The organism is Pseudomonas sp. SLFW, from assembly GCF_009905615.1.
GTDB classification, from domain to species: Bacteria; Pseudomonadota; Gammaproteobacteria; order Pseudomonadales; family Pseudomonadaceae; genus Aquipseudomonas; species Aquipseudomonas bambusae.
The window spans coordinates 1-57,671 of record NZ_JAAAKW010000018.1; the positions used below are offsets into that span (position 1 = coordinate 1).

General features: G+C 61.8%; 47 protein-coding genes and 1 pseudogene (1 of these 48 running past the window's edge). 31 read left to right on the forward strand and 17 right to left on the reverse strand.

Going from position 1 to position 57,671, the window contains the following annotated elements:
* Positions 1-498: NAD(P)H-binding protein (locus GVN17_RS23980; protein ID WP_166597757.1), on the reverse strand; the 498-nt coding region annotated here is incomplete at its 3' end.
* Positions 499-583: 85 nt separating this feature from the next.
* Here GVN17_RS23980 and GVN17_RS23985 point away from each other — a divergent pair.
* Complete coding sequence (locus GVN17_RS23985) at positions 584-1,006, forward strand: helix-turn-helix domain-containing protein (RefSeq protein WP_166597758.1); 423 nt, start codon at positions 584-586, stop codon at positions 1,004-1,006.
* On the opposite strand, the gene GVN17_RS23990 is transcribed toward GVN17_RS23985, so the two are convergent.
* From GVN17_RS23990 to GVN17_RS24005, 4 genes are all read right to left on the reverse strand, one after another.
* Complete coding sequence (locus GVN17_RS23990; RefSeq protein ID WP_166597759.1) at positions 1,001-1,609, reverse strand: FMN-dependent NADH-azoreductase; 609 nt, start codon at positions 1,607-1,609, stop codon at positions 1,001-1,003. The genes GVN17_RS23985 and GVN17_RS23990 overlap by 6 nt on opposite strands.
* A 188-nt stretch (positions 1,610-1,797) precedes the next feature.
* Positions 1,798-3,024: a cytochrome c gene (locus GVN17_RS23995; protein WP_166597760.1), complete on the reverse strand. Its 1,227-nt coding sequence runs from the start codon at positions 3,022-3,024 to the stop codon at positions 1,798-1,800.
* A complete protein-coding gene (locus tag GVN17_RS24000; RefSeq protein ID WP_166597761.1) occupies positions 3,021-4,784 on the reverse strand; it encodes a GMC family oxidoreductase in 1,764 nt (587 codons plus the stop codon). The genes GVN17_RS23995 and GVN17_RS24000 overlap by 4 nt, the downstream gene beginning before the upstream one ends.
* A 6-nt stretch (positions 4,785-4,790) precedes the next feature.
* On the reverse strand, positions 4,791-5,537 hold the full coding sequence (locus GVN17_RS24005; protein ID WP_166597762.1) for a gluconate 2-dehydrogenase subunit 3 family protein: 747 nt from the start codon (positions 5,535-5,537) through the stop codon (positions 4,791-4,793).
* A gap of 691 nt (positions 5,538-6,228) precedes the next feature.
* Here GVN17_RS24005 and mrdA point away from each other — a divergent pair.
* Complete coding sequence (gene mrdA / locus GVN17_RS24010) at positions 6,229-8,163, forward strand: penicillin-binding protein 2 (protein ID WP_166597763.1); 1,935 nt, start codon at positions 6,229-6,231, stop codon at positions 8,161-8,163.
* A 150-nt stretch (positions 8,164-8,313) separates the two neighbouring features.
* Entirely contained in the window at positions 8,314-10,035 is a 1,722-nt protein-coding gene (gene poxB, locus GVN17_RS24015) for a ubiquinone-dependent pyruvate dehydrogenase (protein WP_166597764.1), read from the forward strand.
* A gap of 50 nt (positions 10,036-10,085) precedes the next feature.
* Here the strand turns inward: poxB and GVN17_RS24020 are convergent, their stop codons facing one another.
* On the reverse strand, positions 10,086-10,946 hold the full coding sequence (locus GVN17_RS24020; RefSeq protein WP_166597765.1) for a LysR family transcriptional regulator: 861 nt from the start codon (positions 10,944-10,946) through the stop codon (positions 10,086-10,088).
* Between the two features lie 108 nt (positions 10,947-11,054).
* Here GVN17_RS24020 and GVN17_RS24025 point away from each other — a divergent pair, with 108 nt between their 5' ends.
* The 3 genes and pseudogenes from GVN17_RS24025 (at position 11,055) to GVN17_RS30075 (ending at position 13,785) form a co-directional block, all read left to right on the forward strand.
* A complete protein-coding gene (locus GVN17_RS24025; protein ID WP_341964375.1) occupies positions 11,055-11,495 on the forward strand; it encodes a VOC family protein in 441 nt (146 codons plus the stop codon).
* 397 nt (positions 11,496-11,892) lie between these two features.
* Positions 11,893-12,927, forward strand: a pseudogene (locus GVN17_RS30070) (cache domain-containing protein); the annotation flags it as partial.
* 93 nt (positions 12,928-13,020) lie between these two features.
* Positions 13,021-13,785: a methyl-accepting chemotaxis protein gene (locus GVN17_RS30075; RefSeq protein ID WP_371928611.1), complete on the forward strand. Its 765-nt coding sequence runs from the start codon at positions 13,021-13,023 to the stop codon at positions 13,783-13,785.
* A 167-nt stretch (positions 13,786-13,952) separates the two neighbouring features.
* On the opposite strand, the gene GVN17_RS24035 is transcribed toward GVN17_RS30075, so the two are convergent.
* Complete coding sequence (locus GVN17_RS24035; protein WP_166597768.1) at positions 13,953-14,825, reverse strand: alpha/beta hydrolase; 873 nt, start codon at positions 14,823-14,825, stop codon at positions 13,953-13,955.
* A gap of 289 nt (positions 14,826-15,114) precedes the next feature.
* Here GVN17_RS24035 and phnC point away from each other — a divergent pair, with 289 nt between their 5' ends.
* The 14 genes from phnC to GVN17_RS24105 all read left to right on the forward strand — a co-directional run bounded on the left by phnC (position 15,115) and on the right by GVN17_RS24105 (position 26,798).
* A complete protein-coding gene (gene phnC / locus GVN17_RS24040; protein WP_166597769.1) occupies positions 15,115-15,948 on the forward strand; it encodes a phosphonate ABC transporter ATP-binding protein in 834 nt (277 codons plus the stop codon).
* A gap of 60 nt (positions 15,949-16,008) precedes the next feature.
* Positions 16,009-17,013, forward strand: a complete 1,005-nt coding sequence (gene phnD, locus GVN17_RS24045; RefSeq protein ID WP_166597770.1) for a phosphonate ABC transporter substrate-binding protein — start codon at positions 16,009-16,011, stop codon at positions 17,011-17,013.
* A 94-nt stretch (positions 17,014-17,107) separates the two neighbouring features.
* Positions 17,108-17,896, forward strand: a complete 789-nt coding sequence (gene phnE / locus GVN17_RS24050; RefSeq protein ID WP_166597771.1) for a phosphonate ABC transporter, permease protein PhnE — start codon at positions 17,108-17,110, stop codon at positions 17,894-17,896.
* Between the two features lie 39 nt (positions 17,897-17,935).
* Complete coding sequence (gene phnF, locus GVN17_RS24055; RefSeq protein WP_166597772.1) at positions 17,936-18,640, forward strand: phosphonate metabolism transcriptional regulator PhnF; 705 nt, start codon at positions 17,936-17,938, stop codon at positions 18,638-18,640.
* A 14-nt stretch (positions 18,641-18,654) separates the two neighbouring features.
* Positions 18,655-19,122, forward strand: a complete 468-nt coding sequence (phnG, locus tag GVN17_RS24060) for a phosphonate C-P lyase system protein PhnG (protein WP_166597773.1) — start codon at positions 18,655-18,657, stop codon at positions 19,120-19,122.
* Complete coding sequence (gene phnH, locus GVN17_RS24065) at positions 19,122-19,739, forward strand: phosphonate C-P lyase system protein PhnH (protein WP_166597774.1); 618 nt, start codon at positions 19,122-19,124, stop codon at positions 19,737-19,739. Before phnG ends, phnH begins: the two co-directional genes overlap by 1 nt.
* Positions 19,739-20,812 carry a carbon-phosphorus lyase complex subunit PhnI gene (locus tag GVN17_RS24070; RefSeq protein ID WP_166597775.1) on the forward strand — a complete coding sequence of 358 codons (1,074 nt, stop codon included), beginning with the start codon at positions 19,739-19,741 and terminating at the stop codon, positions 20,810-20,812. The genes phnH and GVN17_RS24070 overlap by 1 nt, the downstream gene beginning before the upstream one ends.
* Complete coding sequence (locus tag GVN17_RS24075; RefSeq protein ID WP_166597776.1) at positions 20,809-21,696, forward strand: alpha-D-ribose 1-methylphosphonate 5-phosphate C-P-lyase PhnJ; 888 nt, start codon at positions 20,809-20,811, stop codon at positions 21,694-21,696. The genes GVN17_RS24070 and GVN17_RS24075 overlap by 4 nt, the downstream gene beginning before the upstream one ends.
* On the forward strand, positions 21,693-22,508 hold the full coding sequence (gene phnK, locus GVN17_RS24080; protein WP_166597777.1) for a phosphonate C-P lyase system protein PhnK: 816 nt from the start codon (positions 21,693-21,695) through the stop codon (positions 22,506-22,508). The genes GVN17_RS24075 and phnK overlap by 4 nt, the downstream gene beginning before the upstream one ends.
* A 34-nt stretch (positions 22,509-22,542) precedes the next feature.
* The gene (phnL, locus tag GVN17_RS24085; protein WP_166597778.1) at positions 22,543-23,274 is read left to right on the forward strand and encodes a phosphonate C-P lyase system protein PhnL; all 732 of its coding nucleotides are present in this window, start codon (positions 22,543-22,545) and stop codon (positions 23,272-23,274) included.
* Positions 23,268-24,431 (forward strand): alpha-D-ribose 1-methylphosphonate 5-triphosphate diphosphatase, encoded by a 1,164-nt coding sequence (locus GVN17_RS24090; protein ID WP_166597779.1) that lies wholly within the window; start codon positions 23,268-23,270, stop codon positions 24,429-24,431. Before phnL ends, GVN17_RS24090 begins: the two co-directional genes overlap by 7 nt.
* On the forward strand, positions 24,431-25,012 hold the full coding sequence (gene phnN / locus GVN17_RS24095; RefSeq protein WP_166597780.1) for a phosphonate metabolism protein/1,5-bisphosphokinase (PRPP-forming) PhnN: 582 nt from the start codon (positions 24,431-24,433) through the stop codon (positions 25,010-25,012). Before GVN17_RS24090 ends, phnN begins: the two co-directional genes overlap by 1 nt.
* A complete protein-coding gene (gene phnP / locus GVN17_RS24100) occupies positions 25,003-25,752 on the forward strand; it encodes a phosphonate metabolism protein PhnP (protein ID WP_166597781.1) in 750 nt (249 codons plus the stop codon). Before phnN ends, phnP begins: the two co-directional genes overlap by 10 nt.
* Before the next feature lie 224 nt (positions 25,753-25,976).
* Positions 25,977-26,798 carry an alpha/beta fold hydrolase gene (locus GVN17_RS24105; protein ID WP_166597782.1) on the forward strand — a complete coding sequence of 274 codons (822 nt, stop codon included), beginning with the start codon at positions 25,977-25,979 and terminating at the stop codon, positions 26,796-26,798.
* A 277-nt stretch (positions 26,799-27,075) separates the two neighbouring features.
* On the opposite strand, the gene GVN17_RS24110 is transcribed toward GVN17_RS24105, so the two are convergent.
* The 4 genes from GVN17_RS24110 to GVN17_RS24125 are packed head-to-tail and all read right to left on the reverse strand — an operon-like array spanning position 27,076 to position 31,914.
* A complete protein-coding gene (locus tag GVN17_RS24110; protein WP_256665368.1) occupies positions 27,076-28,599 on the reverse strand; it encodes an efflux transporter outer membrane subunit in 1,524 nt (507 codons plus the stop codon).
* A 7-nt stretch (positions 28,600-28,606) separates the two neighbouring features.
* Entirely contained in the window at positions 28,607-30,214 is a 1,608-nt protein-coding gene (locus GVN17_RS24115; RefSeq protein WP_166597783.1) for a DHA2 family efflux MFS transporter permease subunit, read from the reverse strand.
* Positions 30,211-31,359: an HlyD family secretion protein gene (locus tag GVN17_RS24120; protein ID WP_166597784.1), complete on the reverse strand. Its 1,149-nt coding sequence runs from the start codon at positions 31,357-31,359 to the stop codon at positions 30,211-30,213. The genes GVN17_RS24115 and GVN17_RS24120 overlap by 4 nt, the downstream gene beginning before the upstream one ends.
* 6 nt (positions 31,360-31,365) lie before the next feature.
* On the reverse strand, positions 31,366-31,914 hold the full coding sequence (locus GVN17_RS24125) for a helix-turn-helix domain-containing protein (protein ID WP_166597785.1): 549 nt from the start codon (positions 31,912-31,914) through the stop codon (positions 31,366-31,368).
* Positions 31,915-32,084: 170 nt separating this feature from the next.
* On the opposite strand from GVN17_RS24125, the gene GVN17_RS24130 reads away from it, so the two are divergent.
* Positions 32,085-32,414, forward strand: coding sequence for a thioredoxin family protein (locus GVN17_RS24130; RefSeq protein WP_166597786.1), 330 nt, complete (start codon positions 32,085-32,087; stop codon positions 32,412-32,414).
* Between the two features lie 141 nt (positions 32,415-32,555).
* Here GVN17_RS24130 and GVN17_RS24135 read toward each other — a convergent pair whose 3' ends face one another.
* On the reverse strand, positions 32,556-33,221 hold the full coding sequence (locus tag GVN17_RS24135) for a response regulator transcription factor (RefSeq protein ID WP_166597787.1): 666 nt from the start codon (positions 33,219-33,221) through the stop codon (positions 32,556-32,558).
* Between the two features lie 305 nt (positions 33,222-33,526).
* On the opposite strand from GVN17_RS24135, the gene ercA reads away from it, so the two are divergent.
* Both ercA and GVN17_RS24145 read left to right on the forward strand, forming a co-directional pair.
* Positions 33,527-34,690 carry an alcohol dehydrogenase-like regulatory protein ErcA gene (gene ercA / locus GVN17_RS24140; protein ID WP_166597788.1) on the forward strand — a complete coding sequence of 388 codons (1,164 nt, stop codon included), beginning with the start codon at positions 33,527-33,529 and terminating at the stop codon, positions 34,688-34,690.
* A complete protein-coding gene (locus GVN17_RS24145; protein WP_166597789.1) occupies positions 34,674-36,341 on the forward strand; it encodes a NahK/ErcS family hybrid sensor histidine kinase/response regulator in 1,668 nt (555 codons plus the stop codon). Before ercA ends, GVN17_RS24145 begins: the two co-directional genes overlap by 17 nt.
* 139 nt (positions 36,342-36,480) lie before the next feature.
* Here the strand turns inward: GVN17_RS24145 and GVN17_RS24150 are convergent, their stop codons facing one another.
* From GVN17_RS24150 to mexE, 3 genes are read right to left on the reverse strand one after another with little or no spacing between them, the layout of a single operon-like run.
* The gene (locus GVN17_RS24150) at positions 36,481-37,878 is read right to left on the reverse strand and encodes an efflux transporter outer membrane subunit (protein WP_166597790.1); all 1,398 of its coding nucleotides are present in this window, start codon (positions 37,876-37,878) and stop codon (positions 36,481-36,483) included.
* Positions 37,878-41,069, reverse strand: coding sequence for an efflux RND transporter permease subunit (locus GVN17_RS24155; protein ID WP_166597791.1), 3,192 nt, complete (start codon positions 41,067-41,069; stop codon positions 37,878-37,880). The genes GVN17_RS24150 and GVN17_RS24155 overlap by 1 nt, the downstream gene beginning before the upstream one ends.
* Before the next feature lie 12 nt (positions 41,070-41,081).
* Positions 41,082-42,323 carry a multidrug efflux RND transporter periplasmic adaptor subunit MexE gene (gene mexE, locus GVN17_RS24160; RefSeq protein ID WP_166597792.1) on the reverse strand — a complete coding sequence of 414 codons (1,242 nt, stop codon included), beginning with the start codon at positions 42,321-42,323 and terminating at the stop codon, positions 41,082-41,084.
* Positions 42,324-42,641: 318 nt separating this feature from the next.
* Between mexE and GVN17_RS24165 the strand changes: the two genes are divergently transcribed.
* Both GVN17_RS24165 and GVN17_RS24170 read left to right on the forward strand, forming a co-directional pair.
* Positions 42,642-42,965, forward strand: a complete 324-nt coding sequence (locus tag GVN17_RS24165; protein ID WP_218576387.1) for a helix-turn-helix domain-containing protein — start codon at positions 42,642-42,644, stop codon at positions 42,963-42,965.
* Entirely contained in the window at positions 42,958-44,217 is a 1,260-nt protein-coding gene (locus tag GVN17_RS24170; protein ID WP_166597794.1) for a type II toxin-antitoxin system HipA family toxin, read from the forward strand. Before GVN17_RS24165 ends, GVN17_RS24170 begins: the two co-directional genes overlap by 8 nt.
* 22 nt (positions 44,218-44,239) lie before the next feature.
* On the opposite strand, the gene GVN17_RS24175 is transcribed toward GVN17_RS24170, so the two are convergent.
* Positions 44,240-45,154 carry a LysR family transcriptional regulator gene (locus GVN17_RS24175; protein WP_166597795.1) on the reverse strand — a complete coding sequence of 305 codons (915 nt, stop codon included), beginning with the start codon at positions 45,152-45,154 and terminating at the stop codon, positions 44,240-44,242.
* A 466-nt stretch (positions 45,155-45,620) separates the two neighbouring features.
* Between GVN17_RS24175 and GVN17_RS24180 the strand changes: the two genes are divergently transcribed.
* From GVN17_RS24180 to pgm, 5 genes are all read left to right on the forward strand, one after another.
* Entirely contained in the window at positions 45,621-46,643 is a 1,023-nt protein-coding gene (locus GVN17_RS24180) for a zinc-dependent alcohol dehydrogenase family protein (RefSeq protein WP_166597796.1), read from the forward strand.
* Between the two features lie 615 nt (positions 46,644-47,258).
* The gene (locus tag GVN17_RS24185) at positions 47,259-48,764 is read left to right on the forward strand and encodes a hypothetical protein (RefSeq protein ID WP_166597797.1); all 1,506 of its coding nucleotides are present in this window, start codon (positions 47,259-47,261) and stop codon (positions 48,762-48,764) included.
* An 89-nt stretch (positions 48,765-48,853) separates the two neighbouring features.
* On the forward strand, positions 48,854-50,251 hold the full coding sequence (locus GVN17_RS24190) for a PLP-dependent aminotransferase family protein (RefSeq protein WP_166597798.1): 1,398 nt from the start codon (positions 48,854-48,856) through the stop codon (positions 50,249-50,251).
* A 204-nt stretch (positions 50,252-50,455) separates the two neighbouring features.
* The gene (locus GVN17_RS24195; protein ID WP_371928612.1) at positions 50,456-52,732 is read left to right on the forward strand and encodes an ATP-dependent DNA helicase; all 2,277 of its coding nucleotides are present in this window, start codon (positions 50,456-50,458) and stop codon (positions 52,730-52,732) included.
* Positions 52,733-52,882: 150 nt separating this feature from the next.
* On the forward strand, positions 52,883-54,529 hold the full coding sequence (pgm, locus tag GVN17_RS24200) for a phosphoglucomutase (alpha-D-glucose-1,6-bisphosphate-dependent) (RefSeq protein WP_166597800.1): 1,647 nt from the start codon (positions 52,883-52,885) through the stop codon (positions 54,527-54,529).
* Between the two features lie 140 nt (positions 54,530-54,669).
* On the opposite strand, the gene GVN17_RS24205 is transcribed toward pgm, so the two are convergent.
* On the reverse strand, positions 54,670-55,365 hold the full coding sequence (locus GVN17_RS24205; RefSeq protein ID WP_166597801.1) for a pirin family protein: 696 nt from the start codon (positions 55,363-55,365) through the stop codon (positions 54,670-54,672).
* Positions 55,366-55,635: 270 nt separating this feature from the next.
* Between GVN17_RS24205 and GVN17_RS24210 the strand changes: the two genes are divergently transcribed.
* Positions 55,636-57,671, forward strand: the 5' portion of a protein-coding gene (locus GVN17_RS24210; RefSeq protein ID WP_166597802.1) for a UvrD-helicase domain-containing protein. The gene runs 472 nt beyond the window's last position; 2,036 of the gene's 2,508 nt are visible here — the first part of the coding sequence; its start codon is at positions 55,636-55,638; its stop codon lies beyond the right edge, outside the window.

Sequence of the window (57,671 nt, forward strand, 5' to 3'; positions counted from 1 at the left end):
GATGCGGCCTTCACCGGCGCTGCCGAACAATTGGCCATGGGCGAGGGCGGGCGGGATGCTGGCGGTGTAGTTCTCGTGGTACCAGCCGTTGCGCAGCACCACAGACGGTACGCCCGAGGCCTTGAGGGCGGTTTCGGTGTCGCGGTGTTCGCCTGCCAGACCCAGCAGCGAGGTGTCCGCGTGCAGCACGCTGGTGTAGCCGAGCAATTTCACGCCCGCCCGTTTGGCGGCGTCGATCACGGCCTGATGCTGCGGCACGCGGGTGCCCACGGCGTCGGAGGAAATCAGCAGGACCTTTTCAGCGCCCTTGAACGCGCTGTCCAGCGTCTCGGGTTTCGTGTAGTCGCCGTGGCGGACCTGCACGCCTTTCGCGGCGAGGTCGGCGGCTTTTTCAAGATTGCGTGCGACAGCGACGATCTGCGAGGCGGGGACTGTTTTCAGCAGTTCGGCGATAACCAGATGGCCCAACTGACCCGATGCACCGGTAATGATGATCATGATGTGTTCCTCAGTGACGTTGAATGTGGGCTCAGCATAAAGGGCATGCTAACCTTTCGTAAGTACGTACAAAAAGGTAAGTGTCATGAACGATATTTCTGCGCCGTCCAGCGAAAACATTTCCTTGCTTGAGCGCATTCGTATGGGCCAAGTGTTAGCCCGGGATTGCCCGTCCCGGGAAATTCTCAATCACGTATGCAGCCGTTGGGGCGTGCTGGTATTGGTGGTGCTGCTGGACGGCATGCACCGGTTCAGTGAGCTGCGGCGCAAGATCGGCGGGGTCAGCGAGAAGATGCTCTCGCAAACATTGCAAAGTCTGGAGCAGGACGGCTTCGTGGACCGCAAGGCACTGCCCGTCGTGCCGCCTCACGTTGAATACACGCTGACCCCCATGGGCAAGGAAGTGGCGTTGCAGGTCGACGGCCTGACCACGTGGATCGAGCAGAACCTGCCGCGCATTCTGGAAGCGCGGGAGGCTCGCGGGGTTGAAGTGGCCGAGCCGTTATAAAGTGGCGGCGAGGTCGATGGCGGCTTTGGTCGCGGTCTGGCGGGATTCGGCGTCTACGTCCGGACCCAGCAGGGTTTTCTCGATGACGATGTTGAATTGTTCGTCGATGCCGACCATTTCGCTCCAGGTGGTCATGTAGGCAATCTGGTGTTCGGCGCGGTCCAACGGCGCACCACGGGCGGCGATGACCACCACCTTGCGACCGCCGAGCAGGCCGTTCAACCCGCGTTCATCGAAGGTGAACAGCAGGTCTTTCTGGCTGACCACGTCGATCAAATGCTTGAGGGTGTAGGGGATGCCGAAATTCCACATCGGCACGCCGAACAGAATGATGTCGGCCTTGACGAAACGCTCGGCCAGTTCACTGATACGGGCCCAGGCGGCCGCCTGTTCAGGTGTGCGTTCGACGCCTTGAATGCCCGCGTATTTGGCGTCCAGCGTTGCGCCGTCGAAGGCGGGCAGTGGTTCATTCCACACGTCCAGCGTGTCCACCGTGGCAATGGCGTGCTGCGCCTGCCAGGCATCGATGAAAGCCTTGGCGACCTCGATCGTCGCGGAGCGTTGTTTGCGGGGCGAGCTTTCAATGTAGAGCAAGTGCGGCATGGTCGTGGCCTCTGCGTGATGGGAGCGTGAGCATCAGTGATAGCAGAAGACCGTGGGCAGGGTGAGTTGGTTTTTGCTGAAGGCAAAAATGCGCCACTCGCCCGCATCGGCAGAAACTGGAATCCAAAAAAAAGCCTGACCCCATCACTGAGGTCGGGCATTTTTCGTTTGCTGCACAGCGTCGACACTTACTTCGGCGTTAACGCCTCACGCACGTCTTTCACCTCGGCACTGGACACAGATGGCGCGGCGTTGCCCCAGGTGTTGCGCACGTAGGTCAGGACGTCGGCGACGTTGTCGTCCGACAGGTTCCAGCCGAACGCGGGCATCGCCGGCGCGGTGGGTGCCGCGTCGGTGGCGCCCGCACGACTGCCTGCCAGCACCACGCGGATCAGCGACGAAGGGTCGTTGCTGTTGATCAGCGGGGCCATGGCCAGTTTCGGGAACAGGTGAGCAGCGCCTTCACCGTTCGGCGTGTGGCACGCCGAGCAGCGGTCAGCGTAGATCGCCTTGCCCGCGACCATTGAGGCGTCGGTGGCCGCAACCGGCTTCGGCGCATCCACCGGCTTGGCGCCGTCTTTCAGGTAGACGGCAACGGCCATCAGGTCCTGATCATTCCAGTGCTGCGACGAGTGCTCCACCTCTTCAGCCATCGGGCCGGAAGCGATGTCGAAGCGGTTGGCGCCGGTTTTCAGGTACTGAACGATGTCGTTTTCATTCCAGGCCTGCAGACCGTCGTGGCCGCTGGACGTGATGTTCGGCGCCACCCAGTTCTGCAGGTTGGCGCCCGTCAGGAACTGATCGCCCTTGTCACCGCCGGTGATGTTCTTCGGCGTGTGGCACGTGCCGCAGTGGCCCAGGCCTTCGACCAGATACGCACCGCGGTTCCATTGCTCGGACTTCTGCGGATCGGCCTTGAATTCGCCTTCCTTGAAGTTGAGCAGGTTCCAACCGATCAGGCTGGTGCGCACGTTGAACGGGAAGGGCAGCTGGTTGGTTTCGACCTTGTTGTCCGACGCATCGACGGTTTTCAGGTAGGCGAAAATGGCCAGGTTGTCTTCACGCTTGACCTTGGTGTAGGCCGTGAACGGCATCGCGCCGTACAGGCGTTTGCCATCCAGACCGTGGCCCTTGGACATGGCGTTCTGGAAGTCTTCGAAGCTCCAGCGGCCGATGCCGGTGACCGGGTCCGGCGTGATGTTGGCGCCTGCCAGCTTGCCGAACGGGGTGTCGAGAATCACACCGCCGGAAAACAGCGGTTTGCCCGGCAGGGTGTGGCACGCCGTACAGTCGCCGACGGTGGTCAGGTAGCGGCCTTTTTGCACGAGATTGTAGGAATCCGCGCCGGTTTCGGCGTGAGCCAGGGAAACGCACAGTGCGATCAAGCCCGCACAGGCAGTCAGAAGCGTCTTCATACGCTGATCATCTCCCCTGGACGCTTGAGGTAGCGGGTGCGAATGGCATCCGCGGCTTTGAAGGCCAACGCGGCCACGGTGCCGGTCGGGTTGTAGCCAGGGTTTTGCGGGAAGGCCGACGAACCGACCACGAACAGGTTCGGCACGCCCCAGACTTGCAGGTATTTGTTGACCGAACTGTTCTTCGGATCGGCGCCCATGATGAAGCCGCCGACGATGTGCGACGACTGATAGGGCGAGCTGTTCCAGTGGCCGGTCTGTGCGCTGGGCACCATTTGACGCGGGTTCATGCTCTTGGCGATTTCCCCGACCTTGCCCGTGACGTAGGCCGCCATCTTGCGGTCGTTCTCCGGGAAGTCGAAAGTGATGCGCAGCAGCGGACGGCCCAGCGGGTCTTTGTAAGTCGGATCGAGGGACAGGTAGTTGGTGCGGGTCGCGTAACTGCTCGCTTCACAGCCGATGGACATGTTGGCGGCGTAGTTCTTGACCGTGGCTTTCTTCCATTCCGAACCCCACGCCGGAGTGCCGGGCGGGAGAGGGCGCGAGTCGATGGGCGCTGCGCCAATCGGGGTAACCCGGGTGCTGCCGCCGCCGACGAACCCCAGACCCGAGTGGTCGAAGTTGTCGTTGTTGAACTCGTCGATGCCCATGCCGATGGCGCCGCCGCCGATGAACGGGTTGAAGTTCTTGTCATCGAAGAACATCCGCACGCTGTTGGCGGTCTGGTAGGCGTAATTGCGGCCCGTGGTGCCGGTGTTGGTGACCGGGTCGTACGGTTGACCGACGCCGGACAGCAGCATCAGGCGCACGTTTTCGAAGATGAACGCGCTGATCACCACCAGTTCCGCGGGCTGTTCCCATTCGTCACCGTTGGCGTCCATGTAGACGATGCCGGTTGCGCGTTTGCCGCTGCTGTCCATGGTCACGCGCAGGACTTCGCAGTTGGTCATGGCCGTGAAATTCGGCTTGCGGATCAGCACCGGCAGAACGGTGGTGATGGCGCTGGCCTTGGAGTAGTTGGCGCAGCCGTAGTTGGTGCAGAACCCGCAATAGGTGCACGGGCCCATCGCCACGCCGAGGGAGTTGACGTAAGGCTTCGACACCAGCGCCGAAGGCACCGGGAAGGGTTTGTAACCGAGGTTTTTCGCGGCTTCGGCAAACAGCGTCGGCGCGTAGGTCTGCTCGGTCGGCGGGTTCGGGTATTCCTCGGAACGCGCGCCTTCGAAGGTGTTGCCGCCTTCCTGGATCACGCCCTTGATGTTGCCGGCCTTGCCCGAAACGCCCGCGAGGCGATCGAACTTGGTGTAGAACGGCTCCATTTCGTCCCAGTCGGTGCCCCAGTCTTGCAGGGTCAGCTCCGGCGACAGCTCTTTGCCGTAACGCTCGGTCAGGTAGCTGTGCAGACGGAACTCATGGGGCTGGAAGCGAAAGGTGATGCCCGCCCAGTGGTTGCCTGCGCCGCCCGTGCCGTTACCGGGGTGGAACGACCCCCAACTGCGCATTGGCAGCGCGGTTTCAGTGACGTTGTTGCGAATCGTCGTGGTGTTCTGGCGCGTGCGCAGCATCAGGTCCTGACGACGGTTGTAACGCAGTTCGTCAGCGGCGGACGCGATGTTGAAGTCGGCGGCGGTGTCGCGCCACGGGCCACGTTCGAAACCGATGATGTTCAGCCCCTCATCCGCCAGTTCGTTGGCGATGATGGACCCGGCCCAGCCGAGTCCGACAACCACGACGTCCGTGGAAGGTAGTTTTTTGGCCATGTCGAATTAACCCTTCTTGGTCCAGGCGGTGCTACCGGAAATGGAAAGCGGCACCAGGTTCAGCTTCTGATTGTGCTGAGCGATGTAGGGGCGGTAGTCGTACCGCGCGCCGGGGAAACCGATCATTTTCCAGGAGACCATGTCGCGGTTGCCGCCGTAGACCGGGTCGGCGAAGAAGCCTTCCATGGTGTTGCCCAGCACTTGCTGGAAGAACAGCTTGGCGTCGATGCCGTCGAGGACGACCTCACCCTTTTCCAGGCCTGTCAGCACTTTGTCCTGCACCTCGGGGGCGAGGGCGGCGAAGCTTTTCTGGAACTGTTTCTGGCAATAACCTTCAAGGCCAGCCAGGCCCAGACGGTAGCGGTCGCGGGGTACGAGTTCGGACTGGTCACCCTGCATCGGGGTGCCTTTCTCGAACGGGCCTTGCATGTACAGACGGCTGAAGGTGCCGTATTCACCGGCGAGCTGGCGGTCGATGAACACCGCGCAACCGGCGTCCTTGCCACTCACGCTCAACTCGTCCGCCGGGATCAGGCGCGCCACGATGGCTTCCACCGCGCTGGCTTCGGCGGAGCTGAAGAACTGCCAGCCAGGGGTGTCGTAATGCATCGGACCGTTGTGGTCGAAGGGGACCCACTCCGGCACACCGACAACGGTGGCCGCCTTGGCCGTGGCAGCAGCGCCCACGGCCAGCGTCGTTGCCGAGGACTTCAGCAACTGGCGGCGGGTGATGCCCTTGGGTTTTTCTGTCATGCAAGGCTCCTGAGAACGCACCTTCGCGGGCCATCGCGAGGAGGGTCCGGTCGGGGGGCGTCGTACGTATTCACGGTTGGGTTCGGCGAGTTGTTTTAGTGCCGAGGATCAATGCTTCGGTGGGTGTGACATTGGGTCTCTGGCAGCCCGGCGGGCGAAAGGCGCACGCTGAGCGGGGAATCGCCATGACCGCCGGTCATCTTTTCCACGCGAAGCGCAATCATAGATGTGTTACCGGCTGTTGCATCCTGTGAATTCTGCAAATGACTGTTGCTGATATTGCAACAGTAAGTTTTTTGTCTTGGTGTGCGGCGTTTCCCCGCGAACCACCGCACGAATGTTCAAGAACGCTGTAACCGTTGTGCTAGGAGGGTTTCGTCTCCCCACCCTCAATACGCAAAAAAAGCCGCGAATTCTGATCCGTTTTATATCGGAGTGGCTGATCCGGGAGTGGGTCGAGCATTGATGAGCATTGCGTAACAAAATTATTCTTTTTTAACACCTCGCCATGCGAAAACGGCCTGACACCTCACCGATGCTCCTCCGCGCTTTCTGCGAAGATGACAGGATTTTCATGAAGAACGGCCCATGACGCCGGACGCTTCTTGGTATCGTGCACGCCATTTGCGTCCAGCGAACCGCCAATGGACGCTGTGTTTACCGTTCATCTTTTCACCGAGTAGCTGTAGAAATGCCCGATCCAATCCCCTTGAAGGACCATGAAAAGGAGACCCGGCTGGTCAACAAGCGGTTGATCGCCTGCGCGCTTTTCGTCGTCATCCTCAGCGTTGCCCTGGTTTGCCGGATGTACTTCCTGCAAGTCACCCAGTTCGCTTATCACTCGACGATTTCCGAAAACAACCGCGTTCACGTATTGCCAATCCCGCCGGAACGCGGGCTGATCTACGACCGAAATGGGGTGATCCTCGCCGATAACCGGCCCAGCTTTAACCTGACCATGACCCGCGAGCGGGCGGGGGATTGGCATGCGGTCATCGACGAATTGATGCAGATCCTCAACCTGCCCGACGAAGACCGGATCATTTTCGACAAGGCGATGAAAAACTCGCCCCATCGCTTCGTGCCGGTCACCCTGCTCTATGAGCTGACCGAAGAGCAGATCGCCCTGCTGGCGGTGAACCAGTTCCGTCTGCCGGGGCTGGACGTCGAGGCGCAGTTCGTTCGTCATTACCCGTTGGCCGAACATTTCGCCCATTCCATCGGCTACGTCGGTCGTATCAACGAAAAAGAAGCAACGCAGCTGGACCAGGTCGAGTACCGGGGCACCCAGTCCATCGGCAAGACCGGCGTCGAGCGCTTCTATGAAAACGAGCTGCACGGTCACGTCGGCTACGAAGAAGTGGAAACCAACGCTCAGGGCCGCGTGTTGCGGGTGCTCAACCACCACGACCCGGTCGCGGGGAAAAGCATCACCCTGAGCCTGGACATCAAGCTGCAAGAAGCCGCCGAAGAAGCGCTGGGGGATCGTCGCGGTTCCGTCGTGGCCATCGACCCGGCGACCGGCGAGGTGCTGGCGATGGTCAGCAAGCCGAGTTTCGACCCGAACCTGTTCGTCACCGGCATCAGCTTCAAGGAATATTCGGCGCTGCGTGATTCGGTGGACCGGCCGCTGTTCAACCGCGTGCTGCGCGGCCTGTACGCACCGGGTTCGACCATCAAGCCTGAGGTGGCGATTGCCGGGCTCGACAGCGGCATCATCACGCCGTCCACCCGCGTGTTCGATCCGGGCTATTTCCAGCTGCCGGACTTCGACCACAAATACCGCAACTGGAACCACAGCGGCGACGGCTGGGTGGATTTGTACGCAGCGATCATGCGTTCCAACGACACCTATTTCTATGACTTGGCCCACAAGCTGGGGATCGACCGAATGCACGATTATCTGACGATGTTTGGCATCGGTCAGAAGGTCTCGCTGGACATGTTCGAAGAGTCGGCGGGCCTCATGCCGTCCAAGGAATGGAAGCGCATCACCCGTCGTCAGGCGTGGTTCCCTGGCGAGACCGTGATCCTCGGCATCGGCCAGGGCTACATGCAGGTCACACCGTTGCAACTGGCCCAGGCCACGACGCTGATCGCCAACAAAGGCGTGTGGAACCGTCCGCATCTGGCCAAGGAAATCGGCGGCGTGCCACCGGTGGACGAGCACCCGATGCCGAACATCGTGCTGCGCGATGCCCGCGAGTGGGATCAGGTCAACAACGGCATGCAGGCGGTGATGCACGACCCAAGGGGCATCGCCCGTGCGGCGGCCCAAGGCGCGCAATACCGGATCGCCGGGAAAAGCGGCACGGCGCAGGTGGTGGCGATCAAACAGGGCGAACGCTACAACCGCGACAAGACGCTGGAACGCCATCGCGACAACGCCTTGTTCGTCGGCTTTGCGCCCGCCGCCAACCCGAAAATCGCGGTGGCGGTGATGATCGAAAACGGCGAAGCGGGTGGACGAGTAGCAGGCCCGGTGGTGCGGCAGATTCTTGATGCGTGGCTGCTGGATTCGGACGGCCACCTGAAACAGCAATACGCCACGCCCGCGACGCCGCCGGTCAACCCGAAACAGCAAATCGCTGCGCCGAGCAAGGCGGTGGTGCAGCCGCCGGTGTGACGCAGGGTTGTTGGACTTCCTCTGTAGCAGTTGGCCGTTCGTTCCCCATTCCCACTGAACTGTGACCCACCCTGCGGGTCGATTTGAAACGATGCGCGACGCAGCCTTTTGCGTTGCGCCGACTTTTCGACTCGACAAGGAACCCGCCCCATGTCCAGCAAAACCGTCGCCGATTACCTCGCCCAGACCCTCGCCGCCGCAGGCGTTTCCAAGATATGGGGGGTGAGCGGCGACAGCCTGAACGGGCTGACCGACAGCCTCGAACGGCTGGGCAAGATCCAGTGGATGCACACTCGTCACGAGGAGGTCGCCGCGTTTGCTGCCGGGGCTGAGGCCGCGTCGACCGGTAAGCTGGCGGTCTGCGCAGGCAGTTGCGGTCCGGGCAATCTGCACTTGATCAACGGCCTGTATGACTGCCACCGCAGCCGCGTGCCGGTGCTGGCGATTGCCGCGCAGATCCCGTCTTCGGAAATCGGTCTCAACTATTTTCAGGAAACCCACCCCACCGAACTGTTCAAGGAGTGCAGTCACTTCGTTGAGGCGGTGAGCAGCGCCGAGCAGTTTCCTCGCGTGCTGGAACGGGCCATGCGTGCGGCCATCAGTGAGCGGGGCGTCGCGGTGATTGTGATCCCGGGGGACGTCGCGCTGTTGCCCGCGCCTGAAGCCAAGCCGGCGTGGGTCGACGTCAGCCCTGCGAGGGTGATCCCCGCCGAAAAGGATTTGCAGCAACTGGTGACGCTGCTCGACAAGTCGAAAAGCGTGACGATTCTGGCCGGTGCGGGCTGTGCCGAGGCACACGATCAAGTCGTCGCGTTGGCCGAAAAGCTGTCCGCGCCAGTGGTTCACGCCCTGCGCGGCAAGCAATACATCGAATACGCCAACCCCTTCGACGTGGGCATGACCGGCCTCATCGGCTTCAGCTCGGGCTATCACGCGATGATGTCCTGCGACACGCTGTTGGTCCTGGGCAGCAGTTTTCCGTACCGCAATTTCTACCCGGAAAAAGCCAACATCATTCAGATCGATATCGACGCGGCGGCCCTCGGTCGTCGTGTGCCGCTGACTCTGGGGCTGGAGGGCGGTATTGCCGAAACCATCGTCGCGCTGCTGCCGAGGATCAAGCCGCACACCGACCGCAAGTTTCTCGACAAAGCGCTGGATCACTACGCCAAGGCCCGCGAAGAACTGGACGAACTGGCCACGCCTTCGCCCCACGGCGAGCCGATTCACCCGCAGTACCTGACGCGCATGGTCGATGCCTACGCCGATCCGGACACGATCTTCACGGTTGATGTCGGGACCCCAACGTTGTGGGCGGCGCGCTACCTGACCATGAACGGCCAACGCTCGCTGTTGGGTTCGTTCAATCATGGCTCCATGGCTAATGCCATGCCTCAGGCCTTGGGCGCAAAAGCGGCGTTCCCGCAACGCCAGGTGGTGGCGCTGTGTGGTGATGGTGGCCTGTCGATGCTGCTGGGTGACTTGCTGAGCATTCGCCAGCTCAACCTGCCGATCAAAATCGTGGTGTTCAACAACAGCTCGCTGGGCTTTGTCGCGATGGAGATGCAGGCCAGCGGGTACGTGCCCCATGACACCGATTTCAATGCTACCAATTTCGCCAACATCGCCATCGGTGCGGGCATTCTGGGGATTCGCGTGGAAGATTCTGCTGACCTGCCCAACGCCCTGAAAAAAGCCTTCGAGCATCCAGGGCCGGTGGTGGTGGACGTGGTCACGGCGAAACAGGAACTGGGCCTGCCGCCGAAAATCAAACTGGCCCAGGCCAAGGGCTTCAGCCTGTTCATGCTCAAGGCCGTGATGAGCGGCAAGGCCGATCAGGTGCTGGAATTGGCGAAAACCAACTTCCGCTAGCGCGCAGGGCTATCTGTAGCTGCCCGCCAGGCCGGACGGCTACAGGTGCTTTACACCACGTTCAAGCACTCACGAAATAATCGCTGCAACGGCAATTGCCGATTGGCATGGCGCATCACCACGGCCAATTCGCGGTAGAAGGTCAGGGCGCCGAGGTCGATGACCCTGATCTGTGTCGCACGCTCCAGCCACAGCCCGGCCCTTGGCACCAGCGACACCCCCAATCCTGCCTCGACCATTCGCACAATCGCGCCCACTTCATCCAGTTCCAGGCCCGCTTGGGTCTCGATCTTCTGTTCGCGCAGGAAACGGGTCACCCGGCGTCCGCCGAACGAATGCCGGTCATAGCGCACGAAACGCCGTTCGCGCAGCAGTTGCAGTGGGTCATCTCCTTTTACAGAGGCCGGGGCGATGAGGACGAAAGGCTCGCGCTCGATGACCTCAAGGTGCAGTTCCTTGGGCAGCGAAAAGGGCGGTCGGATCAGGATCGCCACGTCGATTTCCCCTGCGTCGACGCGGTTCAGCAGCGTCTGCGACACGCCGGGCACCACCTTGGCTTCGACGGTCGGCGCCAGCGTGTTGAGCTGCACCAGCGCGGCGGGCAGCAGCCCGGTCTGCACGGTGGCGATGGCGCCGATCACCAGTTCGCCGTAATACCCGGTATCAGCCGTCGGCGCCGCCATGCGTTCGAACCGCTCGACAATGTCCTGCGCCATCGGCAACGCGCGCTGCCCGGCAGCATTGAGCGTGGCGCTGCGACCACTGCGGTCGAACAGCGTCGTGCCCAAGGCTTTTTCCAGGGTTCGGATTTGCGCACTGACCGCCGACTGGGTCAGTCCGATCTGATTGCCCGCCGCAACGAACGTACCCAGTCGCTGGACCGTGAGAAAGGTTTTCAGCTCGCGAATCATGGCAACTCACTGATCGAAATTATTGTGGCTCGACGCGAAAATTATGATCTTTCAATCAAGGAATCAATGGGTAAAGATGGCCGCATCCCGAAAAGAGGAACATTGACCGTGACCGCTACTACCCGGACCATCTCGCCGTTTCACCTCGCCATCCCCGTGTACGACCTCGCCGCTGCGCGACACTTCTATGCCAGCGTGTTCAACCTGCCGGAAGGCCGCTCCAGCGACCACTGGGTGGACTTCGATTTTTTCGGTCACCAACTGGTGATCCATGAACACCCGAAAACCGATTCCCAGGCCCACGCGGGCAGCAACGCGGTGGACGGCCATGACGTGCCGGTGCCGCATTTTGGTGTGGTGCTGGGCTGGGAAGAATGGGAAGCGCTGGCGGAGCGTTTGAAGGGGCAGGGTGTCAAGTTCGTGATCGAACCTTACGTGCGCTTCAAGGGCCAGGTGGGCGAGCAGGCGACCATGTTCCTGTTCGACCCCTGCGGCAATGCGCTGGAGTTCAAGGCGTTCAAGGACATCGGGCAGTTGTTTGCGAAATGAATCTTTGAAATAAGGTTTTGAGATACCCTCACGACCTGTGGGAGCGAATTCATTCGCGAAACGTGGGGCCAGTCGATGCAGATGTATCGCCTAGCCTATCTTTTCGCGAATGAATTCGCTCCCACAGTGAACTCGAAGCGACCTCAGTACTGGCGATAATTGGATCCCGCTTGAACATCGTTAGATGAATGTCTCAGCGTTTTAAGATGTTCTTTCTACGTCTATAAAGTGACCGATAAGTTTCATCGACGACCGGTCTCAACTCCTTTCATTACCGGCCGAAGTATATTTCAGGCCGCGTCTTCCCTTTCTCCGCTTAAACCCGTAAAAAGCCCGGCGCGCGCCTGACCGGCCACGCATTCCCGTCGCTGTCATTCTTGGTTATGGACACAATCGTATGATCAAAAGTCTGGGTTTCAGCAGAAAGATCCTGCTGGCCGCTGCACTGATAGTTGTTGTTGCTTTTAGCTGTTTCATCCTGGTCAACGATTACCGCCAGCGTGAAACTCTCAAGAACAACGTTGACGCCGAATTACAACAACTGGGAAGTCTGACCACGCAAAACATCCAGACGTGGCTGGACAGTCGGACTCAACTCCTCAACTCCATGGCCCAGCAAGTGGCGGCCGACGGTCCATCCGCGAGCAGCCTGCAGCGCATCGTTGGCCTGCCGGTGTACGGCGACAATTTCCAGCTGAGCTATTTTGGCGGCAAGGACGGCCTGATGTTCTCGGTGCCTGCGGGCAACCGTGCGGCCGATTACGACCCTCGCGCCCGTGGTTGGTATAAAGCAGCGGATGCGGCGCAAGGCATTATCGTGACCGAGCCTTACATTGCCGCGTCGTCTGGCAAGCTGGTGGTGACCCTGGCCACGCCGGTGCGTCAGCAGGGTCAGATGATCGGTGTCGCAGGGGCAGACATTGCTTTGGACGCCATCAGCAAGACCATCAACTCGCTGAATTTCGGGGGGCACGGCTATGCGTACATCGTCAGCGCCGACGGCAAAATCCTGATTCACCCGGACAGCAAACTGCTGCTCAAGAACGTCAGCGAGGCCTATCCGAACGGCGCACCGAAAATCGTGCCCGGCGTGTACCAGATCGAGTCCGGTGGCAAGGCGCAGTTCATCTCGTTCACCAAGGTCGAAGGCCTGTCCTCGGCGAACTGGTACGTGGCGTTGGTGCTCGACCAGGACACCGCCTATTCGATGCTCAGTGAATTCCGTTCCTCGGCCATCACCGCGATGGTCATCGCCGTAGCAATCATCATGGTGTTGCTGGGCTTGTTGATTCGCGTGCTGATGCAGCCGCTGCACCAGATGGGTCGCGCCATGCAGGACATCGCCGACGGCGAGGGCGACCTGACCAAACGCCTGTCGATCGTGTCGCAAGACGAATTCGGCGCGCTGGCACAGTCGTTCAACCGGTTTGTCGAGCGTATTCATGGCTCGATCCGCGAAGTGGCGTCCACGGCGGGGCAGTTGGGTGAAGTCGCGGCCCGTGTGGTCGGCGCGTCCAACTCGTCCATGGGCAACTCCGATCAGCAGGCCAGCCGCACCAGCAGCGTGGCCGCCGCGATCAACCAGCTCGGCGCCGCCGCGCAGGAAATCGCACAGAACGCTGCGTTGGCCTCGCAGCATTCCAGCGAAGCCACGCAACTGGCCAGCGAAGGGCAGGGCGTCGTGACCCAGACCATCAAGGCGATGCATCAGCTGTCGGACAAGATCAGCGAATCCTGCGTGAACATCGAAACGCTGAACGCCAAGACCGCCAACATCGGCCAGATTCTGGAAGTGATCACCGGCATCTCCCAACAGACCAACCTGCTGGCGCTGAACGCGGCCATCGAAGCGGCGCGTGCGGGTGAAGCGGGTCGTGGCTTTGCGGTGGTGGCGGATGAAGTGCGCAACCTGGCGCACCGCACCCAGGATTCGGCGCAGCAAGTGCAGGGCATGATCGAAGAGCTGCAAGTCGGCGCCCGCGACGCGGTGGTCAACATGACCGAAAGTCAGCGTCAGAGTGAGAACAGCGTGACCATCGCCAACCAGGCCGGCGAACGCCTCAACAGCGTGACCCGCCGCATCGGCGAAATCGACGGCATGAACCAGTCGGTGGCGACGGCGACGGAAGAGCAGACAGCGGTGGTCGAGTCGATCAACGTCGACATCACCGAAATCAACACGCTGAACCAGGAAGGGGTCGACAACCTCAAGTCAACGCTGGACGCCTGTACCCACCTGGAACATCAGGCGGCGCGGTTGCAGCATCTGGTGGGGACGTTCCGGATTTAACGAGCTATGGCTCGCCGTATTTGGCGGGTGTACGCGTAATAACTGTGGGAGCGAATTCATTCGCGAAGCGGGGCGTCAGGCGATGGAGAGGTGTCCCCTGTGCCACCTTCGCGAATAAATTCGCTCCTACAGGTGATGTTGCCAACTGTGTTGCAGGGGGCTCTCACTCAAAGCTGTTCAGGCAACCCGGCAGCCCGGCGCAATCCCAGATGCAACGCTGTGCCGAACATCTGTCCATGGTTCCTGCCGTTGAATTGCTGGTAACTCGCCTCGGTTCCCGGCAGTCGCGCCAGGTGTTCCGCCAACAAGCGGTTGGCCTCTTTGGGCACCGCCGACATGGCCTTTCTTCTTTCCTCGGAACCCCCGTCGAATTGCGCGATGGGCGGTTTGCCTTCCCGTTCTCCCTTGACCAGCCGCACCGTGCGCGTTGTGCCAGCGGGAAACGCGGTCAGCGCCATGCCGTTGTCGAACGTGATCGGCTGATACCAGAGGGAGGCGCTGGCGGCGATCCAGGTCTGGAACGCCTCCGGTCGCTGCAGCAAGGCATAGAGCGTGAACAGCCCGCCAAACGAATGCCCCCACAAGGTCTGCCGTTTCAGATCGACGCTGTACTGCGCCTGCACCTCGGGTTTGATTGTCGTGAGGATCAACGCCAGAAACGCTTTTGACGTCTCCCCGGTGTAATCCCGTGTGCGCTGTTCGCCGTCGTAGGTCCCGTCGATGTCGTAGCCGATCATCACCAGCAGCGGCGGGGCGCCTGCGCTCAATTCACCCAGCCAGTCGTCCTGCACCTCGGCCATGACGTTGTTGCCGTCCAGCAAATACATCACCGGGTAGCCCGACGCAGGCGGTGCGCTGCGCGGGATGCCGATGTCCAGCCGGTAATGCCGTTGATGATCGGGGGAGTCGATGTTCAGACGTTCGAAGCGGTAGTGGGCAGAGCCGGTTTCAGCCAAGGGGTGAGTCTCCTGATGGTCGGCGATTGCCAGCAAAGGCAGCGCGCCGAGCACGATAACGGTCAGCGATTTCATCCATTTCATCGGAGCGTGCCGGAAAGTGAGGATTCACCAGCGTGCCTCGGCGCGTACCGGTTGTCTATTTCGCGTGCGCCCTGAACCGGCACTTTGCGCGAACATGTCGACAAAAGCCGCGAAAAATCTCGCATCAAATGGTCAACGAACTGTTATCCGAGGTTCATCCACGGGTCACGGAAATGCCACATGGTCTCTCTAATGTCGGTCGCACCGAGCACGCTCCAGGACGGACCGGGCGGCTGACATTCACCCCTGGCAGGACGCCGGAACCGAAACACATGACAAGAGAAGCCCCATGAACCCAGCTATCCATGTCGACCGTTTGAACAAGACATTTGCCCGCAAAACCGCTCTGGTTGACCTCGCATTGTCTATACAACCCGGAGAAATGGTGGCGCTGATCGGCGCTTCCGGCTCGGGCAAATCCACCCTGTTGCGACATCTGGCCGGACTCGCCTGCTGCGATCGCAACAACGGCGGCAGCGTCCGCGTGCTGGGCCGTGAGGTTCAGGCGGCGGGTCGCCTCAATGGCCAGGTGCGCCGTCTGCGCGCCGACATCGGCTACATCTTTCAGCAATTCAACCTGGTCAATCGCCTGAGCGTGTTGGACAACGTTCTGCTCGGCTGCCTGGGCCGCATGCCGCGCTGGCGTGGCAGCCTCGGGATGTTCAACGCCGAGGAAAAAGCCCGCGCCATGGCCAACCTGGACCGCGTCGGGCTGGCAGACCTCGCTCAGCAGCGCGCGTCGACGTTGTCCGGCGGCCAGCAACAACGGGTCGCCATCGCCCGCGCACTGACCCAGCAGGCCGAAGTCATTCTGGCCGACGAACCCATCGCGTCACTGGACCCCGAGTCCGCCCGCAAGGTCATGGAAATCCTCGCTGACATCAACCGTCAGGACGGCAAGACCGTGGTCGTCACCCTTCATCAAGTGGACTACGCCGTGCGCTATTGCCCACGGGCCGTGGCGCTCAAGGGTGGCCGCATTCATTTCGACGGCAATGGCGCCGACCTTAACGGTCAGTTCCTCAACGACCTCTACGGCGCCGATGCCGACGCCAGCCTGATGTTCGCCGATCAGGGCCGCAATCCCAGCCAGCCCCCGCGATTGGCGCTGGCCCGGGCCTGATTGTTCATCACAGAACAGCACCCCACAACAACACCTCAACCCATGTTCCAGGAGCTCTCCATGTTGAACCGTATCGGTCGCGTGTTCGCGTCTGCCGCTCTCGTTGCCGGCTGCCTGACGGGCGCCGCGCACGCAGATGAAAGCACCCTCAACTTCGGCATCATGTCCACCGAGTCGTCGCAGAACCTGAAAAGCGTCTGGCAACCGTTCCTCGACGACATGTCGAAAAAGACCGGCCTGAAGGTCAACGCCACCTTCGCTTCCGACTACGCGGGTCTGATTCAGGGCATGCGTTTCAACAAGGTCGACGTGGCCTGGCTGGGCAACAAGGCGGCGATGGAAGCCGTGGACCGTTCCGGTGGCGAGATCTTCGCCCAGACCGCTGCCGCCAACGGCGCGCCGGGTTACTGGAGCGTGATCATTGCGCGCAAGGACAGCCCGATCAATTCCATCGACGACATGTTCAAGCACGCCAAGGAACTGACCTTCGGCAACGGTGACCCGAACTCCACGTCCGGCTACCTGGTGCCGGGCTACTACGTGTTCGCCAAGAACCACGTCGATGCCGCCACCGCCTTCAAACGCACCCTGAACTCCAGCCACGAAGTCAACGCCCTGAGCGTTGCCAAGGGCCAACTGGACGTCGCGACCTTCAACACCGAGAGCTGGGACCGTCTGGAAGTCACCCAGCCGGAAAGCGCCGCCAAGCTCAAGGTGATCTGGAAGTCGCCAATCATCCCGGCCGACCCGATGGTCTGGCGCAAGGGCATGTCCGACGAGACCAAAAACAAGGTCCGCGATTTCTTCGCCAATTACGGCGATACCGACGAAGAAAAGGCTGTGCTGAAGAACATGCAGATGGGCAAGTTCCTCAAGTCCTCGGACGACCAGCTGCTGACCATCCGCCAGCTGGAACTGTTCAAGCAGAAGACTGAAACCACCGCCAGCACCAGCCTGAGCGCCGATGAAAAGAGCGCGAAGCTGAAAGAGATCGACGCCGGCCTGACCAAGCTGCAAGACCGCATCACCGAGCTGGAAAAACAGAACACCGCCAAGGCGGGCTAATCGGCTAATCGGCTAATCGGCTAACCGGCCGATCGGCAGGCGCGGTGGCCAAACCGTCGCGTCTGCTGCAACCCATAGATACCGGGACTCTGTCATGAGCACTCATGCTGTATACGCTGACGCCGTCGGCAAGCGCACCTGGCCGCAATACCTGGGCTGGGGCATCTTCTTCGCGATGATGGCCTGGGCCTGGCACGGCGCCGAGATGAACCCGCTGGCGCTGGTCCGCGACTCCGGCAACATGGCGACCTTCGCCGCCGACTTCTTCCCCCCAGATTTCCACGAATGGCGCTCGTACCTCCAAGAGATGATCGTCACGGTGCACATCGCCTTGTGGGGCACGCTGCTGGCGATCGTATGCTCGGTGCCGCTGGGCGTGCTCTGCGCCGACAACATCACCCCGTGGTGGATTCATCAACCGCTGCGCCGGGTCATGGATTCGTTCCGCTCCATCAATGAAATGGTCTTCGCGATGCTATTTGTGGTCGCGGTGGGTCTTGGGCCGTTTGCCGGTGTTCTGGCGTTGTGGATCAGCACCACGGGCGTGCTGGCCAAGCTCTTCGCCGAGGCCGTCGAAGCCATCGATCCAGGCCCGGTGGAAGGGGTGCGCGCCACCGGTGCCAGCGCCTTGCAGGAAGTGATCTTCGGGGTTATCCCGCAAGTCATGCCGCTGTGGATTTCCTACGCCTTGTACCGCTTCGAATCCAACGTGCGCTCGGCGACGGTGGTGGGGATGGTCGGCGCGGGTGGCATCGGCGTGATCCTCTGGGAAAACATCCGCGCGTTTCAGTTCACCCAGACCTGTTCGGTGCTGCTGGTGATCATCGTGGTGGTCAGCGTCATCGACATCTTCTCCCAGCGCCTGCGCAAGCAGTTCATCTAACGATCACGACAGGAGAGGGTGCGAACCCTTTTTTTAGCCATGCACTTGTCTAGACAATCCGAACCCGTCTACCGGGAACTCGCAGACACCCTGCGTAACGAGCTGAACCACTACATCGCCGGTGAGTTCCTGCCTGCTGAAACCCAGCTGGCCGCGCGCTTCGACGTCAACCGCCACACCGTGCGCCGGGCCATCGACGAATTGGTGCGCGAAGGCAGCCTGTTGCGCCGCCAGGGCAAAGGCACGCAGGTGCTAGGCCGTCCGCTGGTGTACCCGGTGGCCGCCGAAAGTGCCTACAGCCAGTCGTTGTCGGCCTTGGGGCACGGTGTTGAGGCGGTGTTGCTGCAGCGCCGTCACTGTGTCGCGACCCGTGAAGAGGCCGAGCATCTGGGCCTTGAAGAACACGCGCCGCTGATCGAATTGCAAACCCTGCGGCGCCTCGACGGCCAGCCGGTGAGCCTGATCCGCCACCGCTATTGCGCCAGCCGTGCCGCCCTGGTGGCCGATTACAAAAACGGCTCGGTGCGCCAGTACCTCGCGTCCCGCGACCTGCCGTTGACCCGCACCTTCAGCCTGATCGGCGCCCGGCTGCCCAGCCGCGAAGAGGCCGGCGTGTTGCTGATGCCGCGCCACTTGCCCGCGCTGACGGTGCTCACCCTTTCCCGCGATGCCGACGGACACCCGGTGGAGATTGCCCATTCCACCAGCCGCTCCGACCGCTTCCAGTATCAGATCGTCACCTGATGGAGATGCCCTCGATGACTGCTTCATCCGCTTTCACCACGCCCCCCGAACACGCGGCACGCCAGCACTGGATCGGCGTGTTGTCCCGCACGCAACGCAAGGATTTGCAGCCTCACGAAGACGCCCTGCGCGACGTCGAGTATCAGCTGATCCGCGCCCCTGAAATTGGCATGACCCTGGTCCGTGGCCGCATGGGCGGCAGCGGGGCAGCGTTCAACCTCGGCGAGATGACTGTGACCCGCTGCGTGGTGCGCCTCGGCGACGGGCGCACCGGTTACAGCTACCTGGCTGGGCGCGACAAGGCCCACGCCGAACTGGCCGCCCTGGCCGACGCTCACCTGCAAGGCGCGCAACAGGCCCACTGGCTGCGCGAACTGATCGAACCGCTGGCCAAGGCCCACGCCGAACGCCGGTCCCAACAACACGCCGAAACCGCCGCGACCAAGGTGGACTTCTTCACGCTGGTTCGAGGAGAAAACTGATGAACACGACGCTCGCCACCGCTTCGCTTTTACAGCCTGCCTTCGCCGACCCGGTGCTGGACGCCCAGCGCAGTTTCCGCGCTGCCCTCAAGGCCCTCGCCGGACCGGGCGTGGCCCAGAGCCTGTCCTCGGCGCAAATCCCGCCGCACCTCGAAGGCCTCGCCTCGGCCAGTCACGCCCTGTGCCTTGCCTTGCTGGACGTCGACACGCCGCTGTGGCTCGCCCCCACATTCGACACCCAGGCGATTCGCGCCAACCTGACCTTTCACTGCGGTTGCCCCATCGTCAGCGACCGCCAGAACGCACGCTTTGCCTTGCTCGATGACAGCCAGCTCCATGACCTGAGCGGCTTCGACCTGGGCAACGACCGCTACCCCGATCAGTCCTGCACGTTGCTGGTTCAGTTGCCGAGCCTGCAAGGCGGTCGCCAGTTGGCCTGGCAAGGGCCGGGCATCGAAAGCAAAAACCACGTCAGCCTGCCGTTGCAGGACGCCTTCTGGGCCGAGCGCAGCGCACGCAACGATTTTCCCCGTGGCATCGACGTGTTCTTCGTTGCGGGCAGCGAGTTGATGGGACTGCCGCGCAGCACCCGCGTCCTGTCGAATGGAGGTGTCTGATGTACGTTGCCGTGAAAGGTGGCGAACAGGCCATCGACAACGCTCACAAGTTGCTCGCAAAAAAGCGCCGGGGTGACACCTCCGTCGCGGAACTGGGCGTCGAACAGATTCGTCAGCAACTGCCCCTGGCCGTCGCTCGGGTGATGACCGAAGGTTCGCTGTACGACACCGAACTCGCCGCGCTGGCGATCAAGCAGGCAGCGGGCGATCTGGTGGAAGCGATCTTCCTGCTGCGCGCCTATCGCACCACGCTGCCGCGCTTCGCCGCGAGCCTGCCTATCGACACCTCGGCGATGCAGATCAGCCGTCGACTGTCGGCAACCTTCAAGGACGTGCCCGGCGGTCAACTGCTCGGCCCGACCTTCGACTACACCCACCGCCTGCTGGATTTCACCCTGCTGGCGGAAGGCGTGTTCCCCGGTCCGCAAACCCGCCCTGACGCCACTGTCGAGGCCTGTCCTCGGGTCTCGGGTCTGTTGGCGAAAGAAGGCTTGATCAAGGACGAACCGGACACCGGTGCGCCGGTCGCCGACATCACCCGCGAGCCGCTGGAATACCCGGCCAGCCGCGCCGAGCGCCTGCAAGCGCTGGCCCGTGGCGACGAAGGTTTCCTGTTGGCGCTGGGCTATTCGACCCAACGGGGCTACGGCCGCAATCACCCGTTTGCCGGGGAGATTCGTGTCGGTGAGGTCGAGGTGTGGATCGAGCCGGAGGAACTGGGCTTTCCGATTTCCATCGGCGCCATCGAGGTCACCGAGTGCGAGATGGTCAACCAGTTCGTAGGTTCGGCCACCGAGCTGCCGCAGTTCACCCGGGGTTACGGCCTGACCTTTGGCCACGCCGAGCGCAAGGCCATGGGCATGGCGCTGGTGGACCGCTCGCTGCGCGCCGGGGAGTACGCCGAAGAAGTCGTCTCGCCCGCGCAACAGGAAGAATTCGTCCTCGCTCACTGCGACAACGTCGATGCCTCGGGCTTCGTGTCGCACCTGAAACTGCCGCACTACGTGGACTTCCAGGCCGAACTGGAACTGGTCCGCAAGCTGCGCGCGCCTGCAAAGGAGTCGGCCCAATGAACGCCGCCACTGACCCTCGACAACAACCTCGCCCGCAGCGCGACGAGGCGTACAACTTCGCCTACCTGGACGAACAGACCAAACGCATGATCCGTCGCGGTCTGCTCAAGGCCGTGGCGATTCCCGGTTACCAAGTGCCGTTCGGCGGCCGTGAAATGCCACTGCCCTATGGTTGGGGCACCGGCGGCATGCAGCTGACCGCCGCAATCCTCGGCGCCGAAGACGTGCTCAAGGTCATCGACCAGGGCGCTGACGACACTACCAACGCGGTGTCGATCCGCCGCTTCTTCGCCCGCACCGCTGGCGTCGAAACCACCGAGCGCACCACGGACGCGACGATCATCCAGACCCGCCACCGCATGCCGGAAACGCCGCTGCACGCCGGTCAGATCATGGTCTTGCAGGTACCGATTCCCGAACCGCTGCGCTTCATCGAGCCGTCGGAGACCGAAACCCGCACCATGCACGCGCTCAACGATTACGGGGTGATGCACGTCAAGCTGTACGAAGACATCGCCACCTTCGGCCACATCGCCACGGCCTACGCCTACCCGGTCATGGTGGACGAGCGCTACGTGACGGACCCGTCGCCGATCCCGAAATTCGACAACCCGAAACTCGACATGAACCCGGCACTGATGCTGTTTGGCGCCGGTCGCGAGAAGCGCCTTTACGCCATTCCGCCGTACACCCGCGTCACCAGCCTGGACTTCGAGGATCACCCCTTCGAAGTGCAGAAGTGGACACACAACTGCGCCATCTGCGGCAGCCATGACTCGTTCCTCGACGAGCTGATTCTCGACGATCAAGGCACCCAGAGCTTTGTCTGTTCCGACACCGACTATTGCGCGCAACGGGTCAACGAGGGGAGGGCGAAGCCATGATCGCTGCCAGAAAGCTGCAACCGGAGGCGATCACCGATCGCAGCCAGCCGCTGCTCAAGGTCAAGGGCCTGGGCAAATTGTACGGCCCGGAAAAGGGCTGCCAGAACGTGAGTTTCGACCTGTACCCCGGCGAAGTGCTGGGCATCGTCGGCGAGTCGGGCTCGGGCAAATCGACCTTGCTGTCGCTGCTCAGTGGCCGTTGCCCGCCAGACAGCGGCGTCATCGATTACCGCGACACGCAAGGCCATTGGCTGGACCTCTACAGCGCCAGCGAAGCCCAGCGCCGCACCTTGCTGCGCACCGAGTGGGGCTTCGTCGAGCAGAATCCTCGCGACGGTCTGCGCATGGCGGTTTCGGCAGGCGCCAACATCGGCGAACGCTTGATGGCTCAGGGCGTGCGCAATTACCAGCAACTGCGCGCAGCGGGGCTGGACTGGCTGAATCAGGTGGAAATCGACCCGGCGCGCATCGACGACCTGCCCCGGACTTTTTCCGGCGGCATGCAACAGCGTTTGCAGATTGCCCGCAACCTCGTGTCCGGCCCGCGTCTGGTGTTCATGGACGAGCCCACCGGCGGCCTCGATGTGTCGGTACAAGCGCGTTTGCTCGACCTGATGCGCGGCCTGGTGCGTGAGCTTGACCTGGCGGTGGTCATCGTCACTCACGACCTGGCCGTGGCCCGTCTGCTGGCCGACCGGCTGATGGTGATGCGCCGTTCCCACGTCGTCGAAACCGGCTTGACCGATCAGATCCTCGACGACCCGCAACACCCGTATTCGCAGTTGCTGGTCTCTTCCGTGCTGCAACCTTGAATGCAGCCCTGACCCGACTTTTGGAGTGGCTTTGATGAACACGCTGATCGAGGTCCAGGACCTCTCGAAAACCTTCACCCTGCACCAGCAGAACGGGGTGGTGCTCAACGTGCTGCGCGGCCTGAATTTCTCGGTGCGCGGCGGCGAATGCCTGGTGCTGCACGGGCATTCCGGCGCGGGCAAAAGCACCTTGCTGCGCACGCTGTACGGCAACTACCTGCCTGCGGGCGGCAGCATTCGGGTGAAGCATCAGAACCAATGGCTGGAACTGGTCGGTGCCGAGCCTCGGCAAGTGCTGGAAGTGCGTCGGCAGACGCTGGGCTACGTCAGCCAGTTTTTGCGGGTGATCCCTCGGGTTGCCACGCTTGACGTGGTGATGGAACCGGCCTTGGCCCGTGGCTGGAGTCGCGAGGAAGCCAAGGCCCGCGCCGAGCTGTTGCTGGCCCGGCTGAACATTCCACAAAGCCTGTGGCAGCTGGCGCCGGGGACTTTTTCTGGCGGTGAGCAACAGCGCGTCAACATCGCCCGGGGTTTCATGGTGCCGTGGCCGGTGATGCTGCTCGACGAACCCACCGCGTCGCTGGACGACAGCAATCGTGCGGTGGTGCTGGAGCTGATCAACGAAGCCAAGCACGCCGGTGCCGCGCTGATCGGCATCTTCCACGACCGCCTGGCCCGCGAAGCGGTGTCCGACCGCGTGCTCGACATGACCCCTCAACAACTGCCCGACAAGCACCTGACGGCCAAGGAGTTGCTGCAATGCTGAACGAACAGATCCTGACCAACGCCCGCATCGTCACTGCCGATCAGGTGTTCACCGGCACCGTCGTCCTGCGGGACGGGATGATCAGCGACGTGCAGACCGGCGTGAGTTATCTGCCTCAGTCTCAGAACCTCGATGGCGATTACCTGCTGCCGGGGCTGGTCGAGCTGCACACCGACAACCTTGAAAAACACCTCAGCCCGCGTCCCGGTGTGGACTGGCCGTCGGCCTCGGCGGTGATCAGCCACGACGCGCAGATCATCGCGGCGGGCATCACCACGGTGTTCGACGCGCTGTCCATCGGCGACGTCAACCCCAAGGGCAAGCGCATGCAGCAACTGCCGGGGATGGTCGAAGCTATCGCCAAGGCCAACGCCGCCGACATGACCCGCGCCGAACACCGCTTGCACCTGCGTTGCGAAGTCTGCCATCCGGACACCCTCAGCGTGTTCCGCGACCTGGTGGAGCAGCCGTTGGTGCAACTGGTCTCGACCATGGACCATTCGCCGGGTCAGCGTCAGTTCGCCCTTGAATCCAAGTACCGTGAGTACTACATGGGCAAATACCACCTGAGCAATCAGCAGATGGATGAATTCATCGTCGAGCAGGTCGCCAATTCGAAGATTTACAGTGACCGTTACCGCAAGGCCATCGTCGACATCTGCCTGGCGCGTGGCCTGTCGGTGGCCAGTCATGACGACGCGACGGTCGAGCACGTCGAGGAGTCCGCAGGCTATGGCATGACCATCGCCGAGTTCCCGACCACCCTGGAAGCGGCGCAGGCCTGCCGTCGTCTGGACATGAGCGTGCTGATGGGCGCGCCGAACATCGTCCGTGGCGGCTCGCACTCCGGCAACATCGCGGCGGCGACCCTTGCTAAAGAAGGGCTACTGGATATTCTCTCCAGCGATTACTATCCGGCGAGTCTGTTGCAGGCCGCGTTCACCCTCGGTGCGCAACTGGACGACGATCAGCCGCAGACGGGCGCAGGGCTGGCAAAAGCCGTCACCACCGTAAGCCTGGCGCCCGCGCGTTCGGCGGGGTTGCAGGACCGTGGCGAGATCCGCGTCGGCCTGCGCGCCGATCTGATCCATGCCCGTGCCGTGGGCAACCTGCCGGTGATTCAGCAGGTCTGGCGACAAGCGAAGAGGGTTTTCTGATGGCAGGCAGGTTGATCTATCTCATCGGACCGTCCGGTTCGGGCAAGGACAGCCTGCTGGATGCCGCGCGCGAACCCCTGGCCTCTCGGGGCTGCCGGATCGTGCGCCGGGTCATTACCCGTTCGGCGGAAGCCAAGGGCGAGGCGGCGCAGGCCGTCAGCGTCGAGCAATTCGCCGAGATGCAGGCTCAGGGCGCGTTTGCCCTGAGCTGGTTCGCCAACGGCCTGCATTACGGTATCCCGAACGAGATCGATCAATGGCTGGCCGACGGTCACGACGTGCTGATCAACGGTTCGCGGGGGCATCTGCCACAGGCGCGGGCGCGTTATCCCGATTTGTGGGTGGTGTTGCTGAGTGTCGATCAGGTGGTCTTGCGCCAGCGGTTGCTGGCGCGGGGCCGTGAGTCGGCGCAGGAGGTCGAGGCACGGCTGTCGCGCAACGCGCAGTTTGCCGATGACCTGCTGGCCGCTGCCGGGCCTGCGAACGGCGCATCGATTCTCTTGCTGGACAACTCCGGCGCACTGGAGCAGACCGTCGCCCGCTTGCTGCAACGCCTCGACCGGGAGCACGCATGCGCCTGACGTTATTGGGCACCGGGGATGCGCGACAAGTGCCGGTCTACGGGTGTGAGTGCCCTGCATGCGAAGCGGCCCATGCCGATTCGCGCCTGCGTCGACGCCCGTGTTCGGCGCTGGTTGAACTGGGGGAGCAACGCTGGTTGATCGACAGCGGGCTGCCTGACCTCACCGAACGTTTTCCGCCGCGCAGCCTCAGCGGCATCCTCCAGACCCACTACCACGCCGACCACGCGCAAGGGCTGCTCCATCTGCGCTGGGGGCAGGGACTGGTGATCCCGGTGCACGGCCCGGCCGACCCGGAAGGGCTGTCGGACCTCTACAAGCACCCGGGCATTCTCGATTTCAGCCAACCGTTCGCCGCGTTCGAGTCGCGAACGTTTGGCGAGCTTCAAGTGACGGCCTTGCCGTTGCTGCATTCCAAACCGACGCTGGGGTATCTGCTGGAAGGCGGCGGACGCCGGATTGCGTACCTCACCGACACCGTGGGCTTGCCCAACGACACCGCCGCGTACCTGCGTGAGCGAGCGCTGGACGTGCTGATCCTCGACTGTTCGATGCCGCCTCAGCCCCAGACGCCGCGCAACCACAACGATCTGAATCTGGCGTTGCAGATCATCGCGGATTTGCAACCGGGGCAGGGGGTGTTGACTCACGTGGGGCACACACTGGATGCGTGGTTAAGGGGCCATGAAAGGGAATTGCCGGGGCATGTGATCGTGGCGCGGGACGGAATGACGCTTTAACGTCTTTTCCGCCTTAGTGGCGTCCTTGAGATGGCCCGCCTAACCGATGCATCTTGATTGGCAGGCAAATTTTTCGCGAAGGTATTGGCTCCCATAGAGGCCCGGCCCAGAAGGGTGCGATCTTCCATCCGCAGGGGCCTCAAACCAGCACATATCTACAAGGCACATCCGCAAACCCGGTCTACGCTCAATTTTCCCTGCACCTTTCCCGGAGATTGCGCCCCATGTCTATCCTGACCCTCAAAGACGGCACCGAGTTTTTCTACAAGGACTGGGGCACCGGTCAGCCCATCGTGTTTTCCCACGGCTGGCCGCTGGATGGCGATGCCTGGGACGCGCAGATGCTGTTCCTCGGCCAGAAAGGCTACCGCGTGATCGCTCACGACCGTCGTGGTCACGGGCGCTCCGGACAGACCTGGGAAGGCAACGACATGGACACCTACGCCGATGACCTGGCGCAGCTGTTCGAAGCGCTGGACCTGAAAGACGTGATCATGATCGGCCACTCCACCGGTGGTGGCGAAGTGGCGCGTTACATCGGACGTCATGGCTCGTCCCGCGTGGCCAAGGCCGTGCTGATCGGCGCGGTGCCGCCGCTGATGCTGAAAACGGCCGCCAATCCGGAAGGCCTGCCCATCGATGTCTTTGATGGCATTCGCGCCGGCTTCACGGCTGACCGCTCGCAGTTCTTCAAAGACCTCGCGGTGCCATTCTTCGGCTTCAATCGCGATGGCGCGAAGACCTCTCAGGGCGCTATCGATTCGTTCTGGTCCATCGGCATGCTCGGCAGCATCAAGGGCGAATATGACTGCATCAAGGCGTTCTCCGAAACCGACTTCACCGAAGACCTGAAAAAGATCGACGTGCCGACCCTGATCCTCCACGGCGACGACGATCAGATCGTGCCGCTGGTAGCTTCGGGCGAGAAGAGCCACACGCTGGTGAAAAGCTCGACGCTGCATTTGGTAAAGGGTGGGTCGCACGGGATGTGTACCGTGCAGGCCGATGAGATCAACGAGATTCTGTTGGGCTTCATCAAGGGCTGATTTATCGATTTTTGAACGGCCCAGTACCCCTGTAGGAGTGAGCCTGCTCGCGATAGCGGTCTTTCAGCCACCCGTTGCGTGACCCGACTTGACGCATCGCGAGCAAGCTCACTCCTACAGTGCTGATCAGGCACAGATTTTGTAGGAGCGTGGCTTGTCCCGCGATCGGCTGCGCAGCAGTCGTAAAGGGGGGGCGCAGGGTGGATCAGGCACACCGTGCGCGCGGAGTTTACGACGGGTTCCCCGCCGATCACGGGACAAGCCACGCTCCAACAGGTCAGCGGCGGGTCATTACCTTATTCTGTGGCCAACCGCCGCCCAACGCGCGGAAGGTCGACACCGCCGCCCTCGCATCATTGGCATGCAACTGCGCCAGTTGATCCCGCGACACCAGCAATTGCCGGTCTTCATCCAGCACTTCCACCAGGCTGATCGCGCCGCCTTTGTAGGCATCCTGCGCGGCGTCCCGTGCGGTCTGGTGCGCGGCGACTTCCTCATTCACTTCCGTGCGCTGTTGTTCCAGTTCCACCAGCGTGACGATGGCGTTCTCGACGTCTTCGGTGGCCTTCAACATCACCTGCCGGTACTCGGCCAGCGCCTCGGCATTGGCGCCTTTGGCTTGTGCGACTTCGGCGTCCACGCGACCGAAATCGAACAGCCGCCAATGCAGGCCCACAATCGCCTGGGGCTGGAACGCTGACGAGGTGAACAGCTGGCCGCTGTGGGCCGTGTCGAACCCCAACAAGCCGGACAGCGAGACCTTCGGGTAATACTCGGAAATCGCCGCGCCAATCCGCGCATTGGACGCCGCCAGTTTGCGTTCGGCGGCAATCACGTCCGGGCGACGACGCAGCAGCTCGGCGGGCCCTTCGGAATCGCTGATGGTCGGCACGCTGTAGGTCTGCGCGCTGTTTTTCATTTCCAGCGCGTAGGTGCCGGGCTGTGCGCCCATCAGCACGTCCAGCCGGTTGAGTTGGGTCGCCAGTTCGGTGCGCAACGGCGGAATTGTCGCCCGTGCCTGCAACACCAGCGCCTTGGCCTGGGCCTGTTCGCGGTTCGTCGCCAGGCCGCTGCCCATGCGGTCGTTGATCAGGTCCAGCAAACCGTTCTGGGTCTTGACCTGATCTTCGGCGACCGCCAGCCGTTGCTGCGCGCCACGAATGCGGAAGTAGGCATCGGCGGCCTCGGACGCGACTGAGATTCGCACGCCCACATGGCTGGCTTCGGCGGCCTGCGCTTCATCCACTGCCGCCTCTTCGCCGCGCTTCAGACCACCCGCCAAGTCGGCTTCCCAACTGGCACCGACGCCGAAGGTTTCCAGCGTCTGGTTGCGGTCGTAACCCGGAAACGCGCTGCCCAACTGACCTTGGGCGCTCTCGGTGGACTGGCGTTGACGAATCGCTTTGGCGTCCAGCGCACCCTGAGGCAAGCGTATCGCACCGGCCTGTTGCGCCACGGCGCGGGCCTGTTCGACACGGGCGAAGGATTTCGCCAGGTCAAGGTTCTGATCCAGCACACGTTGAACGATGCGGGTCAGTTCCGGGTCGTTGAAGCCGGTCCACCACGTGTCCAGCGCCGGGGCCGGGGTGTCGCCAACCCGCTGCTGCAACAGCGTCTGATTCTGGTAGGACGCGGTCAGTGTGTTTTTCGGCTGCTGGTAGTCAGGCCCGACGGTACAGCCTGCGAGGGCGATGACGAGTGCGCTCAGGGCAAAGACGCCCGTGCGTTTGAAACGAGACGCCAGGGTGATCATGGGGCTGTCCTCGAAGCGTGAAACGGAAAGGGGGCGTTGGGTGTTCATGGCGTTCTCAATGAGCATCGGCGGACGGTGCGGCCGGGGGCGCGACCTTGCGCATCAACGGCACCATGGCCACGGCGACGATGAAGCAGACCATGATCGACAGGAAGGCGTCGGCGTAGGTCTGGGTCTGTGCTTCGCGGTAGGTCAGCAGCCACAGTTGGTGCAGCGCGGAATTGCTGGCGTCGGCGGCGTTCTGGCCCAGTGCGGCGAAATTACCGGTCACGGTCGCGAGCCAGGTGTTCATGGCTTCGTTGCTGTAGTTGAGGTGCTCGGCCAGGTGCGTGAAATGCAGATTGGTGCGGTCGTTGAGGATCGTGGCACAGGCCGCGATGCCGATGGCGCCGCCCAGATTGCGCATCAAGTTGAACAGCCCGGACGCCTGTTTCAGCCGCGAAGGGTGCAGGCCGCCGAGGGTCAGGGTCACGGCCGGTGGCACTGCCATCTGTTGCGCGAAACCGCGAATCGCCTGGGGTAACAGCAGTTCATGGCTGCCCCAATCGTGGGTGATCGGCGAGAAATCCCACATCGACAGACCGAACAACGCGAGGCCGAACATCATGATCCAGCGCAGGTCCACGCGGTTGGCGAGAAAGCCGTACACCGGGATGGCCATCAACTGAAAGACGCCCGTCGAGAACACCGCTTCGCCGATTTCCAGCGCGCTGTAACCCCGCACGCGGCCCAGGAACAGCGGCGTCAGGTAAATGGTGGCGAACAAGCCGATGCCGGTGACGAAGGAGAAGAAGCAGCCGAGCGCAAAGTTGCGGTCTTTGAGGGCGCGCAAATCCACCACCGGGTTGTGCACCATCAGGGTACGGCTGATGAAGGCGATGGCCGACAGGCCCGACACCCAGGCGGTGGTGAGGATGGTCTGGTCGCTGAACCAGTTCCAGCGCGGGCCTTCTTCAAGGGTGTATTCCAGGCAGCCGAGGAACAGCGCCAGAAACACCATGCTGATGTAGTCGGCGCCTTTGAGCAGCTTGAGGTCCATCGAGTCGATGTTGACCAGCATCGGCACCGCGACGGCAACAAAAATGCCCGGCACCAGGTTGATGTAGAACAGCCAGTGCCACGACGACACGTCGGTGATCCAACCGCCGATCACCGGTCCCAGCGTCGGTGCCAGAGACGCGATGGCGCCGATGGTGGACGCCGCGATCACCCGCTGCTTGCCGGTGAAAAACATGAACGCCGAGGTGAACACCATCGGAATCATCGAACCGCCCAGGAACCCTTGCAACGCCCGGAAGGCGATCATGCTCTGGATGTTCCAGGCCAGTCCGCAGAGCAGGCTGGTGAGGGTGAAGCCCACCGCCGAGGCGCAAAACAGCCAGCGCGTGGAGAATACTCGGGCGAGCCAGCCGGACAGCGGAATGACCACGATTTCGGCGATCAGGTAGCTGGTCTGGACCCACGCCGTTTCATCTGAACCGGCTGACAAGCCACCGCCGATGTCACGCAGCGAGGCCGAGACGATCTGGATGTCCAGCAAGGCAATGAACATCCCCACACACATGCTGGCGAACGCGAGGATCTTGGCCCCGGTGGCCATCGATGCGGCGTCTATCGGACCTTTGGGTTTTGCGGCGGGTGCGCTGGCGGTGGCGGTGCTCATGGGGCTTTTTTCCCGTCAGCGGCGCTGGCGACGTTGGGTTGCGGGGCGTCTTTTTGTCCGTTGACGTTCGTGTCGACTTCGGCGACCACCGACAGACCCGGTCGCAGCTTGCCGAGGTGGCCGTCTTCGCCGTCGAGGTAAACCCGCACCGGCACCCGCTGCACGATCTTGGTGAAGTTGCCGGTGGCGTTCTCCGGCGGCAGCACGCTGAATTGCGAACCGGTCGCCGGGGCGAGGCTATCGAGGTGGCCGTGGAACACTTGGCCCGGCAGCACGTCGGCTTCGATGGTGACGGCCTGGCCGGGGTGCATGTGGGCCAACTGGTCTTCCTTGAAGTTGGCGTCTACCCACAGCCCGGTGGCGGGAACCACGGAGAGCAATTGCGTGCCCGCTGCCGCATAAGCACCGACTCGCGCGCGGCGGTTGCCGATCACGCCGTCCACCGGGGCGCGCAGTTCGGTGTAACCGACGTTGAGCCGCGCCATGTCGCGTTCAGCCTTGGCCTGTTCCAGGGCGGCGCGGGCCTGTTGTTTCTGGGTGGCGATGACGTCCAGCTGGCGTTGCGAGGCCAGCATCGAGGCCTGGGCCTTCGCGCCGTTGGCCTGGGCGGTCTTGTAGGTGGCGTCGGCGCGCTGGAAGCTTTCAATGGACACTGCCGAGCGCCCGGACAGCACCTTGTAGCGTGCCTGATCGTCCTTGGAACGCACGGTTTCGGCATTGGCGGCATCGATCCCGGCCTTCGCCTGGCTGACCACCGCGTGTTGCAGCTGTTCGGTGGCGTCGAGGTTGGCGAGCAGCGCTTCTTCGGCCGCCACGGCGCCCTCGGCTTTGTTCAACGCGGCGACGTAATCGCGGTCGTCGATCTTCACCAGCAAGTCACCTGCGTGGACGATCTGGTTATCGGTCACTTTCAGCTCGGTGATGTAGCCCGGCACTTTCGGCCCGATCACCGTGACATCACCGCCGACGTAGGCATCGTCAGTGGACTCCAGAAAACGGCCGACGGTCCACCAATGCAGGCCATAGAAAACGGCGCCCACCACGACGGCCACCGCGAGCAGCAACAGAATCAGACGTTTGCCCCGAGCGGGTTTTGGCGGTGCGGCCGCAACGGCAGGCTCGGTGACGGTTTGAGGGTTGTTCATCGCGGTTTACCTGTGATTCTGCTGAGGTTGGGAAGAGGGTTTGGGAAGCGTCTTGCGGTAGGCGTCGCGGCGCGGGCGGCCGGTTTCAAGGCGCCACGCGGACAGGCTGTCCGGCGCGCCTTTGTAGCGAAGGCTGTGGTCGTGCATGTTGATACGTTTGCCGGTATTGCCGTCGGTCAGCACCAAATCGACGGGCACGCCCGTGTTCTCGTCGAACAACTCAATGTTCGAGCGCTCGCCGGAGAAGTGTTTGTGTCCCCATTTCATCAAGCTCAGCACCACGGTGCGGAAGTCGCGGCCGCTTTCGGTGAGCACGTAGTCATAACGCAGCGGTTTGTCGGTGTAGGCGTGACGCTCGACCAGCCCGGACTCGATCAGGCCGTTGAGGCGTCGTGTCAGGGTGCTGGGCGCAATACCGAGGCTTTTTTCAAATTCGTCGAAGCGGCACAAACCGTAGGACAGGTCGCGCAGGATCAAGATGTTCCACCAGTCCCCGACGTGTTCGAGGCTGAGGGCAATCGGGCAGGGCATGTTCGCAAAGCTTTTCTTCTTCATGGCCATAGCCTCCGGGGCTATCGAGGGCAGTGCGGGAGAAAATTATGGTTATAATCTAGCTAAGTGACTTTCATCATGCAAGTCACTATGGTTGTGAAAGTGACAAGCGGCTGGGTGTGGCAGCGTGGAGGAGGGCGTTACACTGCCCGGACCCTAAGAGGAGGCTGGTGATGACAGAAGCGCTTTATCTGCCCGAAACCCTGACCCGTGCTGAAGTGGATGCGCTGGCGGGGGTGTCCGTGATCGATTTCGGCACAAATTGGTGCGGGCACTGCAAGGCAGCCCTGCCGTTGATCGGCGAGGTGTTTGCCGAGTATCCGCAGGTACGCCACGTTAAAGTCGAAGATGGCAGCGGCCGCAGGTTGGGGCGCTCGTTCAAGGTGAAGCTGTGGCCGACACTGGTGTTCATGCGCGACGGGCAGGAAGTCGGGCGACTGGTGAGGCCGACTCGCATGAGTGACATTGAAGAGGCGTTCGAAGGGGCGGTACGGCAGGGCTAACGTAGCGCAAAACTGTAGGAGTGAGCTTGCTCGCGATGGCGATTTTTTATCCTCCGAATGAATGGCAGACCGACTTCGCGAGCAAGCTCACTCCTACAGGAATTAGCGTGAGCCTGAAGTCCATGGCGGGCACTTGGGCAGTTACCGGCGCAAGTACGCCGCGAAGTCGATATCCCCGGCGCTCAGAATCGCTTGTACCCGGTTGTGCACGTTGAGCTTGCGCAGGATCGCAGAGACGTGGGCTTTGACCGTGGTCTCGGCGATGGTGAGGGTGAAGGCGATCTGTTTGTTGGAATCGCCCTTGGTCATGCGCTCCAGCACCTGCAACTGTTTGCGGGTCAGCGCTTCGAGCATTTCAGGCTGGAGCTGCGGGGCGTCGCGAGGGGTGCTGCGGTGGCCAGGTTTCTGGCTGCGGATGATGTCCGGCGGCAGGTAGACATTGCCGTTGAGGATCTGCTCGATGGCGTCGGTCATCTGCTTGCGTGGCGATGATTTGGTAATGAACCCCACGGCGCCATACGTAATGGCTTGCAGCACCACTTGCTTGTCCTGTTCGGCGGAGACGATGACAACCGGGATGGTCGGCGCCTCGTTGCGCAGGTTGATCAGGCCGTTCAGCCCGTGCATCCCCGGCATGTTCAGGTCCAGCAGAATCAGGTCCAGGTCTTCATGACCCTGAGTCATCGCCAGTGCGCTGTCCAGGTCTTCGGTTTCCATGACTTCGCTGCCTGGAAAACCGTCGCTGATGACGTTGTGAATCGCCTCGCGAAACAATGGATGGTCGTCGGCAATCAGGATCTTGTACATGGCGTCTTTCCTTTCTTATTGTCTGGCCTGTCGTTGGCCCTGAGCGGCATTACACGTCAGTAGCGCTGCTTTGTGAATGCGACCATCGAGAGCGAAAGCAGTACCAAAGTCGTAGACGGTCTGAACGATTTCGATCCACCCATGCGTCACCGACACGGCTGAACGCCCCGAGACACGCGGATTTCAGGCCGTTATCGCCGCCCGTGGCTGCCTGCCCACACCGTCAGCCCTTGGTCTTATTGCAAACCCCTGCGGATGCTCTAGGCTGGCCCTCAATTCCCGATAAGAACAAGAAACCGCCTGATATGAGCCAGAGCCTCAACATGCTGCGCAAGTTCGTGGCCCCGGAAATCATCTTCGGCGCTGGCAGCCGTCACAGCGTCGGCAATTACGCCAAGACCTTCGGCGCGCGCAAGGTCATGGTGGTCAGCGACCCTGGTGTGATCGCCGCCGGTTGGGTCGCGGACGTCGAAGCCAGCCTGCACGCGCAAGACCTCGACTATTTCATCTACAGCGCCGTATCGCCCAACCCCCGCGTCGAAGAAGTGATGCTCGGCGCCGACCTCTATCGTGAACACCATTGCGACGTGATCGTGGCGGTGGGCGGCGGCAGCCCGATGGATTGCGGCAAGGCCATCGGCATCGCCGTGGCCCACGGTCGTAACATCCTGGAATTCGAAGGCGTGGACACCATCCGCGTGCCCAGCCCGCCGTTGATCTTGATCCCGACCACCGCAGGCACTTCGGCGGACGTCTCGCAATTCGTGATCATTTCCGACCGCCAGGAACGCATGAAAATCTCCATCGTCAGCAAGGCGGTGGTGCCGGACGTGTCGCTGATCGATCCGGAAACCACGCTGAGCATGGACCCGTTTCTGTCGGCCTGCACCGGTATCGACGCACTGGTGCATGCCATCGAAGCGTTCGTGTCCACCGGCCATGGCCCGCTGACCGACCCCCACGCACTGGAAGCCATGCGGCTGATCAACGGCCATTTGGTGCAGATGATTGCCAACCCCACGGACATTGCCCTGCGCGAGAAGGTCATGCTCGGCAGCATGCAGGCGGGGCTGGCGTTCTCCAACGCGATTCTCGGCGCAGTGCACGCCATGTCCCACAGCCTGGGCGGCTTTCTGGATCTGCCCCATGGCCTGTGCAACGCCGTGTTGATCGAACACGTGGTGGCATTCAATTACAGCTCGGCGCCGGACCGCTTCAAGGTGATCGCCGAAACCCTGGGCATCGATTGCCGAGGCCTGAATCACGCGGCGATCAGCAAGCGATTGGTGGACCATCTGATCTCGCTCAAGCACCAGATGGGCTTTCACGAAACCCTCGGATTGCACGGTGTCAGCACGGCGGATATCCCGTTCCTCTCTCGGCACGCCATGGGCGATCCGTGCATCCTCACCAACCCCCGCACGTCCAGCCAGCGCGACGTCGAAGTGGTCTATGGCGAAGCCCTCTGACACCCAACAGTCCGCGCTGACAGCGCTGCTCGGGCTGGGTAATCATTCGACGCGCAAGAGCCATTATCCGGAGCTGACCCTGCGTCTCGCCGAGCTGGAAAACGAGCGCAACCGTTATAAATGGCTGTTCGAACACGCGGTCCACGGCATCTTTCAGGCGCGGTTACATGAGGGGCTGCGAGCGGCGAATCCGGCACTGGCGCGCATGCTCGGCTACCGCGATCCCGACGAAGTGCTGCGGGTGTTCGACGATCTGGGGAGCACACTGTTCGTCGGCGGGCAGGCGGAAATGCAGAGCATCGCGCAGGTGCTGCAACGGGACCAGAGCCTGCAAGGTTATGAAACCCGGTTGCGGCGCAAGGACGGCAGCTACGTCGACGTGCTCATGAACCTGTTGCTCAAGCCCGACGAAGACGGCGTGTTCGAGGGTTTTGTGGCCGACATCACCGAGCGCAAGCTGGCGCAAAAGCGTTTGCAGGAACTGAATGACCAGCTTGAATTGCGCGTCACGGCGCGCACCGACGAGCTGCGTGAGGCCCGCGACGCCGCCGAGTCCGCCAACCGCAGCAAGGACAAATACCTCGCGGCGGCCAGCCACGACTTGCTGCAACCGTTGAACGCCGCGAGGCTGCTGATTTCGACCCTGCGCGAGCGTCACTTGCCCGATGCCGAACAGACATTGGTGGAGCGCACCCATCAGGCGCTGGAAGGGGCAGAGGACCTGCTCACCGACTTGCTCGACATTGCCAAGCTCGATCGAGCGTCGATCCAGCCCGACATCGAGCTGTATCGCCTTGAGGAAGTGTTGGCGCCGCTGCTGTCGGAATTTGAGCCCGTGGCAGAGGCGGCGGGTTTGGCCCTGCGTGCCCGTATCGGCCCGTTTGCGGTGCGTACCGACCTGCGGCTGATCACCCGGATTCTGCGCAATTTCCTCAGCAACGCCTGTCGCTACACCGATCACGGCAGCATTTTGCTCGGGGCGCGCAGGCGAGGGGATGCGCTGCGCATCGAGGTGTGGGACACGGGCCGGGGCATTGCCGACGACCGGCTGACGTCGATCTTTCTGGAGTTCAACCAACTGGATGTCGGCCGTGCGGCAGATCGTAAAGGGGTCGGGTTGGGACTGGCCATCGTCGAGCGCATTGGCCGGATTCTGGGCTGTCGGATTCAGGTCCGTTCACGGCCGGGGAAAGGGTCGGTGTTTTCCATCGACGTGCCGTTGTCAGCGGAAATGCCGGTGCCGATCAACGTCGCTGCCCACCAAGCGCCAGGCACGGGCAACCCGCTGCCGGGACGTCGCCTGCTGGTGCTGGACAACGAGACCAGCATTCTCGACAGCATGGCCGCGTTGTTGGGGCAGTGGGGCTGCGAGGTCTTGACGGCCACCGATCAGGCCGCCTGTTACCGGGTACTGCAGGGGCGCGCGCCGGAGATGATCCTGTTCGATTTTCATCTCGACCACGGGGTGTTGGGCTGTGACGTGGTCGCGGACCTCCGGGCGCATTTCGGCCGGGAAATCCCGTGCGTGATGATCACGGCGGACCGCACCGATGCGTGTCGTCGGTCATTGCAGCGGCTGAACGCGCCGCTGCTGAACAAGCCGGTCAAGCCGGGGAAATTGCGGGCTGTGGTGAGTCAGTTGTTGGGGTGAGGGTGTATCGATTGTCAGGCGTCTCACCAGACTTCACGAGCGCGGCAATGCCTCAACCCTGAAAAACAAAAAAGCCCCGAACCTTGTGAGTGCGGGGCTTCGAAAAGACGGCGGGGTACGCTGTCCCTTGTTTCGGTCATCAGGCGTTAGGCTGCCATCCGCCGCCCAGCGCCTTGTAGATGGCGACGATCCCGCGATACAGGTCGATCTCGGCCAGGGCCTGAGAGTCTTCAGCCGCCAGACGCTCGCGCTCGGCATCCAGCAAGACCAGGAAGTCAGCGGTGCCTTCCTTGTACTGAATGCTCGCCAGGTTGGCTGCCGAACGGCTCGCCTCGCTCTGACGCACCAGCGACACCAGTCGCTGCTGACGCTTGTCGTAGTCGCTGAACGCGTTCTCGGTTTCTTCCAGCGCCAGCAACACTTGCTGCTCGTAGTTGGCCAGTGCGCCTTCGGCATCGGCGTTGGCGCCACGAATACGCGCCTTCACACTGCCCAGGTCAAACGCGGCCCAGGTGATGCTCGGGCCAAGGCCCCAGGCTTGGGCGGCACCCGAACCGATCTGCGAACCCCGGCTGGCGGTGAAGCCCAGGAAGCCGCTGAGGCTGACCCGTGGAAACAGGTCGGCGGTCTGCACGCCAATCCGCGCAGTCTGCGCCGCCAGTTGCCGTTCGGCACTGCGCACGTCAGGACGGTTTTCCAGGAGCTTGGTCGGGTCACCGATCGGCAGCGCCTTGGAGATGGCCGGAAGCTTGGCCGGGGCCAGGCTCACGGTCATGGCGTCCGGGCGTTCGCCCAGCAACGTGGCGATGCGGTTGCGTTCACGAACCTGCTCGGCTTGCAGCTGAGGAATGCTGGCTTCTACCGCCGCGAGACGGGCATCGGCACGCACCACGTCGATCTCGTTGCCCACGCCTTCGTCGCGCAATTGCACGGTCACGTTGCGCGAGTCCTGCTGGTTTTTCAGGTTGTCCCGGGCAATGTGTTCGCGCAGTTGTGCGCCACGCAGTTGACCGTACGCGTCCACCAGCTCGGCGATCATGGTCACTTGCAGCTGATACAGATTGGCCTCGGCCACCTGTTGATCAGCGTCGCTGGCTTCCAGTTCGCGCTGGATGCGGCCGAACAGGTCGATCTCCCAGGCCATGTCCAGGCCCAGGTCGTAGCGTTCCTGATTGACCCGGTGCTCGGTTTCACCCGGCACCTGAGCGCGGCCGATCTGGCTGCTGGCGCGGCTGGTCACAACCGGCATCGCGTCGTTGCTGATGTCGTCACGGATGGCACGGGCCGCTTTCAGGCGGGCGAAGGCGACGCGCAGTTCACGGTTGCCTTGCAGCGACTGAGCCACCAGCTGGTTCAGTGTCGGGTCTTCGAACTGCTGCCACCAGATGGTCTCGGTGCGGTTGCGGTCGTAGGTGCCCTGTGCCGCCGCCTGAATATTGGCCGCCGCAGTGTCCGGCTTCTTGTAGTCAGGGCCGACGGCACAGGCCGCCAGCGCAAGGACCAACAGGCTCGGCAGGAAGAGTTTTACAGCCTTCATCAATGAGCCTCCGGAGCGATGGTCTGGACGCGTTGGGCCTTGGCAGCCTTGCGCGCCTCTTTGCGTCCCACGTAGTTACGAATCAGCACATAGAACACAGGGGTCAGCAGCAGACCGAAGAAGGTCACGCCGAGCATCCCGGAGAACACGGCCACACCCATGGCATGCCGCATCTCGGCACCGGCACCGCTCGACAGCACCAATGGCACGACACCCATGATGAACGCGAAGGAGGTCATCAGGATCGGACGCAGACGCAGGCGGCAGGCTTCCAGTACGGCCTCCAGCGGGGTCTTGCCTTTTTCCTGTTCATCCTTGGCGAATTCGACGATGAGGATCGCGTTCTTACAGGCCAGGCCCACCAGTACGATCAGGCCGATCTGGGTGAAGATGTTGTTGTCGCTACCGGCAATGATCACACCGGCGATGGCCGACAGCAGGGTCATCGGCACGATCAGGATGACCGCCAGCGGCAGGCTCCAGCTTTCGTACAGCGCGGCCAGTACCAGGAAGGCGAGCAGTACGCAGAGCGGGAAGACCAGCAGCGCGGTGTTACCCGACAGGATCTGTTGGTAGGTCAGGTCGGTCCACTCGTAGGTCATGCCGTTCGGCAGTTCCTGCTTGAGCAGCTTTTCCATCGCGGCCTGTGCCTGACCCGAGCTGAAGCCTGGGCCAGCGGCACCGTTGATCTCGGCGGTGATGAAGCCGTTGTAGTGCATCACGCGGTCCGGGCCGGAGGTGTTGGTGACGTGCAACAGGGTCGCCAACGGGATCATCTCGCCCAGATTGTTGCGCACTTTCAGCTGACCGATCTGTTCGGCGTCCTGACGGAATTTCTGCTCAGCCTGAACGTTGACCTGATAGGTACGACCGAAACGGTTGAAGTCGTTGGCATACAGCGAGCCCAGGTACACCTGCAGGGTGTCGAAGATGTCGCTGATGGCCACGCCGTGGGTCTTGGCTTTCTCGCGGTCGATGGCGGCATCGACCTGTGGCACGTTCACGGTGTAGCTGGTGAACAGTGCGGCCAGTTCCGGCACGCTGCGGCTCTTGCCGATGATGTTCATCGTTTCTTTGTAAAGCTCGTCGTAACCGAGGTTGCCACGGTCTTCGATCTGCAGACGGAAACCGCCAATCGTGCCCAGGCCCTGTACCGGCGGCGGTGGGAAGATCGCCATGTAGGCTTCCTGGATCGACGCGTACTTGCCGTTCAACGCCCCGGCGATTGCACCGGCGGATTCACTGGCCAGCGTGCGTTCTTCGAACGGTTTCAGCGTCACAAACACGATGCCGGAGTTTGGGCTGTTAGTGAACCCGTTGATCGACAGACCCGGGAACGCTACGGCACTCTCGACGCCAGGCTGCTTCAGCGCGATGTCGGACATGCGTTTGATCACGTCTTCGGTGCGGTCCAGGCTCGCGGCGTCCGGCAATTGGGCGAAGGCCACCAGGTATTGCTTGTCCTGTTGCGGCACGAAACCGGTCGGGGTGGTCGAGAAGCCCAGCCAGGTCATGACGATCAGACCGGCATACACCACCAGTGCCACGCCGCTGATGCGGATGACTCGGCCGACGGTGCCGACGTAACCGTTACTGGCTTTGACGAAGAAACGGTTGAACGGACGGAACAGCCAGCCACCCAAGAGCTTGTCGAGGAAGCGCGAGAACCCGTCTTTCGGCTCGTCGTGGCCCTTGAGCAATACCGCCGCCAGTGCAGGTGACAGGGTCAGGGAGTTGAAGGCCGAGATCACCGTCGAGATGGCGATGGTCAACGCGAACTGTTTATAGAACTGTCCCGTCAGGCCGGAGATGAAGGCCGCCGGTACGAACACCGCACACAGCACCAGCGCGGTCGCGATGATCGGGCCGGTCACTTCTCGCATGGCGATTTGCGTGGCTTCCATCGGTTTATGGCCGAGCTCGATGTTCCGCTCGACGTTCTCGACCACCACGATGGCGTCGTCCACCACGATACCGATCGCGAGTACGAGGCCGAACAGCGACAGCGCATTGAGGGAGAAGCCGAACAGGTGCATGACCGCGAACGTACCGATCAGCGACACCGGCACAGCGGCCAGCGGGATGATCGAGGCGCGCCAGGTCTGCAGGAACAGGATCACCACCAGGACCACGAGGATCAGCGCTTCGAAGAGCGTGTGCACCACCGCTTCGATGGAGCCGCGCACGAAGATCGTCGGGTCATAGACGATGCTGTAGTCCATGCCTTCCGGGAAGCTCTTCTTCAGCAGTTCCATTTCGCCGCGCACTTCGTTGGAAATGTCGATGGCGTTGGAGCCTGGACGCTGGAAGATCGGGATCGCCACGGCCGGCTGGTTGTTCAGCAACGAACGCAGGGCATACTGGCTGGAGCCGAGTTCGACACGGGCGATGTCGCGGACACGGGTGATTTCGCCGTTTTCGCCCGCACGCACGATGATGTTTTCGAACTCTTCCTCGGTCACCAGACGACCTTGGGTGTTGATCGACATCTGGAAGCTGGTCGCGCTCGGGGAGGGCGGTGCACCCAGTTGACCGGCGGCCACCTGACGGTTCTGCTCACGAATGGCGTTGACGACATCGGTCGCGGTGATGTTGCGTGATGCAGTCTTGTTCGGGTCGAGCCAGACACGCAGGGAGTAGTCACCCATACCGAACAGCTGCACGTCACCGACACCGTTCAGACGCGCCAGCTCATCCTTGATGTTGAGCACGGCATAGTTCGACAGGTACAGCATGTCGTAACGCTGATCGGGGGAGGTCAAGTGGACCACCATGGTCAGGTCCGGGGAGGCCTTGTCCACGGTGATACCGATGCGGGTCACTTCTTCCGGCAGTTTCGGCTCGGTCCGCGTGACGCGGTTCTGCACCTGAACCTGCGCGGTGTCGAGGTTGGTCCCCAGCGCGAAGGTGATGGTCAGGGTGAGTTTGCCGTCGGCGGTGGCCTGGGAGGACATGTACAGCATGTTCTCGACACCGGTAATGGCTTGCTCCAGAGGCGCCGCCACGGTTTCGCCGATCACTTTCGGGTTGGCGCCGGGGAAGTTGGCACGCACGACGACGGTCGGCGGCACGACTTCCGGGTATTCACTGATCGGTAGCTGGAACAGCGAGATGGCGCCCGCGATCAGGATCAACAGCGAAAGCACCGCTGCGAAGATCGGTCGCGTGATAAAGAATTTTGAAAAATTCATCGAGTGTGTCCCTTAACCGCGTGGCGTAGCAGCGGCAACTTTGGCATCCAGTTTGGACTGGGGCTTCGGTTGGTTGCTGGCTTCAAGTGCCTGGCGCTGTTGTTGCAGAGCAGCGAGCGTCTCGGCGCTGGCCATCGGGGTGTCTTGCGGATCGATCGGTGAGCCCGGACGCACGCGTTGCAGGCCGCTGACCACGATGCGGTCGTCTTTCTGCAAGCCGCTGCGCACGATCCGCAGGCCTTCGAGTTTCGGACCCAGGTCGACGTTGCGGTAGGTGGCCTTGTTGTCCTTGTCGACAACGAGCACGAACTTCTTGCCAAGGTCAGTACCGACGGCTTCGTCCTTGATCAGCATCGCGGTGTAGGTGCCGCTGCCGACCAGCTTCAGACGGGCATACAGGCCAGGGGTGTATTCGCCCTTGCTGTTGTCGAACACGGCGCGGCCACGGATGGTGCCGGTGCGTGGGTTGACCTGGTTGTCGACGAAGTTCATCTGGCCCTGATGCGGGTTTTCAGCTTCATTGGACAGGCCCATGTACACCGGGCTGGTCGCGCCGCGTTTGCCATCGCGGGCCAGTTGGTTGTACTTGAGGAACACACGCTCGTCGGCGTCGAAGTAGGCGTACACCTTGTCGGTGGAGACCACGCTGGTGAGGATGCTCTGATCGGCGGTGACGATGTTGCCCGAGGTGATTTCTGCACGGCTGACACGGCCAGTGATCGGCGCGGTCACGCGGGTAAAGCTCAGGTTCAGCTTCGCCAGATCGAGCTGGGCCTGGATGGCCGCCACAGCTGCTTTGGATTCCTGCGCGGTGGTGGTCCGCGAGTCGGCCAGTTCCGCCGAGATCGCGTTGTTGGTGCGCAAACGCTCGCCACGTTGGGCTTCGTTGTTGCTGCGAACCGATGCGGCCTTGGCCTGTTGCAGTTGGGCGTCGAGGCGATGCACTTCAGCTTCGAACGGACGCGGGTCAATCTGGAACAACAGGTCGCCTTTCTTCACCAGCTCACCGTCGGTGAACGCAACGGCATCGATCTGACCCGAAACGCGAGGACGAACCTGCACGGTTTCCGGAGCTTCCAGACGCGCCGTGACTTCATCCCATTCGTTGACGGGCTGCTCAAGCACCTTGGCCACGTTGACCTTGGCTGCCGCCGGAGCCTGCGCTGCCGTCTCAGGGCCTTTACCACACGCGCTGAGCACCACCAGTGCCAGCGCGGCAAGGGGATAGCGCAAGGGAGTAAGTGACTGAACCATGGGAAAATCCGCCGATGTTATTGAGATGGGCGGATTCTGTTCTCGGGGGTTCTATTGCACGAATCGAATACGGCGAAGGTAAATATCAGCGGGAATGATATTTCCGGTTACAAAGGCTCTGGGACGGGGGTTGGGACGATAATGGGCGTCGTTCTATGGCCACGTTGATCGCAGTCAATCAAGGTCTGCTTGGTAACTCCATTATAGTGTCGCTTATCTCATAATATTCGTCATAAGGTCCAATATAATGGATTTAGCATTGATATGTGGCGCACACCCTCCTATCCTCCTTGCTGAAGCATCTATTACTGCGGAGTCATGATCGTGTCAGATTTCAACTTCAGTAAACCGGACGAGATTGTGAAACAGCTGTGCGAGCGCTTGCGCACCGAACGTCTGGCCCAGCAGATGACACAGAGCGATCTGGCCGGGCGCGCTGGCGTAGGGGTCACCACTGTGTCGAACCTTGAAGCCGGACGCAACGTTGGCATGGAGACCGTTGTCCGGGTCGCTGTGGTGCTGGGTCGAAGCAAGGAACTCGAAGCGCTGTTCCTGCCGCGCCTGGAAAGTGTTGATGACATTCGCCGTTATGAACGCAGCACGCGGCGTCAACGAGTGAAGCGGGCACCTACTGATGCTTGAGCAAGTGCATGTTTTCTATGAAGGTTGGGGCGAGCGTTGGCTGTGGGGCACGCTGGTCTCCACGGCGGCGATCAACGGGCGTCCGCAGATCGTTTTCGAATACAGCGCGGAGGCGAAGAAGCGGGGGCTGGAGCTGTCTTCATTCACCCTCCCGCTTAAAGGCGAAACCTTGCGCAGAGGGTTTGCGCCTCATCAGCTAGGCCTGCCGGGCCCGGTCTATGATGCCTTGCCCGATGGCTGGGGCATGCTGCTGATGGATCGGCTGTTCAGGCGCCGCCATCTCAACACCGCCCGGATCGGGCCTCTGGAGCGACTTGCGTACGTAGGGGACAACGCGATGGGCGCGATGACGTTCGAGCCTGTGGCACCCGAAGGGGAGGAGGCCCGGCAACACGTCTCGCTTGACGCGCTGGCGGCTGAAGTCCGGCACGTACTCAATGGCGACGGTGGCGAGTTTCTGGCGCAATTGATGCTCGTGGGTGGCTCTCCGCAGGGGGCCAGGCCCAAGGCCCTCGTGTACCGCGACCCGCAGACCGGCCACTTCACAACGGCGGTCAATCCGTCCTTCGAGGCCTGGCTGGTCAAGTTTCCTGCACGGGGCGAGCATCCCGAAGTGTGCGCGATTGAGACGTTGTATGCCGAGTGCCTGCGGATGTGTGGCATCTCGACGCCCGATACCCTGTATTTCGAACTGCCCAACGGGCTCGCGGCTTTCGCCAGTCGGCGCTTTGATCGAAAAAACGGCCTGCGCGTGCCGATGCAGAGCCTTGCGGCATTCACGGGAGCAGATTTCACATCGCCGGGCTCATTGGACTACGTCAACTTCCTTCGGGCGACGCAACTGTGCACCAACGACATGCGCGGGAAAGCGCTCGCATTCGAACGTGCCGTCTTCAATGTGGTGTTCAACAACCGGGACGATCACCCGAAGAATTTCGCGTACGTGATGTCATCAACCGGCGCCTGGACCCTGGCGCCCGCTTACGACGTTACGTTTTGCGAAGGGCCCGGGGGGTATCACCAGATGGACGTCATGGGCGAGGCATTGGCGATCGACCGTGCGGCCATGCTCGGTCTTGCCAGAGAAGCCGAGCTTGCGGCGGACGTCGCTGCTGCCCTGATTGATCGCGTGTGCGATGTTGGAGCGGGGTTCGAAGCCTTGGCACAGAAGCAATACCCGAACGCCATTACCTTGGCCACCCGGCAGATGGTTCAGCACCGTATCAACGAGAATATCCGGCTGCTTCGGTAAGCGGACAGGCCAGCAAACAGCGTTAAAGACTGTCCGGATCGCCAAAAAACATCTGAATCCGCGACCTCAACCAGCGCTCGCCGGGGTCGTTATCCTGGGAACCGCGCCAGGCCATGTGCAGCTCGAAGGTGCGGGCTTCCACTGGCAATTCTTCAGCCCGTACACCGCCCGCTGCGGTGAGCACGGCGGCGGTGTAGTCGGGCACGGTGGCGACGATGTCGGTGCCGGCGATCAGGGTCGCCAGGCCGTTGAATTGCGGGACGGCCAGCACCACGTGGCGTTTGCGGCCGATCTTTTCCAGATATTCATCGATGAAGCCGCCCAGGTCGCCCGCGAACGAGACCAGCGCGTGGGGCCGTGCGCAGAAATCATCAAGGGTGATGGGGCCGGGCATCGAGTCGGCGCGAAGCAGTTTGGGTTTGCTGCGGCGCAGGACCTTGCGCTTGGCGTTCGCCGGGAGATCATCGGTGTAGCTCACACCGATGGAAATCTCGCCGGATGACAGCAGCGCAGGCATCAGGATGTAGTTGGTGCGGCGTACCACCAGCACGATGCCGGGGGCTTCGGAGCGAAGGCGCTTGAGCAGCGAAGGCAGCAGCGCGAATTCGGCGTCATCGGACAGGCCGATGCGGAACACGGCAGTGCTGGTGGCCGGATCGAAATCGGCGGCGCGGCTCACGGCGGTGGAAATGGAGTCCAGCGCAGGGGACAGCAGGCCGAAGATTTCCACGGCGCGTGCCGTGGGTTCCATGCTGCGGCCGGTGCGGACGAACAACGGGTCGTCGAACAGCCCGCGCAGACGCGAGAGCGCCGCGCTGATCGCCGGCTGGCCCAGGAACAGCTTTTCCGCTGCACGGGTCACGCTGCGTTCATGCATGAGGGTTTCGAACACGATGAGCAGATTGAGGTCGACGCGACGCAGGTCGTTGCGATTCATGACGGGGGTCTCAGGGACATGGTCGGTTATGAGCGGCCAGAGAGGCCTTGCCAGTGTTCAGCTCGGGAACGAATGTTACGGAATGATGCCGATTCTGATCAGCCTTGAATGCATGCGCAAGCATACAAACGTGTTACCCATCACGACCATCGATAATTTGCCTTGAACTTGGGCAATTTCAGGACACCCAACTGAAGAGGCGTGAGAGATCGAGCCACCCGACCCGGGGGGATTTCGTGCCAGTCATGCTGACGTTCATCCGGAATGTGCGCATCGGGTTGCAAAGTCCGGGTGAGAAAAGAACAATGTCCGCCTTGAATACGTGAGCATTCGATGGTTATCTAATGACCGCCTTTCAACAACAGAATCGATGACAGGCATGTCGACTATTAATAGCCACTGATAGTGTTACCGGCAGAGCCCGGATAGAGTTCATGGCATCAAGGTTCATAAGGCGAGGTTCGAAATGTCCCGCACGATCCGTTTTCATCAGTTCGGCCCGGCCGAGGTACTCAAGGTAGAAGAGGTGCCCGTCGCGTTGCCTGCCCCCGGCGAGGTGCAAGTGCGCGTACAGGCGATCGGCGTTACCTGGTACGACGTGCTGTGGCGCCAGAATCTGGCTTCTTCTCAGGCGCGGCTGCCGGCCGGTCTGGGCTCTGAAATGGCAGGCGTGATCACCGCTGTCGGTGATGGCGTGGCTGATCTGAACGTTGGCGACAAGGTGGCCAGCTTTCCCTCTGCAGACCCTAACGTGCACCCGGTTTATGGCGAGCTGATTACACTGCCCGCCACTTCCGTGACCCGTTATCCGGAAATTCTCACGCCTAATGAGGCAGCCGTACATTACACGCCGCTGCTGATGGCGTACTTTGCCTTTGTCGACCTGGCTCGCGCCAAACCGGGGCAGACCGCTCTGGTGACCGATGCCAGCCATTGCGCGGGCCCTGCGTTCCTGCAGCTGGGCAAGGCACTAGGTATCAAGGTCATCGCCGCGACCAAGACCGAATCGTGCCGTGAATACCTGTTGAAGCTGGGTGCCGACAAGGTCGTGAACACCGAAGAGCAGGATCTGCTCATGGCGATCAACAAGTACACCGACAATCGGGGTGTCGACATCGTCCTGGACGGTTTGGGCGGCCCGCAGATGTCCATGTTGGGCGACGTACTTGCACCCCGTGGGAGCCTGATTCTTTACGGCTTGCAGGGCGGCAATCAGACGCCGTTCCCGGCGTGTGCAGCGTTCCAGAAAAACATTCAGTTCTTCGTTCACTGTGTGGGCAATTTCACCGGCAAGCCCGAACTGGGTATCGCTCAAGACGAAGAAGCCGTGAAACGTGCCTTGCGTGACATCAACCAATTGACCGCTGACCGCGTGCTGGTCCCGCAGATCACCAAGGTCTTTGCGTTCGATCAACTGGTCGAAGCGCACCGCTTGATGGATGGCTGCCCTGAAGGCGGTCGCATAGTGGTGGAAGTCGAGTCTGCCTGAGCGCAATTCATCGCGCTGGCTGAATGATCGACGCTGTGGCCAAGCGTCGTATGAGTGGATCCGGTCGCCGGTTCAAGGTGCCCGTCCCGTTTTTTACCGGCCATGTTTCACCCGACAAAGCCTTCCTGACGCGATCTGGAAGGCTTTTTTGTTTATGGGTGACGTGTTATTAAACAGCCTGTTGCATTCGTCAGTGCCGCGTGCCTGACACCGTTGCTGTGACTGAATACTGTTTTGAATAAACAACTGTGTTTAAAAGAACGCGAGGGAAGTTTAAATCTGGCGCCATTCGAGTCGGTATCTGTACCTTGTAAATATTATCGAGACACCGATAATAGTTCAGTCAATACAACTCAAGGAATGAGTCATGTCACACTTTCCGCTGCGCCTTTTCGATACCTTGTGCAGGGCGCCTGTGTTCGAAATCCTTCCCTGTCTTCTGCCCGTCCCCGCGCTCTCCGGCGGCTGTGGGGCAGGGCTCGGAACCCTTGATCGTTGACCTGAGCCAGGATCGAGCTGTTCTTGTGGCACAGGTTATTGGCTTTTCCTCGACGGCGGAACGTCGTGGAAAGTTCGGATGTTATGGCTGGACTGAGTATTTCAGGTGTCGACGTTATGAGTTCCATTCACGAACAAGCGATGAACTATGTTTATCAACAGGTGCTGCAGCGGTTGTTGAGTTATTTCAATCGGGCCGAGAGAACGGCACTGCAATTATTGATTCAACGGCTGATCGTTGCCGCTGGTGGTATCGAACAGATTGGCAACTATCGGGTCCTGGTGGCGTTCGGGGGTGGCAAGGACAGTGCCTATACCGTGGCGTTGCTCCGGGCCGCGCAATTGAGTATCGCGGGGCGTTCGCCCGCCACGTTCAAGTTGCGGGTCGTCAATATGCGCCACGCGGGCATGACGTCCGCGGTCATGGCCAACATTCACCGCTGTTATTCGGCGTTGTTTCTTCACGACGACCCTCGCGTGGAGTTGCTGGTCGTTGATCATCGGTATGTCCAGGCATTCGAACCCGATTTGCCCTTTTCGGCGGCAGGACGTGAGCAGAACCGATCCGACATGCTGCTCGGTGGGCACCTGACGGCGGGCGATGCCCGGACCACCTTTTGCAACGCGTGTTACCTGAGCATGGCCGAGTGCCTGGGTCGGGCGGCGAATTGGGGAGACGGCGTCAGCGCCGTCGTCAATGGCGAGACCCTCAAAGAACAAAAGCAATACGCCACCTGGATCGCGCGCTTGAGCGGGCGCAGCGGCCAGAACGTGGAACGCTGGAACCCCCTCGGTTTCAGCCAGGCCATCAGCGCCATCGACCGTATCGGCCGCGTGTATTACCGCGAGCTGTATGGCGAGGAGTCAATGCCCATGGATTTCATGCTGAAGGCGCCAGAATTTGCGCACGTGAACAGGGGACCTGCATTTTTGCCCGTCGCGGATCTGATCGGTTTCAAGACTGAAGAGCATTGGGCGTTGCTCACGGATTTCCTGGGATTCCGTTTCGACGATCTGGCGTTCAGTTTCAGCGAATCCGATTGCGCGAACCCTTTGCTCATGGCCCATATGCGCGGGCTCATGGCGCAATTCGTTCAAGGCCGGGAATACGCCGAGGGCATTGCCGAATACCTGGTGCTCGGCGCCGAAATGATGCGCCGCAAACGCATGCCCAAGCGCCTCATTCAGCAAGCGCTGGCGGCCTATGACGAGCCGGAAAAAGTCGACCTGCGACGCACTCTGGCGGACGGTTACGCCCAAGAAGCGTTCGGCCTCAATGAGGCTCAACTGGTGTGCCTGTTGTTTGCACCTTTTGTCGACGAGGGCGCGCAGCTGGAAGTGTTTTTGCGGGCTTGTCATCCCGGCATGCTGGTGGCGCAGGCCGATCTGCACCGGGCGTTGTCGGGTCAGCCGGCGCCCGATCAAGTGGTGCAGTGGCTGGTGGACGTCAGCGGCTTGAGCCTGCAAGGCCTGCAAAACCTCTATGCGCGGTCACGCGTGGACTTTGGCGACAAACACTCAATCATCGCCCGCGTACGCGCGAGCGACCCGGACAAGGCTTGGGTGACGACCGTCGACCCCGCCACGGGCCAACCGGCGGTGGAACGGGTTTCCGGCCGCTGAAGGGGGCGTCGCAGGCCATGAGCGACCTGCTGCGCGGCTGCATTTTCTTTCATTGACCCTGCGTTTTACGCATGGATGGGGTGTGTCCGATGAATAACGACAAGACCGATTTTGCCTACCAGATGGTGTACCGCTACCTGTCGCGGCTGACCCACGAATTGCCCGAAGGCCCGGCCGTCAAATTGCCGTCCCTGCGACTGCTGGCCCGACGGCTGCGGGTGTCGATTTCAACCGTTCAAAACGCGTATTCGCTGTTGGAGAAGGAAGGGCGGATCTGTTCGGTGCCCAAGTCCGGTTATTACGCGTTGCCTCAGCCCTGCAACGACGTTCACTGCGAGGGAGAAGATTTGCTGGCGCGGTTTCAGGCCGGGACGCGGCGCCCTGACATGTTCGTTTTCGGTGCCGATGAGCCCACGCTGTTGCAGTCGCTGGACGGCCCGTTGCTGAGCGTGGAGCGCGACCTGATGCGGCATTATCCCTGCCAGTCCGACCCACGCTATCAGCCGTTTGGCGACATCGAATTACGCACGGCGCTGGCCGCGTATTACACGTCGTCCACCGAGCATTGCTGGCACCCGGACAACGTTTTTATCGGTCCGGACAAGACCGGCGTGCTCAAGACGGTGCTCAAGGCGCTGCAATTGCGGGATTGCGCGGTATTGGTCGAGTCGCCGTGTGGCTGGAATATCCTGCGCACGCTGCAATCGTTTGGCGTTCGGGTGATCGAGCTGTGTACGGATGCCGACGGCGTGATCGATCCCGACGAGCTGGAAGGCTTATTGCGCCACAGCGAGGTAAAAATGGCGGTGCTGTCGTCGCGAATGGACACCGTGCGCGGTCGGATCATGGCGCCGGAACAGCGGAAACGGTTGGCCGAGGTGCTGAATCGGCACGGCGTCTGGGTGCTGGAAAACGACAGCCAGGGCGGCCTGTGCTTCGACGAGCAATTCACGCCGTTGCGGGATTTGATCGATCCGGAAAGGCTGTTGATCGTCGGCGCCTTCGACAAGACCATCGGCCTGGAGGCGCCGTTCGGCTACCTGCTGACCCGCCATTCCCGCGCCTTGTGGCACCGCCAGCTGTTGCTGCGCTCGTTTCGCCTGCCACCCATTCGACAGAAAGCCATCGCCCGCCTGTACAACTCAGGCCAACTGGACAAACACCTGCACGTCTTGCGCTTGTGTTTGCAGCAGCGGGTGGAGCATTTGGGGCTGATGATCGATGACTTCCTGGGAGACGACGTCACCTTTGAACGGCCTCAGGGCGGCGCGACGATTTGGCTGGAAAGCAAGCATCGCGTGGACATGGGGCGGGTGTTCGAGCGGCTGTTGGAACAACGCATCGTCATCGCCCCCGGTGAGCTGTTCAGCGTGCGCGGGTTGCACCAACAGAGCCTGTGCCTGAGCGGCGCAGCGGACTGGACCCAGAACATCGAGTCGATGCTGGTGCATGTCAGGAATGCGCTGGTGCAGGAGCGGTTGGGGTAGGGCGTTCGTAGCGGACGATCAAGTTCGCGGCGGTGCTCTGGTCCAGGGCGCCGCCGATCCATTTCTGTTTGCCAGACCCACCGCGCACCTGCTATCTGTATGCCCGTCCAGTATTCAGACTGCCTGTTGCCACTTCCCGTGACCGCCATCCTTTCCCCCGAACCCGCTGTCGATGCCGGCCCGGATGCATCGCCGCCCGGGCCTGTGCAGCCAGCGGTCGATCCGCAGCACGGCTATGCCATCGCGGTGCGGGCCTTGTGCGAGTTCACGGCCAAGGTCGGAGACCTTGATCTGCGTTTCACGCCATCGCCCACGGCCCAAGAGGGGATCGCCGGACATCGCACGGTGGCGTCCAGTCGCGGGGTTGACTATCAAGCCGAAGTCCCCCTGTCCGGCGCCTACCAGGAATTGAACGTCCGAGGCCGGGCCGACGGCTATGACGCGGCGCTCAATCAGTTGGAAGAGGTGAAGACCTACCGCGGCGACCTCGACAAGATGCCCGCCAATCACCGGCAGCTGCACTGGGCCCAGGCCAAAGTGTACGGATGGTTGATTTGTCAGCAGTTGAAGCTGGCTGAAGTGAACGTCACGCTGGTGTATTTCAACATCATCAACGAGCAGGAAACCCTGATTCGCGAACGGCACAGCGCTGATGAACTCAAGGCCTTCTTTGAGGCGCAGTGTCAGATTTTTCTGCACTGGGCACGTCAGGAAATGGCCCATGTTCAAACGCGAAACGACGTGCTGACCGATCTGAAATTTCCTCACGGTGCGTTCCGAGCGGGCCAGCGGGTGTTGGCGGAGTCGGTGTACAAGGCCGTCAGCACCGGGCGTTGCCTCATGGCGCAGGCGCCGACCGGCATCGGCAAGACCATCGGCACGGTGTTCCCGATGCTCAAGGCGACGCCGACCCAAAAGCTCGACAAGGTATTCTTTCTTACCGCTAAGACCCCGGGCCGAAAGCTGGCGCTGGATGCCTTGAGCGTGATCGGCCGCAGCGCCCCCGAGCTGGATGTGCGTGTGCTGGAAATGGTCGCGCGGGACAAGGCCTGCGAATTCCCCGCCAACGCCTGCAACGGCGATTCCTGCCCATTGGCTAAAGGGTTTTACGACCGCTTGCCCGCCGCCCGCAGCGAGGCTGTGGCCCACCGCTGGCTGGATCAGCCCGGGTTGCGTGAAGTGGCCTTGCGGCACGACGTCTGTCCTTATTATCTGAGCCAGGAAATGGCGCGCTGGTCGGACGTGGTGATCGCCGACTACAACTATTACTTCGACCTCAGCGCCTTGCTGTTCGGGTTGTGCCAGTTCAATCAGTGGCGCGTCGCGGTGCTGGTGGACGAGGCACACAACATGGTCGAGCGTGCTCGGCAGATGTACAGCGCGAGCCTCGACCAATTCGTTTTGAATCAGGTCCGGCAGAGCGCGCCGGAGCCCTTGAAAAAATCCCTGCAACGGCTTAATCGCGAGTGGAACGCGCTGCACAAGGACCAGGTCGCGCCGTACCAGGCCTATCCCGCGACCCCTGGCAAATTCCTCTCGGCGCTCAACCTGTGCGTCGCCGCGTTCGGTGATTATTTCAACGATCATCCCCACGCGGCCAACGGCGAACTGCAAAGCTTCTATTTCGAAGCGATCCAGTTCGGGCGGATTGCCGAGCTGTTCGGTGAGCATTACCTGTTCGACATCAGCAAGCGCGAGGCGAGGGGCAACAAGGCGCTGTCGAAACTGACCCTGCGCAACGTCGTGCCTGCCGAATTCATTCGCCCGCGCCTCACCGCCGCCCGCAGCACGGTGCTGTTCTCGGCCACGCTCAACCCCCGGCATTTTTACCGCGACCTGCTGGGTCTGCCGGAGAACACGGCGTGGATCGATGTCGAGTCGCCGTTTCAAAAGGCGCAACTGGACGTGCACATCGTCAGCCGCATCTCCACCCGCTACACCCATCGACAGGCGTCGCTGGCGCCCATCGTGGCGCTGATGGCCGAGCAATTCCAGGTGCGCCCTGGCAACTACCTCGCATTCTTCAGCAGCTTCGACTACCTGCAACAGGTGGCGGAATTGATGCGCGCCAGCCACCCCGACGTGCCCCTGTGGCAGCAGTCGCGGGGCATGGCCGAAACTGATCGGCAGGCATTCCTCGATCGTTTCACCCCTGAGAGCCAGGGCATTGGCTTCGCGGTGCTGGGCGGCGCGTTCGGTGAAGGGATCGATTTGCCGGGGGCGCGGCTGATCGGCGCGTTCATCGCGACCCTCGGCCTGGCGCAGATCAACCCGGTCAACGAACAGCTCAAGCAGCGAATGAGCCTGTTGTTCGGCGCCGGTTACGATTACACCTATCTCTACCCCGGCCTGCAGAAAGTGGTGCAGGCGGCAGGGCGGGTGATTCGCGGTCAGGATGATCGTGGGGTGGTGATGCTGATCGACGACCGGTTTGCCGAGCACAAGATTCAGCAGTTGTTGCCGACGTGGTGGCAGCTGTAGGTCGGCCCGTGCAATTGTCTCAAGCGGTTACGGATCGATAGCCGAGCAAGGCGGTCCAACTGCCAGTAAACTGCCGCGATACCGGCATTTTTATCTGTTGCGCTGCCTCTTTTTTCTTCTTCTCACGTTTTCCATCCACGGAGGTTTCCCATGAGCATCAGTCCATTCGCAGGCAAACAGGCGCCTGCGGAATTGCTGGTCGATCTTCCTCGTCTGGTGACGGCCTATTACACCGGCCAGCCGGACGCCTCGGTTCCCACCCAACGGGTTTCCTTCGGCACGTCCGGTCACCGTGGCAGCTCGTTCGACCTGAGCTTCAATGAATGGCACGTGTTGGCAATCAGTCAGGCCATCTGCCTGTACCGTCAGGCCAACGGCATCGATGGCCCGCTGTTTCTCGGCGCCGACACCCATGCGCTGTCCACCCCGGCAGCCGCCTCGGCGCTGGAAGTGCTGGCGGCCAACGGCGTCAACGTGATGATTTCCGAAGGCGATGAGTACACGCCTACTCCGGCGGTGTCCCACGCGATCATCTGCTACAACAAAGGCCGTACGTCGGGCCTTGCTGACGGCATCGTCATCACGCCGTCGCACAACCCGCCGGAAAGCGGCGGTTTCAAATACAACCCCACCAATGGCGGCCCGGCCGATTCGCACATCACCAAGTGGATCGAAACCAAGGCCAACGAACTGCTTGCCGAGAAGATCATCGGCGTCACACGCATCACGCTTGAAAAGGCCTTGCGCGCGGACACCACTCACCGCCACGACTACGTGAACACCTACGTCGCCGACCTGAAGAACGTCATCGACATGGACGCCATCCGTGGCGCCAATCTGCGTCTGGGCGTTGACCCACTGGGCGGCGCGGGCGTGCGTTACTGGTCGGCCATTGGCGAGCATTACGGCCTGAACCTGGAGGTGGTGAACAAATTCGTCGACCCGACTTTCCGCTTCATGAGCGTCGACTGGGACGGCAAGATCCGCATGGACCCGTCGTCCAACTTCGCGATGCAGAGCCTGATCGGTCTGAAAGATCGCTTCCAGGTCGCGTTCGCCTGCGATCCGGACCACGACCGTCACGGCATCGTCACCCCGACCGGTGGCCTGTTGGCGCCGAACAATTACCTGGCGGTGTCCATCGATTACCTGTTCCAGAACCGTCCTGACTGGCGCGCTGATGCGGCGGTCGGCAAGACCGTGGTCAGCAGCGGCATGATCGACCGCGTGACCCAGCGTCTGGGCCGTCGTTTGTACGAAGTGCCGGTGGGCTTCAAGTTCTTCGCCGAGGGGCTGTACGAAGGCTCGTTGGGGTTCGGTGGCGAGGAGAGTGCGGGGGCGTCGTTCCTGCGTCGTGACGGTTCGGTCTGGACCACCGATAAGGACGGCCTGATCCCGGCGCTGCTGGCGGCAGAAATCCGTGCCCGCAAAGGCCGCGACCCGAGCGAGATGTACAAGGCGCTGACCGATGAACTGGGCGAGCCTGTTTCCACCCGCGTCGAGGCCAAGGCGAACTTCGAGCAGAAGGCGCTGTTGAGCAAACTCTCGCCGGAGCAGGTGACGTCGACCGAGCTGGCAGGGGAGAAGATCGAGCAGATCCTCAGCAAGGCACCGGGCAATGACCAGGCAATCGGCGGTTTGAAAGTGATGACTGAAAACGGCTGGTTCGCCGCGCGGCCTTCCGGCACCGAGGACATCTACAAGATCTACGCCGAAAGCTTCAAGGGTGAGGACCACCTGAAACGCCTGGTGGCCGAAGCGCAGGTGCTGGTGGATGCGGCCATCGCGCCGAAGTAGTTCCGGATTGCGCATCGGTCGCCTGGCTGCGATGCACCGCTATCTCACAGGATCGATGAAAGACAACCCACAGGGATAATCCTGTGACAAAAAAACGCCCCGGTTCCTCACGAAACCGGGGCGTTTGCATTGCAGGGGCTTTACGCCACATCCACCAGCACAATCTCGCTGTCTTCAATGGCCGTCACGCGCAGCACGCGTTCTTGCTCCACGGCCACGCCATCCCGGGCTTGAGCACGCAGGCCGTTGACTTCGATGCTGCCGGTCGCGGGGACCAGATACGCACGGCGACCTTCATCCAGCGCATATTCCGCGGTTTCGCCCGCTTTCAGGTTCGCCGCCACCAACCGCGCATTCGCCCGAATTCGCAGCTCGATGTCATCGTCCGCCTTGCCGCTGGCCAGCGTCACGAAGCCTTCGCGGTTGCCTTTCGGGAACGGTTTGGCGCCCCAGGACGGCGGAGCCCCGACTTCATCCGGCATGATCCAGATCTGGAAAATCCGCGTCTCTTTCGACTCCAGGTTGTATTCGCTGTGGGCCACGCCGGTCCCGGCGCTCATCACCTGCACGTCACCGGCTTCGGTACGTCCACGGTTGCCTAGGCTGTCTTCGTGGGTGATCGCGCCTTCACGGACATAGGTGATGATTTCCATGTCGCGGTGCGGGTGACGTGGAAAGCCAGTGCCGGCTTCGATCACGTCATCGTTCCAGACCCGCAGTTGCCCCCAGCTCATGCGGCCCGGGTCATAGTAGTTGGCGAACGAAAAGTGGTGATGCGCGTTCAGCCAGCCGTGGTCGGCGCCGCCGAGGGATGTGAAAGGTCTCAGTTGCAGCATGATCAGTTCCTCCGTTAGCAGGGCCGGGTCGTTCAAAGGGGGCACCGCTGTTAGTCGATGGAGCAATGATCCGTCAAAGTCATATCGATAAAAAGCGTAAGTTTTGCGTAATAACAATCAGATAATCCGATATTTAATGAGCGCCAAACGTTGACCTTTACCTGCACTTGATCGGCTAACCCCATGACCGCAAAGCATTTCGCTGGAGCTTCACGACGAATGGGGCGACCATAGGCGCCTATTCGCCCAACGTTGATAGCTGGAGCCCGCGTGTCGCACGATTTCCCCGCCGAGCCACCCCACGAACTGCCTCCCGACCTGACCATCCCCGACCGCCTGCCGTTCTTCAAACGCCTGCTGGCCCGCCTGATCGGTGGCAGCCTGTCACGTCTTGAAGCGCAGCACGTGCCCTCCTGGAAACAGGGGCACGCCGACGGCTTCCTCAACGGCCACGCCGAGGGCATGAACGAGGGGTACGCCGAAGGGCACCTGGACGGCATCGAGGAAGGGCGCCGCGTCCTGGTGATTCGCGACACGCGACCGCTGGAGCATCGCGGGCCGAGGGTGGACGATCACCTGTTCGATGACTGGCGCCTGCCCCTGAGCAACGAGCTGAAAAAGCGCATCAAGGCCGATGTCGCCGAAAAGCTGCCCCCTCACGCACAACCCACTGCCGCGCAATGGAAGATGATCTTCAGCGACACGCCGTCCACCTACGTCATCGCGGGCGCCGGGGCGGGTAAATCGACCTCGCTGGTGCTTCGGGTGCTGCTGTTGCATCACTACCTGGGCTTCGAACTGGACGCCATGACTGTGGTGACCTTCACCCGCGAGTCGCGGAAAGATTTCATCAACAAACTGATCGAAGTTATGGGCCTGTGGGGCCACGACCTGTCGCTGCGTCAGGCGCGGGACGTCGTTCGCACGTTCCATTCGCGCATTCTCCCGCTGGTGCGCAGCCTGCCAGGGTTCGAACAGGTGCAGGCGTTCGAAAACCTCAGCAGTCAGACCGCGGACCTGTTCGGCAAACGGCTGGACGACGGCGAGGACAGCAACCCGTTTGACCTGCGTATCAATGACGCGCAACGGCAGCAGATGAACCTCTGCTACCGCGACCTGTACGCCGCCAACCCGCGTTTTCGCGAGGTCATGGCGCCGCTGTACCGGCATTCGTTGCAGCTCAAGGAACTGGACCGGGACCACCCCGATGTGCAGAAACGCATCACGGTCATGGGCCTGTCGTCCAAGCGCGACGAGGAACTGTGCGACGTCATCGAAGACCTTTGGATCCGTAAGGGTGCGTGGCCGATTCAGGGCGTCGAGCCGATGCGTCAGACCGTGGAAGTCAGCGGGCTGATCTTTCACGTGCATGGCTACGCGGCCGAGCTGGACGCGTGGATCGTGTTGGGCTTCGACCCAAGCGAGGACCAGCACCTGCGGCGGCCCGACGCCAAGCTGCCCGTGTGGGCAGAGTGGGTGATCAAACGCACGCTGTTCCAGGCGTTCTGCCGCAAGCCCGTCATCTGGCTGGAGAACTACGACGCGTCGCGGGGCATGATGCAGTCACTGTCAGGCGCCGCAGTCGCAGGGCCGGGTTTCGAGTACAAGGTCAAAGGGGAACTGAGCGCGGCGCCGTTGCTGGACTGTTTCGTCGCGGCGGCGGGCTTTATCGAGAACCTCGGGCTGGACGTGCCGGACGCCGTGTCGCAGATGAGCTTTTCCAGTGAAGACCCGGACCGGTTCTTCTTCGAGGCCTTGAGCCTGTTCTTGAAGGCCTTCGAAGACCACCTGCTGGAACAGACCCCGCCGGTCATGACCTACAACCGCATGTTCTCGCTGTTCGGCGAGAAGTCGCCCGAGAACCTGAAGCTGGTGAGCGATGACGGGCTGCGTCCGCTGTCGCACCTGATGATCGACGAATTCCAGGACGTGTCACCGCAGATCGTGTCGTGGATTCGCGCCTGCCTGCGGGAAGTCCGCAGTCGAGGCGTCACGCTGCACGCCGGCCGGGGTGCGCAGCGCTCGTCGCTGTTGTGCGTGGGCGATGACTGGCAATCGATCTACGGCTGGCGCGGCAGCTCGCCGAAGTTCTTCATGGAATTTCCCAAGGAGTTTTCCTCGCCGTCGACCACCAAGGTCATGCTCAGCGACAACTTCCGCAGCCACCAGCACATCATCGATGCGGCCGAGCACATCGTCCGCGCCGCGCCCGCCATCAGTGGCAAGAAGGCCAGGGCGAGTGGGGCAGAGCAGACGCTGTTGCCGGTCACCGTGCTGGACCGCGACGACGACCAACTGGTCGCCAG

Coding starts and splice junctions, on each gene's coding strand:
- GVN17_RS24120 (WP_166597784.1), bottom strand. CDS start 31,359: ATGAACAACCCTCAAACCGTCACCGAGCCTGCCGTTGCGGCCGCACCG.
- GVN17_RS24155 (WP_166597791.1), bottom strand. CDS start 41,069: ATGAATTTTTCAAAATTCTTTATCACGCGACCGATCTTCGCAGCGGTG.
- GVN17_RS24110 (WP_256665368.1), bottom strand. CDS start 28,599: ATGAACACCCAACGCCCCCTTTCCGTTTCACGCTTCGAGGACAGCCCC.
- GVN17_RS24130 (WP_166597786.1), top strand. CDS start 32,085: ATGACAGAAGCGCTTTATCTGCCCGAAACCCTGACCCGTGCTGAAGTG.
- GVN17_RS24145 (WP_166597789.1), top strand. CDS start 34,674: ATGGCGAAGCCCTCTGACACCCAACAGTCCGCGCTGACAGCGCTGCTC.
- GVN17_RS24075 (WP_166597776.1), top strand. CDS start 20,809: ATGAACGCCGCCACTGACCCTCGACAACAACCTCGCCCGCAGCGCGAC.
- GVN17_RS23990 (WP_166597759.1), bottom strand. CDS start 1,609: ATGCCGCACTTGCTCTACATTGAAAGCTCGCCCCGCAAACAACGCTCC.
- GVN17_RS24135 (WP_166597787.1), bottom strand. CDS start 33,221: ATGTACAAGATCCTGATTGCCGACGACCATCCATTGTTTCGCGAGGCG.
- GVN17_RS24070 (WP_166597775.1), top strand. CDS start 19,739: ATGTACGTTGCCGTGAAAGGTGGCGAACAGGCCATCGACAACGCTCAC.
- phnN (WP_166597780.1), top strand. CDS start 24,431: ATGGCAGGCAGGTTGATCTATCTCATCGGACCGTCCGGTTCGGGCAAG.
- GVN17_RS24180 (WP_166597796.1), top strand. CDS start 45,621: ATGTCCCGCACGATCCGTTTTCATCAGTTCGGCCCGGCCGAGGTACTC.
- phnH (WP_166597774.1), top strand. CDS start 19,122: ATGAACACGACGCTCGCCACCGCTTCGCTTTTACAGCCTGCCTTCGCC.
- phnE (WP_166597771.1), top strand. CDS start 17,108: ATGAGCACTCATGCTGTATACGCTGACGCCGTCGGCAAGCGCACCTGG.
- GVN17_RS24035 (WP_166597768.1), bottom strand. CDS start 14,825: ATGAAATGGATGAAATCGCTGACCGTTATCGTGCTCGGCGCGCTGCCT.
- poxB (WP_166597764.1), top strand. CDS start 8,314: ATGTCCAGCAAAACCGTCGCCGATTACCTCGCCCAGACCCTCGCCGCC.
- mexE (WP_166597792.1), bottom strand. CDS start 42,323: ATGGTTCAGTCACTTACTCCCTTGCGCTATCCCCTTGCCGCGCTGGCA.
- GVN17_RS24175 (WP_166597795.1), bottom strand. CDS start 45,154: ATGAATCGCAACGACCTGCGTCGCGTCGACCTCAATCTGCTCATCGTG.
- GVN17_RS24205 (WP_166597801.1), bottom strand. CDS start 55,365: ATGCTGCAACTGAGACCTTTCACATCCCTCGGCGGCGCCGACCACGGC.
- phnD (WP_166597770.1), top strand. CDS start 16,009: ATGTTGAACCGTATCGGTCGCGTGTTCGCGTCTGCCGCTCTCGTTGCC.
- mrdA (WP_166597763.1), top strand. CDS start 6,229: ATGCCCGATCCAATCCCCTTGAAGGACCATGAAAAGGAGACCCGGCTG.
- GVN17_RS23995 (WP_166597760.1), bottom strand. CDS start 3,024: ATGAAGACGCTTCTGACTGCCTGTGCGGGCTTGATCGCACTGTGCGTT.
- GVN17_RS24005 (WP_166597762.1), bottom strand. CDS start 5,537: ATGACAGAAAAACCCAAGGGCATCACCCGCCGCCAGTTGCTGAAGTCC.
- GVN17_RS24000 (WP_166597761.1), bottom strand. CDS start 4,784: ATGGCCAAAAAACTACCTTCCACGGACGTCGTGGTTGTCGGACTCGGC.
- GVN17_RS24190 (WP_166597798.1), top strand. CDS start 48,854: ATGAATAACGACAAGACCGATTTTGCCTACCAGATGGTGTACCGCTAC.
- phnF (WP_166597772.1), top strand. CDS start 17,936: ATGCACTTGTCTAGACAATCCGAACCCGTCTACCGGGAACTCGCAGAC.
- GVN17_RS24020 (WP_166597765.1), bottom strand. CDS start 10,946: ATGATTCGCGAGCTGAAAACCTTTCTCACGGTCCAGCGACTGGGTACG.
- GVN17_RS30075 (WP_371928611.1), top strand. CDS start 13,021: ATGGGCAACTCCGATCAGCAGGCCAGCCGCACCAGCAGCGTGGCCGCC.
- GVN17_RS24185 (WP_166597797.1), top strand. CDS start 47,259: ATGAGTTCCATTCACGAACAAGCGATGAACTATGTTTATCAACAGGTG.
- pgm (WP_166597800.1), top strand. CDS start 52,883: ATGAGCATCAGTCCATTCGCAGGCAAACAGGCGCCTGCGGAATTGCTG.
- GVN17_RS24150 (WP_166597790.1), bottom strand. CDS start 37,878: ATGAAGGCTGTAAAACTCTTCCTGCCGAGCCTGTTGGTCCTTGCGCTG.
- phnG (WP_166597773.1), top strand. CDS start 18,655: ATGACTGCTTCATCCGCTTTCACCACGCCCCCCGAACACGCGGCACGC.
- phnC (WP_166597769.1), top strand. CDS start 15,115: ATGAACCCAGCTATCCATGTCGACCGTTTGAACAAGACATTTGCCCGC.
- GVN17_RS24090 (WP_166597779.1), top strand. CDS start 23,268: ATGCTGAACGAACAGATCCTGACCAACGCCCGCATCGTCACTGCCGAT.
- GVN17_RS24170 (WP_166597794.1), top strand. CDS start 42,958: ATGCTTGAGCAAGTGCATGTTTTCTATGAAGGTTGGGGCGAGCGTTGG.
- phnP (WP_166597781.1), top strand. CDS start 25,003: ATGCGCCTGACGTTATTGGGCACCGGGGATGCGCGACAAGTGCCGGTC.
- phnK (WP_166597777.1), top strand. CDS start 21,693: ATGATCGCTGCCAGAAAGCTGCAACCGGAGGCGATCACCGATCGCAGC.
- GVN17_RS23985 (WP_166597758.1), top strand. CDS start 584: ATGAACGATATTTCTGCGCCGTCCAGCGAAAACATTTCCTTGCTTGAG.
- GVN17_RS24105 (WP_166597782.1), top strand. CDS start 25,977: ATGTCTATCCTGACCCTCAAAGACGGCACCGAGTTTTTCTACAAGGAC.
- phnL (WP_166597778.1), top strand. CDS start 22,543: ATGAACACGCTGATCGAGGTCCAGGACCTCTCGAAAACCTTCACCCTG.
- GVN17_RS24165 (WP_218576387.1), top strand. CDS start 42,642: ATGATCGTGTCAGATTTCAACTTCAGTAAACCGGACGAGATTGTGAAA.
- GVN17_RS24115 (WP_166597783.1), bottom strand. CDS start 30,214: ATGAGCACCGCCACCGCCAGCGCACCCGCCGCAAAACCCAAAGGTCCG.
- GVN17_RS24125 (WP_166597785.1), bottom strand. CDS start 31,914: ATGAAGAAGAAAAGCTTTGCGAACATGCCCTGCCCGATTGCCCTCAGC.
- ercA (WP_166597788.1), top strand. CDS start 33,527: ATGAGCCAGAGCCTCAACATGCTGCGCAAGTTCGTGGCCCCGGAAATC.